This is a genomic window from Duganella caerulea, from assembly GCF_040362985.1.
GTDB lineage: Bacteria > Pseudomonadota > Gammaproteobacteria > Burkholderiales > Burkholderiaceae_D > Rugamonas > Rugamonas vulcania.
On sequence record NZ_BPWJ01000011.1, the window covers coordinates 1 to 56,981 of the forward strand.

The following is a 56,981-nucleotide window of genomic DNA, read 5'->3' on the forward strand; positions in this document are numbered from 1 at the left end:
CTCGCCGCCAGGTTGCCCCGCGCTGCCGTTCGACTTGCATGTGTAAGGCATGCCGCCAGCGTTCAATCTGAGCCAGGATCAAACTCTTCAGTTTAATCTCTGTTTATTTGCCATTTCTGGCACCGTGATTTCTCACGGGTCGCTCACTCAAAATACTGACAGGCTGCTTCTTGCGAAGCATCCTATATTTTTTGTGAACATTTGATATTTTAAGTATCAGCAGAACTAGTCTGCTGTGCACTTTCATCAAACGTCCACACTTATCGACTGTTAATTTTTAAAGAACTTTATTCGGTACTGCGTTTGCTGCGAAGCGTTGTGTTCGTCAGCGAAGAAGAAAGAGTATGAAGCGTTTAGATCGTTTCGTCAACCCCTTCTTTTTTTCTCCCCACTCAACACTGCATTTGCATGCACCGTTTTGCGGGGAGGCGAACTATATCAAAGACCGTCGAAGTTTGGCAAGCGCTTTTCGAGGAAGGCGTGCATGCCTTCTTTTTGCGCAGGCGTGCCGAAGGCAGACTGGAACAGGCGGCGTTCATAATTGACACCTTCCGTCAGCGTGGTTTCAAAGGCGCGGTTAACGGAGTCCTTGATCATCATCGCCACCGAGGTCGGCATCGACGCGATCTGCTTCGCCGCGGTCAGCACTTCCTCGATCAACTTATCGGCCGGCACCACGCGCGACACCAGGCCGATGCGCTCCGCTTCCACCGCGTCGATGGTGCGCGCGGTCAGCAGCATGTCCATGGCCTTGGCCTTGCCGATGGTGCGCGGCAGACGCTGCGTGCCGCCGGCGCCAGGCGTGACGCCAACCTTGATTTCCGGCTGCCCGAACTTGGCCGTGTCAGCAGCGATCAGGAAATCGCACATCATCGCCAGCTCGCAGCCACCGCCCAGCACGTAGCCGGCCACAGCGCCCACCACCGGCTTGCGGATGCGCAGGATGTGCTCCCAGTTACGGGTGATGTAGTTGTCGCGATAAGTATCCACATAGGTGTAGTCCGCCATGGCAGCGATATCCGCGCCGGCGGCAAAGGCTTTCTCGCTGCCGGTCAGCACGATGCAGCCGATGGCCGGATCGGCGTCGAACTTATATAAGGCATCGCCCAGCTCGTTCATCATGCGGTCGTTCAGCGCGTTCAACGCCTTCGGACGGTTCAGGCGGATCAGGGCTACTTTGTCGTGCACTTCAACGATCAGGTCTTCATATTGCATCGGTGTCTCCTTCACAGTGGAATATTCCTGAAGGATTGTAGCGCCTAACTCCCGCGCTGGTATCATTGAACGATAGCAACCTGCTTTTAAGAGTCTCCTATTTTTACCGCCTTACGCCGCCACCTGAGCCTCAAGCTGGACAACGACGCCCTGCTGCGCAACGGCGACTTCATGCGCTACTGGTCCAGCGCCATCCTCAACGGCTTCGGCAGCTACATCAGCGCGCTGGCTCTGCCGCTGTGCTCGGTCCTGCTGCTGCATGCCACGCCGGCGCAGATGGGCATGCTGGGCGCCAGCGCGGCGATTCCATTCGCGCTGCTGGCCTTGCCGGCCGGCGTCTTCCTGGACCGCAACCGCAAGCTGCCGGTACTCCTGGGCAGCAAGGCGATCATGGCGCTCACATTGGCCAGCATCCCGCTGGCTTACTGGCTGGGGCGGCTGTCCATCGAATGGATGTATATGGTCTCCTTTATCAGCGGCGCCTGCTCGGTGGTGGGCGGCGGCGCGGAACAGATCTTCCTCACCAACCTGATCGGACGCGACCGCCTGACCGACGCCCAATCCAAGTTCGCCGCCACCGACTCGGCTTCGCGCCTGATCGCGCCCGGCGTCGCGGGCGTGCTGATCCAATGGCTGACCGCGCCGTTCGCCGTCATGCTGAACGCCATCGGCTTCGTGATCTCGATCCTGCTGCTGCGTAATCTGAATGCCAACGATCCCAAGCCGGCGCCGTCCAACAAGCATCCGCTGCGCGACATCCACGACGGCCTGCTGTTCATCTGGGGCCAGCCGCTGCTGCGCACGCTGGCCTGGGGCGCGGGCGTGTGGCATATGCTGTTCTATGGTTTCGCCGCGCTCAGCGTGCTGTTCTCCACGCGCGAACTGGGCATGACGGCCGGTATGCTGGGCATGGCGCAGATGGTTGGTGGCGTCGGCGTACTGATGAGTTCACTCTTATTAAAGCCGCTGAACACGCGCTTCGGCCCCGGCGCAACCATGTTGATCGGCCTGGGCCTGACCGCCTTCGCGTTCGCCGCCATGCCGATGATCCCGGCCAACCTGTTCGGCAGCCCGACCGCCAGCGCGGTGGCGTGCGGCGGCCTGTCGCTGTTCCTCGATTGCGGCGTGATGCTGTTCTTCATGCCATATATGACGATGCGCCAGAAAGTCACGCCGGACGCCTACCTGGGCCGCATGGTCTCAACCATGCGCTTCCTGACCGTGGCGACCGCGCCGATCGGCGCGCTGGCGGCCGGCTATATCGGCGAGCACTTCAGCATCCGCACCGGCATGGCCTGCGTGGCGGTGGGCGGCATCGCGCTGACTGTTGCGATGGCCTCGTCCATGCGCAACATGCAGCAACATACGGCGCCTGCAACGTCCTAACGTGCGCCGTCGAACGTTCTAAATCATTAGGCTGTTTTTGTGTTCCCTACATTGGAGTACGCCATGTTCAAGTCCATCCTGCTGCCGACCGACGGCTCCGAGCTGTCCGACAAAGCGACCGCGATGGCGGTCCAGTTTGCCCAGCTCAATCAAGCGCGCCTGGTCGCGATCACGGTCATCACGCCGCTGCCGTTCGCCTCCATGGGCGACAGCGGCGCGGTCATCGATTCCGGCCAGTTCGCCACGCAGATGCAGAACGCCGCCCGACACCATATTGAGAAAGTGGCCGCCGCCGCGCGCGCCGCGGAAGTTCCGTTCGAGGGCGTGGTGACGATGTCCCCCAGCCCCTACGAAGAAATCGTCGAGGCGGCCAAGAAGTTTGAATGCGACATCATCATGATGGCGTCGCACGGACGGCGTGGCCTGAACCGGCTATTCCTGGGCAGCGAAACGCAGAAGGTACTGGCCCACACCACGCTGCCCGTGATGGTCCTGCGTTAGAGCGGCTGCTTCGGCAGCAGCACCCAGACATTACCGCGCTGCTTCATGCGGCCCGCGTTCTCCGACGCCTCCGTGCCGAAGCCGAAGAAGTAATCGACACGGATCGCGCCACGGATCGCGCCGCCCGTGTCCTGCGCCATGACCAGGCGCTGCAGCGGGATATCGCTGTTAGGCATGGTGGTTGACAGGAACACCGGCGCACCCAGCGGCAGCTGCGACGCATCGATCGCCACCGAACGCGACGGCGTCAACGGCACGCCCAGCGAACCTTTCGGCCCTACCTTCGGATCGGGCAGGCGCTCCTCCCGGAAGAACACATAGCTCGGGTTCACATTGAACAGCTCCTGCATGCGCGTGGGATGGCCGGCGATCCACGCCTTGATGCCCTGCGCCGACGCCTGTTCCAGCGTCAGCTCGCCCTTCTCCACCAGGTACTTGCCGATCGATTTATACGGATGGCCGTTCTGGTCCGCATACGCCACGCGCACGGTTTCCTGCGTATCGGTCAGCTGCACGCGGCCCGAGCCCTGCACCTGCAGGAAGAAGGACTCCACCGGATCGTCCACCCACAGCAACTCCTTGCCGCTGAAGTCAGCCTTCTCGATATCGGCGCGGGTCGCATATGGCACCACCTTCTTGCCGACCAGCTTGCCGCGCAGGCGCATGCCCTTCAGCTCCGGGTACACGCTGGCCAGGTCGATGGTCAGCATATCGTCGGGCACTTTATAGAGCGGCGTCTGGTAGGGGCCGCCCTTCTTGCGCGCGCCGCGCAGCAGCGGTTCGTAGTAGCCGGTGATCAGGCCGTCGGTGGCGCCGTCCGGCGCGATCACCTGGTTCGGCTCCATGAACGCCTCGAAGAAGGTGCGGATCGCCTGCTCGTCGCTGCCGTTGACGGTGCGCGCGATGGTGCAGGATTCCTTCCAGTTCGGCTGCTTGACCAGCACCGAACACGAGGACATGAAGGCCGGCCAGGCCGCGCGCACATCGTCCTTGTCCCAGCCCGGCAGCGACGCGAAGGTGGCCGGCACCATCTGCAACGCGGCCGGCTTGGGCGGCACCGGCGGCACCGTTGGAGGCGTGACCGGCGGAGTGACCGGTGGCGTCACGGCGGGCGCGGGCGCCTGGGCCGGCGGCAGCGGCGTGGTGGTGCAGGCGGCCAGGGAAAGCGCGACGACGGTCAGCGGAACGAGTAGACTACGGCTAGTTAATGACATAAGGATGGCTATGTGGGTCTTAATGATAGAAGCATGCGTGGCGTTTTTCCTGCTGGTGTTCATCGTCTGGTGGACCATGTACCAAGGCAAGGGCAAGACTAAGCAGCTGCCCCCGCCGGACCGGGAAAACGAGCCGAAGTAATCAGTGCAGCGTGCGCGGCAGCGACAGCACGAACTCCGGGATCTTGACTTCGAACTGATGGCCGTCCTCGGCCACGCAGAAGTATTCGCCGACCATCGAGCCTTGCTGGGTTTGCAGCGCCGTGCCGCTGGTGTACTCGAAATGCTCGCCGGGCTGCAGCAGCGGCTGATGGCCGACCACGCCCAGTCCGCGCACCTCTTCCACATGATTGTTGGCGTCAGTGATGACCCAGTGGCGCGAAATCAGCTGCGCAGCCACGGTGCCGGTATTCTTGATCGTGATCGAATAGGTGAACACGAAATTGGTGCGATCCGGGTCCGATTGATCCGGCAGGTACTGGGTTCTGACCGACACAGTAAATTCGTAAGTGGCCATCGAAATTCCTTAAGGCTTGGTAAAAGCGTAATCGCTCTATGCAAAATTGGCGATTGTATATCGTCAGGCCCCCATTGCACCGCAAATCCGCCCCGTATGCAAGGACGGCGCGGCTGAAAATCGGTGCGGCCGCGCCGGGCAGCGTAAAATAGCGCATCTTTTTTCTTGCCAGCCCTAAGCCATGACCACATTCCGCATCGCTCCCAGCATTTTGTCCGCCGATTTCGCCCGCCTGGGTGAAGAGGTCCGCAACGTCGTCACCGCCGGCGCGGACATCATTCACTTTGACGTGATGGACAACCATTATGTTCCGAACCTGACCATCGGCCCGCTGGTGTGCGAAGCGATCCGCCCGCACGTGCAAGTGCCGATCGACGTGCACCTGATGGTCAAGCCGGTCGACCGCATCATCCCGGACTTCGCCAAGGCTGGCGCCAACATCATCACCTTCCACCCGGAAGCGTCGGACCATATCGACCGTTCGCTGCAGCTGATCCGCGACCACGGCTGCAAGGCCGGCCTGGTGTTCAACCCGGCCACGCCGCTGAGCTACCTGGAACACGTGATGGACAAGATCGACATGATCCTGATCATGTCGGTCAACCCGGGCTTCGGCGGCCAGTCCTTCATTCCGCAGGCGCTGAAGAAGATCGCCGAAGCGCGCCGCCTGATCGATGAATCCGGCCGCGACATCCTGCTGGAAGTGGACGGCGGCATCAAGATCGACAACATCGCGGCCGCAGCGGCGGCAGGCGCGGACACCTTCGTGGCCGGCTCCGCCATCTTCGGCAAGCCGGACTACAAGGCCGTCATCGACGCCATGCGCGCCCAACTGGCGACGGTGTAAATATGAGTGTGCTGGCAGGCGTACGCGCCGCAATCATCGACCTCGACGGCACCATGCTGGACACGATCCCCGACTTCCACGTCGCGATCAACGGCATGCGCGCGGAGCTGGACCTGCAACCGATCTCGCAGGACCAGATCGCGCTGATGGTCGGCAAGGGCTCCGAGAACCTGATCCGCTCCGTGCTGGGCCTGGACTGGGACGCGGCCCGCGTGGAAGCGCATTTCGACGCAGCGATGGACGCCTACCAGCGCCACTACCTGGGCATCAACGGCGACCACAGCGCGCTGTATCCGGACGTGATCGAAGGCCTGACGGCGATGAAGGCGCAAGGCCTGCGCCTGGCCTGTGTAACCAACAAGCCAATCTCGTTCGCCGCGCCGCTGCTCAAACTGAAAGGCCTGGACGGATTTTTCGACGTGGTCTACGGCGGCGATTCGCTGCCGCGCAAGAAACCCGATCCGCTGCCGCTGCAAACGGTGTGCGCCGATTTCGGCCTGGCGCCGGCGCAGGTGGTGGCCATCGGCGACTCCTCGAACGACGCGCAAGCCGCACGGGCAGCGGGTTGCCCGGTGTTGACGGTACCTTACGGTTACAATCACGGAGAAGCTATACACAAAACGGATTCCGATGGTATAGTAGCCACATTGCTGGAAGCGTCCAGCCTGATACGTTCGCAAAACTAACCCTTAGCTGAACTAACCTGACCAACATGTCTCTCACCAAAAAACACAACGTCAACCAAACCGGCTCGATTGAGGCCTGGCTTTGGCGACGCTGGCAATCCTGGCAAAACTGAGCCGAACTGATTGCTGTCGTCCGCATCCGCGCGTCCGACAGGTTTTTTGACAAACCACCGCCAAGCCACAACCACGCCCTTGGCGGCATGGAGAGAAGACATGACCGAACTCGAATTCAAATCGTTGGCCACCGACGGCTACAACCGCATCCCGCTGATCGCCGAAGCTTTCGCCGACCTCGAAACCCCGCTCACGCTGTACCTGAAACTGGCCCAGACCCAGAACGCCGGCAAGAACACCTTCCTGCTTGAATCGGTGGTCGGCGGCGAGCGTTTCGGCCGCTTCTCCTTCATCGGCCTGCCCGCGACCACCGTGCTGCGCAACTTCGGAACTCGCACCGAGATCGTCAAGAACGGCACGGTGATCGAGACCCACGAAGGCAATCCGCTCGAATTCATCGAGACCTACCAGAAGCGCTTCAAGGTCGCGCTGCGTCCCGGCATGCCGCGCTTCTGCGGCGGCCTGGCCGGCTACTTCGGCTACGACACGGTGCGCCACATCGAAAAAACGCTGGCCCACTCGCAGCCGAAAGATGACCTGGGCCTGCCCGATATCCAGCTGATGGTGACCGAGGAACTGGCCGTCATCGACAACCTGTCCGGCAAGCTGTATCTGATCGTCTACGCCGACACCACGCAGCCGGAATCGTACGCCAAAGCGCGCCAGCGCCTGAAAGACCTGCGCATGATGCTGCGCCGTGGCCTCGATGCGCCGGTGACCAGCGCCTCGGTACGCACCGACATCACGCGCGATTTCCCGAAAGAGGACTACCTGAAGGCGGTCGCCAAGGCCCACGAATACGTGATGGCGGGCGACTTGATGCAGGTGCAGATCGGCCAGCGCCTGCGCAAGCCTTACGTCGATTCGCCGCTGTCGCTGTACCGCGCGCTGCGTTCGCTGAATCCTTCGCCGTATATGTACTTCTACAATTTCGGCGACATGCAGATCGTCGGCGCCTCGCCGGAGATCTTGGTCCGCAACGAGACGCTGCCGGACGGCGAGAAGAAAGTCACGCTGCGCCCTATCGCCGGCACCCGCCCGCGCGGTGCGACGCCGGAGCGCGACGCCGAACTGGCCACGGAACTGCTGGCCGATCCGAAAGAAATCGCCGAACACGTGATGCTGATCGACCTGGCGCGCAATGACCTGGGCCGCATCTCCGAGATCGGCAGCGTCAAGGTCACCGACCGCCTGGTCATCGAAAAATACTCGCATGTGCAGCACATCGTTTCCAACGTCGAGGGCAAGCTGAAGGCCGGCCTGTCCAACCTGGACGTGCTGCGCGCCACCTTCCCGGCCGGCACGCTGACCGGCGCGCCGAAAGTGCGCGCGATGGAGATCATCGACGAACTGGAAATCTCCAAGCGCGGCATCTATGGCGGCGCCTGCGGCTACCTGTCCTTCGGCGGCGAGATGGACGTGGCGATCGCGATCCGCACCGGAGTGATCAAGGACGGCATGCTGCATGTGCAGGCCGCCGCCGGCATCGTCGCCGACTCGATACCGGAGATGGAATGGCAGGAAACTGAAAACAAGGCGCGCGCAGTACTGCGCGCCGCCGAACAAGTGCAAGATGGCCTGGATGGGGAGATCTGAGATGCTGCTAATGATCGACAACTACGACTCCTTCACCTACAACATCGTGCAGTACTTCGGCGAGCTGGGTGAGGATGTGCGCGTGTACCGCAACGACGAAATCACGATCGCGGAAATCGAGGCGCTGAACCCGGACCACATCTGCATTTCGCCAGGCCCGAAAGATCCGTCGCAAGCCGGTATTTCGATCGAGGTGCTCAAGCACTTCGCCGGCAAGAAGCCGATACTGGGCGTATGCCTTGGCCACCAGGCCATCGGCGAAGCGTTCGGCGGAAAAGTCATCCGCGCCAAGCAGGTCATGCATGGCAAAACTTCTTTAATCGCGCATACGGGCGTGGGCGTCTTCAAGGACCTGCCCTCCCCCTTCACGGTGATCCGGTATCACTCGTTGGCCATCGAGCGCAGCTCGCTGCCGTCCTGCCTGGAGGTCACGGCGTGGACGGACGACGGTGAAATCATGGGCGTGCGCCACAAGGATTACGACATCGAGGGCGTGCAGTTCCACCCCGAGTCCATCCTGTCGGAACACGGCCACGCACTGTTGAAGAACTTCCTGGTCCGCTGACCAGCGCTGTTCGTACCGGCGCGCCGCCGCGCGCGCCCACGCCCAAATTCAGAGAAGGAATAGCCATGCCTATCACCCATCAAGAAGCACTGCTGCGCTGCATCGAACACCGCGAGATTTTCCACGACGAGATGCTGCACCTGTTCCGCCAGATCATGTCGGGCGAAATGTCGCCGACCATGATCGCCGCCCTGACCATGGGCCTGCGCGTGAAGAAGGAAACCATCGGCGAGATCGCCGCCGCCGCGCAAGTGATGCGCGAGTTCTCCACCAAGGTGCCGATGGCCGACACCACCGGCCTGCTCGACATCGTCGGCACCGGCGGCGACGGCGCGCACACCTTCAACATCTCCACGGCGTCGATGTTCGTCGCCGCGGCGGCCGGCGCGCGCGTGGCCAAGCACGGCGGACGCAGCGTGTCGTCGTCGTCCGGCAGCGCCGACGTGATCGAATCGCTGGGCGCGAACATCAACCTCAAGCCCGAGCAGATCGCGCAATCGATCGCGCAGACCGGCATCGGCTTCATGTTCGCGCCCAACCACCACGCGGCGATGAAGCATGCGGCGCCGGTCCGCCGCGAGCTGGGCGTGCGCACCATCTTCAACATCCTGGGGCCGCTGACCAATCCGGCCGGCGCGCCGAATATCCTGATGGGCGTGTTCCACGCCGACTTGGTGGGTATCCAGGTGCGCGTGCTGCAGCGCCTGGGCGCGCAGCATGCCATCGTGGTGTATGGCCGCGACAATATGGACGAGGTCTCGCTGGGCGCCGGCACGCTGGTCGGCGAACTGGTTAACGGCGAGATCCGCGAATATGAAATCCATCCCGAGGACTTCGGCCTGCAGATGATCGCCAGCCGCAATTTGAAAGTGGCGGATGCGGCGGAGTCGAAAGCGAAAATGATGGAAGCGCTGCGCGGAGAGCCTGGCGCGGCCTACGATATCGTCGCGCTCAACGCGGGCACCGCGCTGTACGCGGCCGGTGTCGCCAGCTCGATCGAGGATGGCCTGGCGCGCGCGCGCAAAGCCGTCAGCTCCGGCGACGCGATGCGCAAGGTCGAGCAGTTCGTGCAGGTCACGCAAAGCCTCGGCAATACCAACTAAGGGCGGCCAGCATGTTCGGCATCCACGATCTGACGTTGTTTATCATCTCCGGGCTGCTGCTGAACATCATGCCCGGCCCCGATTCACTGCTGATCATGACGCGCAGCGCCACCCAGGGCTGGCGCGCCGGTTCGGCCGCCGCGCTGGGCATCGGCGCCGGCACCATGATCCACATTATCGCTGCGGCGTTGGGTTTGTCGGCGCTGCTGGCGACGTCCGCCGCCGCGTTCACGGCGGTGAAATGGGTGGGCGCGGCATACATCGTCTACGTCGGCATCGGCATGCTGCGCGCCAGGCTGCGCACCGAAGCCGATGACGCGGCGGCCACCGACATCGCCGTGCGCGGCGCCGCGCAACCACTGGCGTATCGTAAAATCTTCTTCCAGGGTTTCCTGACCAATGTCCTGAACCCGAAGGTGGCCTTGTTCTTCCTGGCCTTCGTCCCGCAGTTTATTTCGGCCGATTCCGCCAGCAAGCCGCTAGCCTTCATCGTCCTGGGCTGCATCTTCAATTTCAACGGTATGTTGTGGTGTAACGGCCTGGCCGTCTTCACCGCCTTCGCCAGTGCGCGCCTGAAGGTCAAGCCGCTGGTGGCCCTGTGGCTGAACCGCGTAACGGGAGGCCTGTTCCTGGCTCTCGGCCTGCGACTGGCGCTGGCAGAACAACATTAAACTTAGGCTCACCATGTCCGACATCCTGAACAAAATCCTTGCAGTCAAAGCCGACGAAGTCGCCGCAGCCAAAAAACACCGCAGCCTCGCCAGCCTGCGCGCCGACGTTGAAAGCGACGCCGGACTGCGCGCCGGCCTGCGCGGCTTCGAGGCCAGCCTGCGCGGGAAGATCGCCGCCGGCAAAGCTGGCGTGATCACCGAAGTGAAAAAGGCGTCGCCGTCGAAAGGCGTGCTGCGCGCCGACTTCCGCCCCGCCGACATCGCCGCCAGCTACGAGGCCCATGGCTCCGCGTGCCTGTCGGTGCTGACGGACGAGCAGTTCTTCCAGGGTTCGGTGGCGTATCTGCAGCAGGCGCGCGCCGCCTGCTCGCTGCCGGTGCTGCGCAAAGACTTCATGATCGATATGTACCAGATCTACGAAGCCCGCGCGATGGGCGCCGACGCCATCCTGCTGATCGTCTCGGCGCTGGACCATGGGCTGATGGCGGAAATGGAAGCCTGCGCCCACGAATTGGGCATGGGCGTGCTGGTGGAAACCCACGACGGCGACGAACTGACCGCCGCGCTGCGCCTGAAAACCGCGCTTTTGGGCATCAATAACCGCAACCTGCGCACTTTCGAGGTCTCGCTGGAAAACACGCTGGGCCTGTTGGACCGCATTCCGGCGGATAAACTGGTCATCACCGAATCCGGCATCATGGTGCCGGACGACGTCAAACGCATGCGAGAGGCGAATGTGCACGCCTTCCTGGTCGGCGAAGCCTTCATGCGCGCGCCCGATCCGGGTGCGGAACTGGCGCGCCTGTTCAACTAAGCTTTAATCGCCTGCAAGGGCGGCGCCGGCGTGGGCGCGATCTCGATACAGTCGCGCCCGCGCTCCTTGGCGCGGTACAGCGCCTCGTCGGCGCGCATCAGGATGGCGTCCAGATCCTCGTCGGAGCTTGTCTGGCAAGCAATGCCAATACTGACGGTATAGGCGGGCAAGTCTCCGCGGCTTGGTTCGCGCACGGCCGCCAGGATGCGCTCGGCGATATCGCGGGCCCAATCCACACCGGTCACCGGCAGCAAAACAATAAACTCTTCGCCGCCAAAACGGGCGACGTGATCGGATACCCGCAACGCCTTGCCGATTACTTGCGCCACATCGACTAAAACCCGGTCGCCGGTAGCGTGACCGTAGCAGTCATTAATCTTCTTAAAATAATCCAGATCGATGCTGAGCATTGTCATGGCGGTGGATTCACGCCGCATCAACGCATGCTCTTTAGCGTAAATATCGGCGAAACCGCGCCGGTTTAAAACCTGAGTCAGGGGATCAAGCGTGGAGCGGCGTTCCAGTATCGCTTGCAAACGCCGAGTGGTTACCGCCTTGAAACCCACCGCCAGCAGCAACACCATGAATTGGCCGGCCGCGAGATAAATACTTTGAAATGGCCCGACAGCCGTTAAATCAACCTGGGCGCTGCCGAATAATAACGCGAGAATGCCTCGAGTTAATACCACCAGCGTTTGAAACAGCAATAACGAACCGAAGAATATGGTGGAAAAGTGACGTTCGCCGTGACGCCATACCACCAGAATCTGGTTTATATAAAATATGGAAACCAGAAAAGAGAATACGGCGACGCGCGCGGCAAAAACCGGCTGAATTAACAACCAATATCCGACGCCCAGCATGGCCAATAACCAAACCAGATGAAATAACCACCAGGACGGCACCAGCCCATAAAATTTCCTGGTACCGATCATCGCCAGGCCCACGCCCCAAACCAGGGCCGAATTAGCGCTAAGCAATACTAGCGTTTCGTTGAAGACGCTATGCCTCAAGCTGAATAGAAACGCGCCGCAAGCGAGCGATACCAATCCCGCCGCCCAATAATTCAGGCCCTTGATCTCAGCTGGAAAACTGAAGTGGGCGGAATAAAGGACGACACTCATCGCGCCGGCCATCAGCGTCGACATCAGGATAATCGTGGCGGAATCAAGTTGGAACACTTGCGGGTCTATCCTCGGGCAGAAAAGGTCAGCCAAATTCTAAACCAGAACCAGACCGCGGCGTAGGATTAAACCTACACGGACCCCGTAATGCCTCAACACATGCCGGAATATGGCTAGTACGTGCCAATTTCTGGCACGGATAGGGCAAAAAAATCCGGGGACTCGCCCCGGACTCAGGAATCAGCGTGCGGCGCTGGGGCGCAAGGGGCCGGTGGATTTCTTGCCGGCCGGGTCCAGCGACAGGCTGACGCCCGGCACCCGGTCGCCTTGCAGTGTCGCGCTGAAGGTCATTAACTCGTCGCGGCGGAAGGCGTGAATTTCAATTTCCGATCCCACGCCATAGCGGGAAAGCAGCGTTTCCAGATTGGAGGCGGTAACACGCAATCCATCCACCGCCATCAATATATCGCCGGCCGATAATCCCGCCTGGTGCGCGGCGCCATTCTCGTGCACGCTGGACAATTTGCAGTCATTACCGTCCTTGCCGAGATTAACATCGAGGCTGGGTTTGGTCGATTTGCGCTCGTCATTATATTTAACGCCAAAAGGCGCCAGCATTTTGGCCAACGGCAAATCTTCCGTGCCACGGATATATTTATCGAAGAATGGCTTGAAGCGGCCGCCGCTGATTTCATCGAATAACGCTTCCACTTCGGCCGGAGTAACGCCGCGTCCGCCGCCTTCGTAAAAATCGCGGCCATAACGCTGCCATAATGTCCGCATCACGTCGTCCAACGATTTCTTGCCGCCGGTTTTAGCGCGGATGCTCAAATCCAGCGCCAGTCCAATCAGAGAACCCTTGGTGTAATAACTGATGATCGAATTGGGCGCATTTTCATCCTGGCGATAATATTTACCCCAGGCATCAAAACTGGAATCGGCCACGCTTTGCTTGGTACGGCCGCTGCCGCGCAATACGCTGCCTATGGTTTTACCCAGTAATTTGAAATAAGCCGGTTCGGCGATAACCCCGGCGCGCACCAGCATCAAATCGTCGTAATAACTGGTGAAACCTTCAAACAGCCAAAGCAGCGGCGAATAATTTTCGACCTGCAGGTTATATGGAGCAAACGCCGCAGGCTTGATGCGCTTCACATTCCAGGTGTGGAAGTATTCATGGCTGCACAGGCCCAGGTATTGCAGATAACCGTCGCTGATCTCCTTGCCGGCCGACGCCGTGCTCGGCAGGTCGGCGCGGGCGCAGATCAGCGCCGTCGAGGCGCGGTGTTCCAGCCCGCCGTAACCGTCGCCGACGGCCTGCGTCATGAAGACGTAGCGGTCCATCGGCGCCTTTTTGGCCTTCGGTTCGAAGAAGGCGATCTGGGTTTCGCAGATCTTTTTCAGGTCGGCGCAAAGGCGCGGCAGGTCCAGGTTCGGCACCCGGCCGCTGATGACGATGTCGTGCGGGATGCCGTGCGCCTTGAACGTGGCCAGCGCGAAGTCGCCCTGCTCCACCGGGTGGTCGATCAACTCGTCGTAGTTCGACGCGATGTAGGTGCCAAAACCATAACGTTTCGCTTTCAGCTCCGGCAGCGAGGTCGCCACGCGCCAGGTCTTGGCCGCTTCGTCGGCCGGGCGCTGGATGTCCACCACGTGCGGCTGGTCTTCCTGGCCCAGCACGCGCAGGAACACGCTGGTGCCGTTGTAGAAGGCGTGGTTCTGGTCCAGGTGCGCGGCGCGCACCGACATGTCCCAGGCATAGACTTCGTAATGCACCGTCAGCGAGGCAGCGTGATCCTTCAGCGGCGCGGCCTGCCACGAGTGCTTATCCAGCTTGGCCAGCGCCACTGGCTGGCCGTCCGACTCGGCGCGGATACGCACGATGTTGCGCGAGAATTCTCGGATCATGTAGCTGCCCGGGATCCAGGCCGGCAGGGCGAACACCTGGCCGCCTTCGGCCGGCGCGTCCACCGTCAGCGTGACGTGGAACAGGTGGGCGGCCAGGTCGTGTCCGACGATGCTGTAGGCGATCGCCGGGGTATTCTTGTTCGTTTTCTTCATCTCGGTCCTTGTTTTACAAATCGCCAGGCGTATCGATATCGCGCACCACGCCGGCATCGTCGACTATCAGCTCGCTCACCGCATGGCTTTTTAAGATCTCGCGCGCGCCCTGGTCGCCTTGCAGCGCCAGCAGCAATGGCAAATGATAACTGCTGAAGGCGACCGGATTGCCGCGCCGTCCTTCATGCATGGGCGCCGCGATGCGGGCGCCCCGCTCGATGGTCGCGGCCAGGGCCCGCATGGTATCAGGCCGCACGTGGGGCATGTCGCCCAGGCCTATCAGCCAGCCTTCCGCACCCTTGGTGTAGTCGATCGCCGTCGTCAGCGAGGCGGCAATGCCAAGATCGGCGTCCGCGCAGACGCGCACCTCGCAGCCCAGGCGGCCCAGCAGCGCCGCCACCTGGCCGTCGTCCGGGCGGACCACGGCCACCACCCGCGGCAGTGCGGCCAGCATGTTCCTTGCGCTGGCGGCGACGACGGCGTCGCCATTCTCCAGCGGTTGCAGCAGTTTGTTTTGTACGCCGGACGGGTCGAAACGCCTACCCCGCCCGGCTGCCAGCAATATCCCTACCAGTGCCATCCAGCGCGGCTCAAGCGCTGGCCAGATCGAACGGCAGCTTGCGCAAACGCTTGCCGGTCAACTTGAACAGCGCGTTGGCGAAGGCCGGCGCCAATGGCGGCAGGCCAGGTTCGCCCATACCGGTCGGAGGATCGTTCGACGGCACGATGTGCACATCGATCGCCGGCATGTCCGTCATGCGCGCCACCGTGTAGTCGCTGAAATTCTGCTGCTCCACCACGCCGTCCTTGAGCGTGATGGCGGCGCCAGGCAGCGTCATGCCCAGGCCCATCAACGCGGCGCCTTGGATCTGCGCCTCGATCGTCAAGGGATTGACCGCCTGGTTGCAGTGCACGCCGGCCGTGACCTTGTGCAGCTTGGGCGTGCCGTCCTTCACGGACGCCACCACCACGTACGCGATCACGGTGTTGAACGACTCATGCACCGCCACGCCCCAAGCCTGGCCTTTAGGTAAAGCCTTCTTGCCGTAGCCGGACTTGGCGACCGCCAGGTCCAGCGCGGCGATGTGGCGCTTGCCCTTCTCGCCCAGCAGCTTCTTGCGATACGCGACCGGGTCCATCTTGGCCGCGTGCGCGGCTTCGTCGATCAGCGTCTCCATCACGAAGGCCGTGTGCGTGGAGCCGACGGAGCGCCACCACAGCACCGGCACGTTGGCCTTGGCGTTATGCACGCTCAGGTTCAGCGGCACTTCATATGGTTCGCCCATGCCCTCGACCATGGTGGAGTCGATGCCGTCCTTGATCATCACCGGCTCGAACTGCGTGCCGCTGATGATGGACTGGCCGACGATGACATGATCCCACGCCACGATATTGCCCTTGTCGTCCATGCCGATGTCGGCGCGGTGCACATGCGACGGACGGTAGTAGCCGCCCTTGATGTCGTCCTCGCGGCTCCAGATCACCTTGACCGGCTCCGTCTTGCCTGCGGCCTTCCAGGCCTTGGCGACGTTGACCGCTTCCACCAGATAGTCCGAGGTCGGCACGGCGCGGCGGCCGAAGCCACCGCCGGCCATCATCGTGTTCAGCACCACCTGCTCCGGCTTCAGGCCGGCGGTGGCGGCGATCGCGCCCTGGTCCATCGTCTGGAACTGCGAACCGGCCCATACGGTGCAGCCGTCCGCGCGCAGGTCGACCACGCAATTCAATGGCTCCATCGGCGCGTGCGCCAGATACGGAAACTCATAGACGGCGGAGATTTTCGTCGCGGCGCCAGCCAGCTTGGACGTATCGGCCTTGCGCGCCGGCGTTCCCGGCTTCTGCGCCAAAGCCTTGAACTCGGCCAGCTGCTTGTCGCTGCCGACCTTCTCCACACCGCTGGCGTCCCACTCGATGACCAGCGCATCGCGGCCCATCTTGGCCGGCCAGTAGCCGTCGGCCACCACCGCCACGCCGCTGCCGCCGCGATCCGTCTTCACCTCCATCACTTCAAGCACGCCCTTGATGGCCTTAGCCTTCGAGGCGTCGAACTTGGCGACCTTGGCGCCGAACACCGGCGCCCGCGCCACCACGGCGACCTTGCTGTGCGGCGCCTTGAAGTCCATGCCGAACTGCTGCTTGCCGGTCGATTTATCCTTCGCGTCCAGGCGCTTCATCGGTTTGCCGATGAAGTTGAAATCCTTGGGATCCTTCAGCTTCACGGCGGCGGGCACCGGCTGCTTCATGGCCGCATCGGCCATCGCGCCGTAGGTGGCCTTCTGGCCGGCGGGGCCGGTCAGCGTGCCTTTCGAGGTCTTGACCTGCTCGGGCGCGACCTTCCATTCCTGGGCCGCCGCCGCGATCAGCATCGCGCGCGCCTTGGCGCCGATCTCGCGGTACTGGGTGTAGGAGTGGGCGATGCTGCCCGAACCGCCGGTGATCTGGATGCCGAACAGCGGATCCTTGTATTGATCGCCGGCCGGCGCCAGCGCGCCGTTGACCTTCGACCAATCCGCGTCCAGCTCTTCCGCGATCAGCATCGGCAGCGACGTCTGCACGCCCTGGCCGAATTCCAGCCGGTTGACCTGCACCGTCACGCTGTTGTCCGGCGCGATATGCAGGAAGGCGTTCGGCTGGTACACCTTGGCCGGAGGCTGCTGCGCATTGGCGAAGCGGCCCGCGCCCGGGATGAAGAAGCCCAGCACCAGGCCACCGCCCACCGCCGCACCGGCCTTCATGAAGCCGCGGCGCGACACGCCGCCGCCGGAAGTCTCCACACCCGCCATCGATTCCTGGTTAAGCCATTCGATACGCATGCGATTCTCCTTAGGCGATGGTTTTAGCTGCGTCTTTGATGGCTGCGCGGATGCGCTGGTACGTCCCGCATCGACAGATATTGCCGCTCATGGCGTTGTCGATTTCGGCGTCGGAAGGGGCTTTGTTGGTGCGCAGCAGAGCGGTCGCGCTCATGATCTGGCCACTCTGGCAGTAGCCGCATTGGGGCACATCCAGCTTGACCCACGCCGCCTGCACGGCCTTGCCGACCTTGTCGGACTCCATCGCCTCAATGGTGGTGATCTTCTGGCCGGCGGCGGCCGAAATCGGCGTCACGCACGACCGGACAGGCTGGCCGCCCAGGTGCACGGTGCAGGCGCCGCACAGCGCCGCGCCGCAACCGAACTTGGTGCCGGTCATATTCAGGTTATCGCGCAAAGCCCACAGTATCGGCGTCGAGGGATCGGCGTCCACCTGCATGTCTTTACCATTGATGTTCAAAGTGATCATTCGGTTCTCCTATGGGCGATGCGCTGGTTTGGCTGCTGTTATTGTTTGATCTTGGCGAACTTCTCTTCAAGAGCCTTGGTGTCAATCGCGCCGGGTACGCGGGTGCCGTCGGCGAAGAAGATGGCCGGGGTGCCGGAGACGCCCAGCTTGTGGCCCAGCTCCAGCACGTCCTGGTTCGGCGATGCGCAGGCTTCCGCCGCGGCGGGGGCGGCCTTGTTGTTGACCATCCAGTCTTCCCAGGCCTTGCTGCGGTCCGGCGCGCACCAGATATTCTTCGACTTGGTGAACGAGTCGTCGGCCAGGATGTTGTACATGAAGGTGTAGACCGTGATGTTGTCGGTCTCCTTCAGCGTGGTCTGGCGGAAGCGCTTGCAGTAGCCGCAGTTGGGATCCTCGAACACCGCGATCACGCGCTTGCCGTCGCCCTTGACGGTCTTGATGGCCTTATCCAGCGGCAGGTCGGAGAACTTGATTTTGTTGATCTCTTCCAGCCGTTCCTTGGTCAGGTCGGTGCTGGTGGTGAGGTTGAACACGTGGCCGGAGAACAGATAGGTCGCGGTCTTGTCGGTGTACAGGATGTCGTTGCCGATGCGGATTTCATACAGGCCGCTGTAAGGCGTCTCCTTGATCGAATCGACTTTCACGTTCGCGCCGAGGCGCGGCTCGACCAGCTTCTTGATCGCATCCGTGGATGGGGTTTCCGCGCTCACGCAGGACGCCATCAGCGCCGACAACAACAGCAAAACGGTCTTACTTTTTCTCATAACATCTCCGATGACTATACGAACCCACTGGCGCAGGCCTATTTTCCCATCGCGTGGGAGATCAGGCGGCGCTTCAGCACGGGTAATTTATCCAGCAAGTTTAATCCGAAATTACGAACCACGCGCAGGGGCTCGATATCCGCCCCGAACAGGCGCGCCAGGCCGTCGGTGGTGAGCTGCATCAGCAGCACATCCTCCTTGCGGGCGCGCTCGTAGCGGGCCAGCACACGGGTATCGCCGATGCCGCGCTGCGCCTCGCGCTCGCCCAGCGTCTTGACCAGCTGCGCCACGTCGGCGAAGCCCAGGTTCATGCCATGGCCGGCCAGCGGATGGACCACGTGCGCGGCGTCGCCCACCAGCGCCACGCGCGGCGCGCTCATGGCGTGCGGACGGATCAGGCGCAGGGGGAAGTCGCGCACCAGCTCCGGCTGCAGCGGCGTCAGGGCGCCCAGCTTGTCGGCGGCGTAGACGGCCAGGCGGTCGGCGATCTGCTGTGCCGATTCGGCGCGCAGGGTATCGACCAGCGCTTCGGGCGCCGACCACACCAGCGACACCTGGTCGCCCGGCAGCGGCAGCAGCGCGACGATGCCCTCGGCGCCGGTGAACCATTGATAGGCGGCGCCGTGGTGCGGCTTGGCGCAGGCGAAGTTGGAAACCACCGCGCGCTGGTTGTAGCTGCGGTAATCGAGGCCGATGTCGCACTGGCCGCGCACCCACGACTGGGCGCCGTCGGCGCCGACCACCAGCGCGGCCTTGATGCTGGAGCCGTCGTCCAGGTGTACGGAGGCGCTGTCGTCGCCGCGCAGCAGGCCGGTGGCGCGGCCCTGGACCACGCGCACGTTCTGCGCGAACTTCAGGGCGGCGTCCAGCGCCTGTCCTATGTTCCGGTCTTCCATGATCCAGGCCAGCGTGCCGGTGTGGGCGCCGTAGGCGTCGAAGGCCAGGCCGCCGGCCTGGGCGCCGTCGCCGTGGACGATCATGGCGTCGACCGGCGCCACGCGGGCGTGGTCCAGCGCCTGCCAGACCTTCAGCGACGACAGCAGGTCGTGGGCGGTGTGGTTCAGCGCATAAACCCGCGCGTCCCAGCCGGGATCGACGGCGGCCGGCCGGGCCGGAGGCGACGGCGGCCCGAGCAGCGTGACACTGAAGCCGGCCTGGGCCAGGCCCAGCGCGGCGGTCTTGGCAATCGCGCCATCGCCAACAATACAGATATCACTCTCGGTAACGCGCGCGGCGGGGGAGGATGGAATAGTCATCCAAACATTATAACGTTTGTGCGCCCGAGAAATTCGTCCTTGCAATTTCGCTTAAGCCTGCTATAATTCTGCTCCTTGGCCTGGTAGCTCAGTTGGTAGAGCAGAGGATTGAAAATCCTTGTGTCGGTGGTTCGATTCCGCCCCGGGCCACCAAGAACAGTGTTAAAACAGAACGCCAACCCATGCAGGTTGGCGTTTTTGTTTCCAGCGCGGGAAATGTTGGGCAACTTGATGTGCGGTTTAAGGTACTCCGCTACTCGGCCTTGAAACCTTTGCCGGTGGCGGCCCAGTAGATACCTCCATACAGATGATGCAGGAAGGTCTGATCACTGTAGCTGGCCGGAAGGTGGCCAAGCGCGGTGTAGAACGCGCGGCCGCCATCGTAGGACTGATACCAGCTCACCGGATGAAAGCCTTCCGCGCCCTTGCCATCCACGGGTACTGCCTTGTCCTTCGGTTTGTAGGTCGACTCATCCACCGTGAGCAAATAATGCAACTTGTCCGATTCGGCGGCGGTGAATTCGTACCATTCCTCGGTAACCAGCGCCCGCTTGGCGAAGCGGTCCATGCCGGGGAAGTCGCGGTCCTCCACCTTCAGCACAGCGGTCTGGATGGGGGGATGGGCACGGAACATGTGTCCCACCATCTTGCGGTACCATGGCCAGCCGTATTCGGTGTCGGATGCGCTGTGCACGCCCACATAACCGCCCCCCGCCTTGATGTAGCGCTCGAAGGCTCCACGCTGTTCGCCGTTGAGCACATCACCGGTGGTCAGCAGGAATACCACTGCCTGGTATTTCGCCAGCTCCTTGTCGTTGATGACGCGATTGGGATCCTCGGTCCACATGACGTTGAAGTCGTGCAGCTTGCCGAGCTGCTCGATGGCGGCCACGCCGGCCGGGATCGAGTCGTGGTGCCAACCCGCCGTCTTGCTGAACACGAGCACATTGAATTGGGCGGCCTTCGCGCAGGCCAGTGGCGCCATGGCGGCCAGCACGAACAAAGACGTGAGCACCGGTTTCGACAAGAACTGCATCTGTCCCTCCTTTAAAATATCGATGATGTTACGGGGGCAGTCTATCAGCGCTTGACGGCGTGCGCGGAGCGGCACGACAAGTCGCTTGTTTTGGCCTGGGCTGTAGAGCCGCGTATTGAAAATCCTTGTGCCGGTGGTTCGATTCCGCCCCGGGCCACCGGCTACTTGCGTTTGGACCGCGCCACCGCCAGCGGACGCACCGTCTCCAGCAGGCTGACCAGGGTCTTGCCTGGCTCCTCCCAAGGAATCATGTGGGCCGAATGCTCGAACCACACGCCGCGCTTGTACGGCGCCTTGACGCGCTTGAGCCATTGCTCGGTCGGCACCGACGGCGTGGTGTAGTCGTTGCGTCCCATGAACATCACCACCGGGATCGGGAAGCTGCGCACGTTGCGATAGTCGACGCGGAGGAACTCCGGCAGCAACCGACCCAGCGAGAACACGTTGCCAGCATCAATGGCGCTGACGTCGCAATCGCTATACTCCGGCGACAGCTTGCCCGCGTCATAGAAGTATTCCGAACTGTCGCGATAGGCGCTCAGGCCACCGTAATACTGCGCCCAGGTACGCTCCGTGACGATCCGCTCGCGGGTGAGCGGCTGGTCGCCGGGATACGGCGCGATGGACGCCAGCTCCTTGATGGCCTTCTCGTTGTTGTGCGCCTTCGATTGTTCCACCGCGTAGTCAAAGCTGATGCGCTCATTCTCCTGGGTGCTGATCACCTGGCCAATGCCGACGTACGCAAAGAAGAGGTCCGGCCGCTTCAGCGCCGCGCCCATGCCGATCACCGTGCCCCAGCTGTGTCCCATCAGGATCACCTTGTCCTTGTGGTAGCGGGCCTTGATGTACTCGGCGACCTCGATCGCATCGTCGATGTAGCGCGGAATGTGGATGCTGTCGCTGACCGTGTCCGGCGCGGTTTCATTGAAGGTCTTGCCGGCGCCGCGCTGGTCGTAATTGACGATGGTGAAGTATTCTTCGAGGGGACGCTGGAACTGCCAGATAGCCGGGATCAGCGGCGAGGCGGGACCGCCATGGACGAACAGGATCACGGGATTGTCCTTGTCTTGCCCGCGCACGTTGATCCATTGGTCGATGCCGCCGATCCTGGCCTTGTAGGCTTCCTGCACGCCGGACGGCGCGACGATGCGGCCCAGGTCCCTGATCACTTCCCGCGCCTTGGCATACTCCGCCTGGCTCTTGCACTCCTGCCCTTGCACGCCTGAGCACAGCGACGCCAGCAGGACACCACCCATCAGAATTTTCTTCATAGGCTCACAACCCTGAACATGAGGAAGATGCGATTCTAGCAAAGGGTTTGCTGCCTGCGGCCGCTGCCGTGATTGTCGGCGAAATTTATCTTGCATTCATTTCATATGTCAGATATTGTTGACACATGAAATTGAAAAATCTTAACCGGGCGCGCATCCGGCGCCACTCTCATTAAGGGCAGCAGCATGAACACACTCAGCAAAAACGCCAGGGTCGCGGGCTTCTTCTACCTGCTGGTCATCCTGATCGCGCCGTTACGCCTGGTCTTCATCCCCAGCAAGCTGTTCGTCAACGGCGACACCGCCGCGACCATCGCCGGCATCGCCGCCCACGAACAGCTGTTCCGCTTCGGCATCGCCGGCGACCTGGTCACAGGCGCCGTCAGCCTGGTGCTGACCTTCACGCTGTACCGGCTGTTCCGGGACGTGAACAAGAACACCGCCCTGCTGATGCTGATGCTGGGCTTCATGGACACGCCGCTGTATTTCTTCAACACGCTCAACGACATGGCCACCCTGATCCTGGTGCAGGGTCCCGACTTCCTGGCCGGCTTCAGCAAGGTCCAGCGCGACGGCCTGGCGACCATGTTCCTGCGGGTGCACGGCATGATGACCTATGCCTCGGAAATCTTCTGGGGCCTGTGGCTGTTCCCGCTGGCGGCGCTGGTGTACCGCAGCGGTTTCCTGCCGCGCTTCCTGGCGGTCTGGCTGGCCATCAACGGCTTCGCCTATCTGGCGCTGAGCTACGCCGGCCTGCTGCGCCCGGAATGGAACGACCTGGTCGCCGGCATCGCCTTCCCTCTCCAGCTGGGCGAGGTGGCCTTCGCGCTGTGGATCCTGGTGTTGGGTGCGAAGCAACGCCCGGCCGCAGCCTTGCGCACCCCGCTGGCCGCATGAGGTAGACTTTGACTTGGATCAACGAAAAGTTTGATCGAGCTCATTACACTCGATTCAAGCTACCTTCGTTTCATCCTCGTCAACGCACACCAAGGCCCCGATGCTGCCAGCCTACATCTCGCACCCCGATTGCCTGAAGCACGCCATGGGCGACCAGCATCCCGAATGCCCGGAGCGCATCGGCGCGGTCAGCGACATGTTGCTGATCAAGGGCCTGCTGGACTTCATGCAGCCGTGCGAGGCGCCGCTGGCCACCGAGCAGCAACTGGCGCAAGCCCATTCCAGCCTGTACATCCACACCCTGGCCGCGCTGTCGCCGCGCGAGGGCTCGGTGCAGGTGGACCCGGACACCAGCATGAACCCGCACACCTACCAGGCCGCGCTGCGCGCCGCCGGCGCCGCCGTGCTGGCCACCGACCTGGTGCTGACCAAGGGCGCCGGCACCGCCTTCTGCAACGTGCGCCCGCCCGGCCACCATGCCGAGTACGGCGCCGCCGGCGGCTTCTGCTTCTTCAACAACGCCGCGGTCGGCATCCGCCACGCGCTCAACGTGCACGGCCTGGAGCGCGTGGCGCTGGTCGATTTCGACGTCCACCACGGCAACGGCAGCGAGGACATCCTGCGCGACGACGAGCGCGTGCTGATGTGCTCGATCTTCGAGGACAAGCTGTATCCGTTCTGCGGCAACGTGCCGCGCGGCGCCAACATGGTCAACGTGGCGCTGCCTGCGCGCTCCGGCGGCGAGCTGCTGCGCCAGGCCGTGACCGAGCAATGGCTGCCGGCGCTGGAGCGCTTCCAGCCGCAGCTGATCTTCATCTCGGCCGGCTTCGACGGCCACCGCGACGACGACATGGGCAACCTCGGCCTGGTCGAAGCCGACTACGCCTGGATCACCAAGCAGATCGTCGGCGTCGCCGCCCGCCACTGCCAGGGCCGCATCGTCTCCTGCCTGGAGGGCGGCTACGAGCTGTCGTCGCTGGCGCGCAGCGCGGCGGCCCACGTCAAAGTCCTGCTCGGCATGGACGACTAACCTTCTCACCACCGCCCCATCATGGAAACCCACTACCTCACGCCGCTGTTCTCGCCCAAGTCCATCGTGGTCTTCGCCGGCCAGGCCGACCAGCCTGAACGCCAGACCTGCTACGGGCGCGGCATCCGCGACCAGCTGGAGCAAGGCGGCTTCACCGGTCCGGTGACCTACCTCGACGTCGGCATGAGCGGCACGCTGGCCGACCTGGCCCAGTCGCGCGCCGACCTGGCGGTGATCGCCCTGCCCAACGACGAGCTGAGCTTCGCGCTGGAAGTGGCCGGCCGCATCCAGTGCCGCGCCGCGCTGATCCTGTCGAGCGGCGTCGACGGCACGCTGGCCGGCGAGCTGCACGACATCGCCCGCAAGCACGGCATCCACCTGCTCGGACCGAACTGCCTGGGCTACCAGCGCCCGCGCCTGAACATCAACGCCAGCGTGGCCGGCCAGCTGGCGCAGCCGGGCAGCCTGGCGCTGATCTCGCAGTCCGGCGCGCTGACCTCGGCCATCCTCGACTGGGGCAGCCAGAACGCGGTGGGCTTTTCCACCGTGGTCTCGCTGGGCGCCAACACCGCCGTCGACCTGGCGCAGACGCTGGACTTCCTGGCCACCGATCCGGCCACGCAAAGCATCGTCATCTACATGGAAGGCCTGACCGACGCCCGCCGCTTCCTGTCGGCGCTGCGCGGCGCGGCCAACACCAAGCCGGTGGTGGTGCTCAAGGCCGGCAAGGCCTCGGCCGCGTCGCAGGCCGCGCTGACCCACTCCGGCGCCATCGTCGCCAGCGACATGGTGTTCGACGCCGCGCTGCGCCGCACCGGCGCGGTGCGGGTGAAGACCTTCGTCCAGCTGTTCTCGGCCGCCAAGTGCCTGGCCTCGCGCTACCGCCCGGTCGGGCCGCGCCTGGCCGTGGTCACCAACGGCGGCGGCCCCGGCGTGCTGGCGGCCGACTGGATCGCCGAGCTGGGCCTGCAACTGGCGCGGCTGTCCGAGGCCGGCGCGCAGGCGCTGGCGCCCAAGCTGCCGCCACACGCCACGCTGACCAACCTGCTCGACCTGACCGAGGAAGCCGACGCCGACGCCTTCACCGAGGCGGTCCAGGCCTGCGCCCACGACAATCAGGTGGACGGCATCCTGGTGATTTATTCGCCCAAGCTGGGCAGCGATCCGGCGGCGGTGGCGCGCGCGGTCAGCGCCCTCAACGCCGGCCTCGGCAAGCCGCTCTTGACCTGCTGGATGGGCGACCGCAGGGTGGCCGAGGCGCGCCAGCTGATCAACGCGGCCGGCGTGGCCACCTTCCGCACGCCGGAGGCGGCGGTGGATGGCTTCTCCAACATCGCCTCGTTCTACCAGAACCAGCAACTGCTGCACCAGACCCCGCCGCCGCTGTCGCAGCTGGCCCAGCCCGACCTGGACGGTGCCCGCCTGTTGATCGAGGGCGTGCTGGCCGAGCGCCGCAAGGTGCTCACCGAAATGGAATCGAAGGCGCTGCTGGCGGCCTTTCACATCCCGATCACGCAGACCATCCTGGCGCGCAGCGCGGCCGAGGCGATGATGGTGGCCAGCCAGCTGGGCTACCCGGTGGCGCTGAAGATCGACTCGCCCGACATCGCCCACAAGTCCGACGTGCAGGGCGTGGTGCTCAACCTGCTCAACGCGGCGGCTGTGCGCGACGCCTACGGCGACATGATGGCCACCGTGCGCCGCCTGCTGCCGGAGGCGCGCATCAACGGCGTGACGGTGCAGCGCATGGCCGGCAAGCGCAACGGGCGCGAGCTGTACATCGGCGTGGTCACCGACCGCCTGTTCGGGCCGGCGATCAGCTTCGGCGCAGGCGGCACCATGATCGAGCTGATCGACGACCGCGCGGTCGAGCTGCCGCCGCTCAACCTGTTCCTGGCGCAGCGCCTGATGAGCCGGGTGCGCGCGGCCAACACGCTGGGCGAGTGGCGCGGCGCGCCGCCGGTGCAGCGCGAGGCGATCGAGCAGATGCTGCTGCGGGTGTCGGAGATGGTGTGCGAGCTGCCGCAGCTGCGCGAGATGGACATCAACCCGCTTATCGTCGACGAGCACGGCGCGCTGGCGGTGGACGCCCGCATCGTCATCGACGCCGCGGCGCCGTCGGCGCACCGCTACGACCACCTGGCCATCCTGCCCTATCCGTCCAGCTACACGCAGGAGTGGCCGATGCGCGGCGGCGGCCAGTACACGCTGCGCCCGGTGCAGCCGGACGACGCCTCGATGCTGCAGGACCTGGTGCGCGGGCTGTCGGAGAAGTCGCGCTACTACCGCTTCGCCTCGTCGCTGCGCGAGCTGTCGGTGCCGATGCTGGCGCGCTACACGCTGATCGACTACGACCGCGAGATGGCGCTGGTGGCGGTGCTGACACAACGCACGCCGGGGCCGGACGGCGACTTCGTCGAGACCGACAGCATCATCGGCGTGTCGCGCTACATCGCCAATCCGGACCACAGCAGCTGCGAGTTCTCGCTGCTGGTGGACGACCGCTACAGCGGCCAGGGCCTGGGCACGCGGCTGATGCTGGGCATCATGGACGTGGCGCGCGACAAGGGCCTGAGCGAGATCGACGGCCTGGTGCTGTGCAAGAACAGCGGCATGCTCAAGCTGATGGCCAGCCTGGGCTTCCAGATCCGCCCCTACGACGAGGACCCGGACTTCAAGCTGTGCAGCAAATCGCTGTAGACCGATCCGGGAAATTTTGATCCAGGTCAAGGAAATTTGACGGCGGGGGCCATAGACTGCCTGACTTTTGCCCATCCGTCATGCTCCACGCCCCCGAACTTCTCCTCCCCGCCGGCTCGCTGGCCAAGATGCACGCCGCCTTCGATTTCGGCGCCGATGCCGTCTACGCCGGCCAGCCGCGCTACAGCCTGCGCGTGCGCAACAACGATTTCTCCACGCTGCAGGCGCTGCAGGAGGGCATCGACGGCGCCCACGCGCGCGGCAAGCAGTTCTTCGTCGCCTCCAACATCTTCGCCCACAACGCCAAGCTCAAGACCTACCTGCGCGACATGGCGCCGGTGATCGCCATGAAGCCGGACGCGCTGATCATGGCCGATCCCGGCCTGATCATGATGGTGCGCGACGAGTGGCCGGACATGCCGATCCACCTGTCGGTGCAGGCCAACGCGGTCAACTGGGCCGACGTCAAGTTCTGGCACCGCATGGGCCTGACGCGGGTGATCCTGTCGCGCGAACTGTCGCTCGACGAGATCGAGGAAATCCGCCAGCGCTGCCCGGAGATGGAGCTCGAAGTGTTCGTGCACGGCGCGCTGTGCATCGCCTACTCGGGCCGCTGCCTGCTGTCGGGCTATTTCAACCACCGCGATCCCAACCAGGGCACCTGCACCAACTCCTGCCGCTGGGACTACAAGGTGCAGCCGGCCGCCGAGGACGCCAGCGGCGACCTCGGGCCGACGAAAGTCATCCCGCTGCACTTCCAGCAGGCGCTGGAGGAAGCCAACCGGCCGTGGTCGACGCTGCACCAGCAGCCGCGCCACCCGCTGGCCGACCAGCCCTACCTGATCGAGGAAGCCGAGCGGCCGGGCCAGCTGATGCCGATCATCGAGGACGAGCACGGCACCTACATCATGAACTCCAAGGACTTGCGCGCGGTCGAGCACATCGAGCGGCTGGTCAAGATCGGCGTCACCTCGCTCAAGGTCGAGGGCCGCACCAAGTCGCTGTACTACGCGGCGCGCACGGCCCAGGTCTACCGCCAGGCCATCGACGACGCGGTGGCCGGGCGGCCGTTCGACATCGGCCTGCTGGGCCAGCTGCAGGGCCTGGCCAACCGCGGCTACACCGACGGCTTCTACCAGCGCCACCACACGCAGGCGCACCAGAACTACATGCGCGGCGCCTCCGAGGCCGAGCGCAGCCAGTACGTCGGCGACGTGCTGGGCGTGGCGGACGGCTGGGCCAGGGTCGAGGTCAAGAACCGCTTCGCGCTGGGCGACCGGATCGAGGTGATCCACCCCAGCGGCAACCGCGACCTGCAGCTGACGCGCATGCGCGCCGACGACGGCACCGACATCACGGTGGCGCCGGGCAGCGGCCACATCGTGCGCATCGAGCTGGACCCGTCGCTGGACCGCGCACTGCTGGCGCGCTACCTGTAGCCTTCGCCTAGTTCGCGATCACGTACGGCCAGCCGTCGGCGGTGAAGCCGAGCGGGTTGATGCCCAACGTGGGCCGGCCGTTGTTGTTGCCGTCGTAGTAGTGGTAGACGAAGGTGGGACGGTTGTTGTGGCCGGCATCGGTGAACACGCTGCCGCCGCCCGGCCCGATGATGTTGCCGTGGGTGCTGAGCAGGATGGTGCCGCCGCCCGCCGTCAGCGCGACGCCGCCACGGTCCACGTACGGCCCGGTCACATTAGCCGAGCGGCCGACGATGGTGCGATACGGCGAGGTGCTGCTGCAGCACGCGTTGATCGGCGCGAAATAATAGTAAAAACCGTTGTAGTAGTAGATGAACGGGCCTTCCTCGGCCGACGTCGGCGAGCCCCGTTGCGCCAGCGTGTACACGGTGGTGTTGGTGGTCGACTGCAGGCCGGTGGCGGGATTCAGCTGCATCAGGTGGGTGCCATCGGTCCACGAGCCCCAGGCCATCCACCAGTTGCCGCTGGCGTCGGTGAACGGCGCCGGATCGATGGCGTTGTCGGTGGTCTTCCAGAAGCCGGACGGCGGCGCGTTCGTGCTGCTGGTCCACGACTTGGTGACAAAGCCCTTGTCGGTCCACGGTCCCTGCGGCGCCGAGCTGGTGGCGACGCCGATCACCGCCTCGGCGCCCGAGCTCGGCAGGTACGGTATCGAGTAGTACTGGTAGTAAGTGCCGTTCGCCAGCAACAGGCTGGGCGCCCAGATATCGGTGTTGGCGCCGTTGTTCCATCCCTTGGGCGTCTGCAGGCCGCTCCATGAACTGAAGTCCGGCCCGATCGGCGGGCAGTTCGGCGCGTAGCCGCCCATCTGCGTGGTGGTGCAGCTGGTGTACGGCGTGAAGCTGTTGAGGTCGGTCGAAGTGGCCAGCGTCTGGTGGCTGCCGTACAGCCAGTACTTGCCGCCGGCGTCACGCAGCATGAACGGATCGTGCACGAAGATGCCGGCGCCGCTCACCGCGCGCGGTGCCGGGTACGGACTGACCTGCGTGTTCACCAGCTGCCACTCCTGGCAGGTGCAGCCGGTCGAGCCCCACTGGTCGATGGTGGCCGTGTTCAGGTTACTGGCCTGGAACACCTCCAGGTACTTGCCGCTGTTGACGTTCTGGATCAGGAAGTTGCCGCTGGCGGCCTGGGTCACGGTCCACAGATGATCGGTGGTGCCGTTGTCGGCCCATTGGACGATCTGCGCGCCGTCGGCGGTGCCGGCATTGGCCACGCCCAGCACCTGGTGCGTCAGCATGTTCTCGATGTTGTACTGGCCATTCCCCATCGGCATGAAGTGCCACAGATGGTCGGCGGTGCCGTTGTCGGCCCACTGCACCACCTTGGCGCCGGCGGCCTGGCTGGCGCCATCGATGCCGAGCACCAGGCCGCTGTTGACGTTCTTGATCTTGTATTGCACGCTGGTGTTCATGGTGATGGCGGCGCGCGCGGAAAAGGCCGCGCCGGCCAGGCAAAGCAGCACGGCCAGGCATGACAGTAGACGCTTCATGGTTGTCTCCATTGTGATTGAGGTTTTTTTTGTTTTGATTCTCATCCTATGCTACGGCGGCGATGAAAATCCCTCCAATCACATTTTTACCGCGCGCGATACGCGGTTCAGCATCGCCCCGGCCGCCCGGCGGACGCAAAAAAACCCCGCCGGCGCAACGCGGGCGGGGTCGGCGCGAACAACTCCGGCGCTTACTGCACCGGCTTGCCGTCGGCGTCGATCTTGCGCACCTCGCCCAGGTTCAGCGCGCGCACGCTCGCCTCCACCTTGCCGAGGTCGCCCACCACCAGCCAGGTCAGCCGGCCCGGCGTGATGGTGCGCGCCGCCAGCGCGTTGGCCTGCTCAGGCGTCATCGCCAGCACCGTGCCGGTGAAGGTGTTGTAGTAGTCGGCCGGCAGCTTGTATTGCAGGATCGCGCCATAGGCACCGGCCAGCTGGCCGGACGTCTCGAACGAACCCGGCAGGCGCAGGGTTTCGTTTTCCTTCGCGCTGCTCAGCTCGGCCGCGGTGATCGGCTTGGCGCCGGCGATGTTGGCGTATTCCTGCACCAGTTCCTGCAAGGCCGCGCCGGTCTTGTCGGTCTGCACCGGCGAGGTGCTCAGGTACAGGCGCTGGCCCACCGCCGGCTGCAGCCCGGCGTACACGCCATACGACCAGTGCTTGTCCTCGCGCAGGTTCATATTGATGCGCGAGCTGAAGGTGCCGCCAAAGATGTTGTTGACCACCTGCAGCGGCACGGCGTCCGGCGCGTTGCGCGGCGGCGCCAGCTGCGCGGCGTAGATCACGCTTTGCAGCGCGCCCGGCTTGTCCATCAGGTACACCACCGGCTTCTCGGCCGGCGCGACCTCGGCCACATTCTTCTTCGGCACCGCGCCGGCCTTCCAGCCGCCGAAGGTTTTTTCCAGCAGCGGCGTGATCTCCGCCAGCGTGGTGTCGCCCACCACCAGCAGCGTGGCGTTGTTCGGCTTGAACCAGGTCTGGTGGTACTTGACCAGGTCGTCGCGGCCGATGCGCGCCACCGCCGCCTCGGTGCCGCTACCGGTCAGCGGCAGGCTGTAGGCGTGGCCCTGGCCGTAGATCAGGCCAGGCATCACGCGCAGCGCCATCAATTGCGGATTGGACTTCTCGCGCGCGATCGACGCCAGCTGGTCCTTCTTCAGGCGGTCCAGCTCGTTCTGTGCGTAAGCCGGATGCAGCAGCACGTCGGCGTACACGTCCAGCGCCTTCGGCAGCGTGGCCTTGAGCGCGTTGAGCTGGACGAAGGCGCCGTCCAGGTTGCTGTAGGCCGAGTACTCGGCGCCCAGCGCCTCGAACTCTTCGCTGATCTTCAGCGCGCCGCGGGTCGGCGTGCCCTCCGCCAGCATGCGCAGCGACAGGTTGGCCAGGCCGGGCAGGTCCTGCGAGTCCGACGCGTAGCCGGCGTCGACCATCATCGACAGGTTGACCACCGGCGCGCTGTGGCGCTCGGCCAGCACCACCTTCAGGCCGTTCGACAGCGTGGCGCTCTGCATGGCCGGCAGCTTGAGCGATTCAGGCTGGCCGGCGGCTGGCGGCGCGCTGCGGTCCAGCTTGTCGCCGGCGGCGGCCAGGTTGGTCGGGAACGGCTGCACGTCCAGCACGTAGTCGCCGTCGGCCAGCCAGTCGTTCATGGCCTGCTTGATGGCGGCCGGCGTGGCCGCCTTGATGGCCTTCAGGTAGTCCTTGTAGCAGTCCGGGTTGCCGGTGTAGGTGGCGCAGGAGGCCAGCAGATCGCTCTTGCCGCCGAAGCCGCCGACGCGCTCGACGATGCGGGTGAAGCGCGCCAGGATCGCGGTCTTGGCGATCTCCAGCTCGGCCGCGGTCGGGCCGGACTTCATCAGCGCGCGCAGCTCCTCGTCGGCGGCCTGCTCCAGCTTGCGGGTGTCGGCGCCGGGACGGGCGGTCAGCGTCAGGTCGAACTGGCCGGCGATCTCCGATGAGTCGTTGCCGGCGGTGGCGCTGGTGGCCAGCTGGTCCTTGTACACCAGGCGCTTGTAGAAGCGCGAAGTCTTGCCGCCGCCCAGCACGTGCGCGGCCAGGTCCAGCAGCGGCTCGGTCGCGGTGTGCGCGCCCGGCACGTTCCACACGCGGTAGATGCGCGCCTGCGGCACGCGGTCCTGCACGGTGCCGCGATGGGTGCCAGTGCGCTTGGCGATCCACGCCTCATGCTTGGCCAGCGGCGGGCCGGGCGGGATCTCGCCGTAGTACTTCTCGACCTTCTGGCGCGCCTGTTCCGGCGTGATGTCGCCGGCCAGCACCAGCGTCACATTGTTCGGGCCGTAGTTGGTCTTGAACCATTCCTGCACGTCCGTCATCGAGGCCGCGTCCAGGTCCTTCATCGAGCCGATCACGGTCCACGAATACGGGTGGCCGGCGGGCCAGGTGTTTTCCGTCAGCAGCTGGTAGGCCACGCCGTAGGGCTGGTTCTCGCCCTGGCGCTTCTCGTTCTGCACCACGCCGCGCTGCAGGTCCAGCTTCTTCTGGTCCAGCACGCCAAGCAGGTGGCCCATGCGGTCGCTTTCGGCGAACAGCGTGTAGTCCAGCATCGAGGTCGGCACGTTCTCGAAATAATTGGTGCGGTCGGTGTTGGTGGTGCCGTTGAGGTTGGTCGCGCCGATGCGCTCCATGGCGTTGATGAAGGTGCCCTGGTTGAAGTGGTCGCTGCCGCTGAACATCAGGTGCTCGAACAGGTGGGCGAAGCCGGTCTTGCCGGCCTTCTCGTTCTTGGAGCCGACGTGGTACCAGGTGTTGACCGCCACCACCGGCGTCTTGTGGTCCTCATGGACCAGCACCGTGAGGCCGTTCTTCAGCACGAACTTGGTGTACGGGATGTCGGGGATGGCGATATCGGACTTGGCGGACTTGGCCGGCTCGGCGGCGTGCAGCGCGCCGCTGGCGGTGGCCAGGGCGATCGAGGCGGCCAGGATGGTGCGGCGTAAGGACAGGGTCATGCGGATCTCCTTGATGGGGAATGGCAGGCTGCAAAAAAAAGGCGCACCGGCTTTACAGCGGGTGCGCAGTTTTTTTTATTTGCGGCGCGCCGAGCTGGCGTCGCGGGTGGCGCGGAATTCCGCGTCGTGCGCCCAGTTCGGCCAGGCGTTGGAATCGGCCAGGTCGCGGCCCAGGCCGTACAGCAGGCCGAGGTCGTGCGCCATGCCGGTGAACGGCCAGTTGGCGTTCCACTCGTCCGACGGCTGGTGGTAGTTGTTGGTGTTGTAGTCCTCCTCGGCCTTGCGGCCTGCGGCCAGGCCGCCGTCGATCCAGTCGTCGCCGGAGCCGAACGAGATCGCCGGCACGCCGCGCTTGGCGAACGGGAAGTGGTCGGAGCGGAAGAAGTGGCCGGCCTCGGGTTTCGGATCGGGCGCGTACGCCATGTCCATCTGCTTGGCCTTGGCGATCAGCTGGTCCAGCAGGTCCAGCTTGGCGCTGCCGGAGATGGTGAAGTTGCGCGCCGGGCCGTAGGGGCTGAGCGCGTCCATGTTGATCACGCCGGCGGTCTCGGCCAGCGGATACAGCGGATAGGCGGCGTAGTACTCGGAGCCGAGCAAGCCCTTCTCCTCGGCCGTGACAGCCAGGAACACCACGCTGCGCTGCGGCGCCGGCGCCTTGCCGTAGGCGCGCGCCAGTTCCAGCAAGGCGGCGATGCCGGTGCCGTTGTCGACCGCGCCGTTGTAGATCTTGTCGCCCTTGGCGTCCGGCAGGCCGACGCCCAGGTGGTCCCAGTGCGCGCTGTAGATCACGGTCTGTTCCGGCGCGGTGCTGCCGACCACGCGGCCAGCCACGTTCTTCGACACGATGGTCTGCGCGTCCACCGCGTAGCTGGCGCTCAGGTTCACGCCCTTGAGCTGCACCGGCTTGAAGGCGCGGGTCTGCGCCAGCTTCTTGAGCGCCTCGAAATCCTGGCCGCCGCGCTTGAACAGGTCGACCGCCAGGTCGCGCTGTATCCACGCCTCCATCGGCGCGTGGGCCGAGGCCGGCTGTTTGCGCACGATGTCGTACATGACGTTGGTGTTGGAATTCTTCACCGTGGCCCAGCCGTAGGACGCCGGCGCGGTCTCGTGCACGATGATGGTGCCCAGCGCGCCACGGCGCGCCATCTCCTCGTACTTGTAGGTCCAGCGGCCGTAGTAGGTCATGGCCTTGCCGCCGAAGTCGCCGACGCCGGTCTCGAAGTCGGGATCATTGATCAGCACCACCGCCAGCTTGCCGCGCAGGTCGAAGCCCTTGAAGTCGTCCCACTTGCGCTCGGGCGCGTTGACGCCGTAGCCGACGAACACCAGCGGCGCGTTGCGGAAGTCGACCTGGTGGCTGCCGTTCATGGCGGCGCGCACGGCCATGTCGTCGCCCTGCTTGAGTTCCTGCCGGGTGTTGCCGTCGCTGACCACCAGCTTGACCGGGCCCTTGATTTCAAAACGGCCCAGCGGCACGTCCTGGGTCCAGCTGCGCTGGGTCTTCTGGCCCTTGAGCAGGTCGCCCGCCGGCTGCAGGCCGGCCGCCTTGAACTGCTCGATCAGGTAAGCGACTGTCTTGGTCTCGCCGGCCGTGTTCGGACCGCGACCTTCGAACTCGTCCGATGCCAGCACCTTGACGTCTTGCGACAAATGCTTGGCGTCGAACTCCGGACCGCTGCCCGCCTGTGCGGTGGCGGCGGCAAGCAGCGAACAAATGAAGAGGGTGTTTTTCAAATCTGTCTCCGTAATTTTTTTAATTGAACAGCGAGGCAATACTGACATGAAATCAACTACGCGGCAATCATGCCGGGGCCTACCGCGCGTCCCATTTTCGCCAAACGTCGTACTATCGAAAATAATTACCAAATACGCAATACTTTCCTGTAGGATATGGCTTTTCTAGCAAGGAGTGACGATGCGCCGCGTGCTGACCGCCCTGTTGTGCCTGATTCTGTGTCCGCCCCTGCTGGCCGGCGCCGCCTCCATGCCACACGGCCTGCACGCCATGGCCGGCAAGATCACGCTGCCAGGCGGCATCGCCACGCTGGACCTGCCGCCGCAGCTGCGCTACCTGGATCCGGACGAGGCCCGCAAGGTGCTGGTCGATAGCTGGGGCAATCCGCCGGGGCCGCAGACCCTGGGTATGGTCGTGCCGGCCGGCGTCGACCTGCTGGGCGCCGCCGGCTGGGGCGTGATCATCGGCTATGAGCAGGACGGCCACGTGCGCGACAACGACGCCGGCGCCGACTACGCGGGCCTGCTGGCGCAGATGAAGGAGGCGGTGGCCGACCGCAACACCGCGCGCCGCGAGCAGGGTTACGCGGCGATGACGCTGATCGGCTGGGCCGAGCCGCCGCGCTACGACCGCGCCCGGCACCAGCTGTCGTGGGCCAAGGAATTGCACACCGAGGGCAGCAACGAGAACGGCTTGAGCTACAACGTCCGCCTGCTGGGCCGCGAGGGTGTGCTGGTGCTCGACGGCGTGGCCGGCATGAACCAGTTCGAGCAGGTCAAGCGCGGGATGCGGGAGGTGGCCGCGGCCGCCGCCTTCACCGCGGGCCGGCGCTACGACGACTTCAATGCCAGGACCGACCGGCTGGCCGCCTACGACCTGGCGACGCTGGCGGCCGGCGCCCAGCTTGCCAAGCCCGGCCTGCTCGGCAAGCTGGCGGTGGCGCTGCCGGGGTTCAGCCAGCTGCTGCTGATCGCCGTGGCCGTGTGCGGCATCTGGCTGTACAAGGTGCTGGGCCGCCGGCAGGAGCCGGCCGCGCCGGCGCGGCGCGAGCGGGCGGGCTGAACACATCCGGGCACGGTGAACCAACGCACGGTCCGCCCGCGCGCGGCGGCGCACACTGGACGCCTGACCGCTCCCCGGAGACCGCCATGCCCGAAGGACCATCGATCGTCATCCTGCGCGAGCAGGCCGCCGGCTTTGTCGGCCGCACCATCCGCGCCGCCAGCGGCAACAGCAAGGCGGTCGACTTCGACACTCTTGCCGGCCGTCCCATCACGGCCTTGCGCACGTGGGGCAAGCACTTCCTGATCCAGCTGCCGGAGACCGCGCTGCGCATCCATCTGATGATGTTCGGCAGCTACCGCATCAACGAGCGCAAGGAGACCAGCCCACGCCTGAGCCTGGGGTTCGACGACGGCGAGGAGCTCAATTTCTACGCCTGCTCGGTCAAACAGATCGATCCGGACCTCGACGCCCAGTACGACTGGAGCGGCGACGTCCTGTCCGACGCCTGGGACCCGAAGCGGGCGCTGGCCAAGCTGCGCGCCGCGCCGGACACGCTGGTGTGCGACGCCCTGCTGGACCAGGCCATCTTTGCCGGGGTCGGCAACATCATCAAGAACGAGGTGCTGTTCCGCATCCACCTGCATCCGCTGGCCCGGATCGGTGACCTGCCGGCCGCCAAGCTGCGCCAGCTGGTCGAGCAGGCGCGCGTCTACAGCTTCGATTTCCTGAAATGGAAGAAGGCATACGAGCTCAAGCAGCACTGGCTCGCACACACCCGGCAGGTGTGTCCGCGCTGCCACATCCCCTTCCATCGCGCCCACCTGGGCAAGGCCCACCGGCGCAGCTTCTTTTGCAACCAGTGCCAGCAGCAATACGTCACACCAGCCCGGTCAGGTAATACACGGCAATCACAAAGAACACAGCCGTCGTCTTGATCAGCGTGATGGCGAAGATCTCCTTGTACGACTCGCGGTGCGTCAGCCCGGTGACCGCCAGCAGCGTGATCACGGCGCCGTTGTGCGGCAAGGTGTCCATGCCGCCGCTGGCCATCGCCACCACGCGGTGCAACACCTCGAGCGGAATGTTGGCCGCCTGCGCGCCCTTGACGAAGGTGTCGGCCATGGCCGCCAGCGCGATGCTCATGCCGCCCGAGGCCGAGCCGGTGATGCCGGCCAACGAGCTCACCGACACCGCCGCGTTCACCAGCGGATTGGGCACGCTGCGCAGCGCGTCGCTGACCACCAGGAAGCCCGGCAGCGAAGCGATCACGCCGCCGAAGCCGTACTCGGACGCGGTGTTCATCGCCGCCAGCAGCGCGCCGCCGACCGCCGCCTTGGTGCCCTCGGCGAAGCTGCTGCGGATGCGGTTGAACGCGGTCGCCACCACCAGCAGGATGCCCATCAACAGCGCGCCCTCCACCGCCCAGATGCCGATGACGGTCTTGATCGGCACCGCCACCGGCGCGTGCAGGCCTGGCAGCGCCTCCGTGGTCAGCGCATAGCTCTCGCCGTACCAGCCGGGGATGTGCTTGGTCAGCACGAAGTTGGCCACGCCCACCAGGATCAGCGGCGCCACCGACAGCAGCGGATGCGGCAGGCCGGCGCTGGCGGCGCGCGTGGCTTCCTTGGCGGCGGTGGCGCCGTAGCCCTCGCCGCTGGCCATGGCCGCGCGGCGGCGCCATTCCAGGAAGCTCAGGCCGACCACCAGGATGAACAGCGAACCGATCACGCCCAGCCACGGCGCGGCCCAGCCGGTGGTCTTGAAGAACGTTGTGGGGATGATGTTCTGGATCTGCGGCGTGCCCGGCAGCGAATCCATGGTGAACGAGAACGCGCCCAGCGCGATCGCGCCCGGCATCAGGCGCTTGGGGATGTTGCTCTGACGGTAGAGCTCGGCAGCGAACGGGTAGACCGCGAACACCACCACGAACAGCGACACGCCGCCGTAGGTCAACAAGGCGCACACGGCGACGATGACGGCGTTGGCGCGCGAGCGGCCGATGTACTTGATGGCCGCCACCACGATGGCTTCAGAAAAGCCGGACAGCTCGATCAGCTTGCCGAACACGGCGCCCAGCAGGAACACCGGGAAGTACAGCTTGACGAAGCCGACCATCTTCTCCATGAAGATGCCGCTGAACACCGGCGCCACCGCGCCGGGATCGGTCAGCAGGACGGCGCCCAGCGCCGCCACCGGCGCGAACAGGATCACGCTGTAGCCGCGATAGGCGGCCAGCATCAGGAACACGAGTGCGGCAAGAACAATCAGGAAGGACATGCTGACTCCATGGATTCAAAGGGGATCGCTGCATTGTAGAGAAAAATACAAGTCGGCGTAGCTAGACTCAAGTCGGATAAGCCGCCCGCACGGTGCGGCGGTGCAGCATTGACGCTGGGCAAATGGGCTGCGATACTGAATCATCACAGCCTGCGTCTGATGCCATGTCCGAACTCAAAGCCTCGCTCAAGAGCGGGGGCAAGTTCTCGCTCAACTGGAGCTATCTCAACGCGATCGCCAACGGCGTGTCGGCGATCGACTTGGGCGCGCTGGCCTTGCGCAATCTGCACGACGCCCGGCAGTTCGTGCGCGAGTACGGCTTCGACCTGGACCAGCCCGCCACGGCGTCGGTGATACGCCGCGCCCACCGCGAGGCGGTCGACTTCATCCTGCACAGCTTCCTGACGCCGGAACAGGCCGCGCTGATTCCGCACGAGGTCGCCCATCCCGACGACCCGTTGCAGTTGCTGGTGTACGCCTCGCTGCGCGGCCAGCACGTGGACGTGCGGCGCATGTGGTCGTGCGCGGTGCTCAAGGTCATGCACGGGATTTTTTACATCGACAACAACCTCAAGCTGCGCCACTTCCACGCCATCCGCGCCCAGGTGTTCGGCACGCTCGACGAGGTGATCCGCCACGACGGCGAGCGCCACTACCTGACCGACGGCGAAGTTTGCCTGCCGATGCTGCACTACGACCGCAAGGACAACAAGGGCCGCAACAGCATCCTGCTCAAGCTGCTGCAGAAGGCCGCCTACCTGGCCGCCGACATCTTCGACCACCTCGGCGTGCGGCTGGTGTTCGCCACCCGCTTCGAATGCCTGCTGGCGCTGCGCACGCTGCAGCGCGCGCACCTGCTGTCGATCACCAACGTCGACGCCGAACGCACCCGCAACACCCTGCTGGACCTGGAGGCGGCCAAGCAGATCTTCATCAAGTACCGCGCCCAGCTCGAGCACAGCGACGAGTATCCGGCCGCGCTGCTGCAAACCATGGACGCGGAGCTGGCCGAGCTGGCGCAGCCGCAAACGCGCTGCGACAATCCGCACAGCGGCAGCGGCTTCAACAGCATCCAGGTGACGGTGCGCAAGATGATCCACGTGCAACAGCTCGACGCCGGACCGGAGCAGGACTACGACGTCGGCTTCTTCTTCGAGTACGAGATCCAGCTGATGGACGAGGCCAGCTACCAGCGCAGCCTGACCGGCCCGGCCAGCCACGACGCCTACAAGAAACGCCAGCTCGACACCGCCCGCACCCGCGTGTTCGGCCGCGACCTGCTGCGCTGGATCGAGCAGCAGAAAACCCGCCAGCCCGCCGCCGACCGGCCCGCCCCAACCCGCGCGGACGTGGCGCCGGTGACAGGCCGCTGAGCCACCGCCCAGCGGTGCGCCGCCGTGACGCGCAAGGCTCTACCATGAGGTTTTAGCCGGAAGGAACGGCGATGCGCAATCGAGTCCACGTCTGGCTGCTGGCTGCGGCGCTGGCCGGCGCCGCCCATGCCCAGCAAGCCGAACCGCCTCGCGTGACGGTCACGGCCACGCGCGACCCGGTCGACAAGTCCTACCGCAAGATGATCGCCGGCATGCAGCGCTTCGAACGCGATCACGCGCTGGCGCCGCAGGCCACGCTGCGCTTCGAACTGCTGCCGCGCCTGCCCACCACCCGGCTCGACGGCATCACCCTGCGCGTGGTTGGCGACACGCTGTCGCTGCCTGTCGCGGTGGCGCCCGACCACACCTTCACGCTGCCGGCCAACGAGCAGGCGCTGAAGGAGGACGCGGCGCTGATCGCCAGCAGCAAGACCAGCACGCTGACCTGGCGCGCGCAGGTGCGCAGTCCCGGCGTGCCGGCCAATATGCGGCGGCTGGGCGATCTGCGGCTGGAGTGTTTGGTCGGCATGCAGGCCAGGCTGGTGTCGAACAACGCCAAGATGTTCGCCTGGCTGGGCGAGCTATTCGCCGATCCAGACCGCGTCTGCACCTCACCGCAAGGCAATTACCTGTTCTTCAGTGAACGGCCGCTGTTTGCCGTCACGCTGCACGATGGCGCGCGCAGCGAGGCGCTGCCGTTTGACATGTTGTTCGCTGGCGGCACGCAGACGCCGGCCACGCTGCCCTTCTGCGATTGCCAGGTGCTGCTGGACCGCAGCTTCTACGCGCCGCTGTGGGACCGCAACTGGTCCGACGACACGCTATTGGAATTGAGTTACCAGGACGATCCGCCAGCAGCAGCCGACATCGCCGTGGCCGACGACCACCGCGGCATGCGGCAGATGCAGGCCGCGCTGGGCCCGGCCACCGTGGTCCGTTTCGACAGCGGCTACCAGCTGTGGCGCTACCGCTATCCATCGCTGCAGCGCGCCGTCGACGGCCAGCCGCGCTATGCCGATTTCGTCATCCTGTTCGGCCCGGACGGGGTGGCGCGCAAGGCACGCCTCGGAGAACGCTTGTAAAACATGGAGAACAGGCACATGATGTGACGATGAAAAAACCTATCCTCCCCCTGCGCCTGGCCGCCGTCGGCGCGCTGATGCTGATCGCCGCCGCCTGCCAGAGCGCGCCGCCCGCCAACACTGCCAACACAAAGGCGGCGTCACTGTGGCAACAGATCGAAGCCCAGAACGCCGACACCGGCTGCGACCGCGACAGCCAATGCCACACCATCGCCGTCGGCGCCAAGGCTTGTGGCGGGCCGGAGCGCTACATCGCGTGGTCGGATCGCGCGCAGGATGGCGCCAAGCTCAAGCAGTTGGTGGCGCAGCACGCCGCCGCCCGCGTCGAAGAAGACAAGCGCGGCCACGTGCTGTCGAACTGCATGATGGCAGTGGACGCCGGCGCAGTCTGCCGCGCCGGCCACTGCGTGCAAAACTCTAATTGACCGTCATCGCCTTCTTGATGGCCACGCAGCGTTCGTCTTCCTGATGCGTCACCAGCAGCGCGCGCCGGGTGCCGGCCGACAAGTCCTTCAACTTGCCAATCGCACCCTGCAAGCGCTGCACGCTGGCCGGCGTGCAATTGGCCGGAATCATCGTGTTGGCGTACGAGCGCATGAACACCGGACCGGCCGCCTTGTCGACCTGCCCCAGCTGCGCCAGGCGTTGCGCCGCGCTCAACTCGCTCAACGCGCCCTGCTCCGGCGCATACAGACTTTCCATCGCCCGGCGCACCTTCGAGAACGGCAGCTTGGTCTGCAGGTCGGCGATATTGGCCAGCCATTCGGCCTTGACCTTGGCATCCGGCTGCACCACGGCGGCTGACAGCGCGGCGGCCTGGCCGCTGTCGGACGGGTCGCGCGCCTGCTCAGCCGCCAGCAAGGCCGCCGCGCCCGGATAGGCGTAGCGGTTCAGGCGGTTGACGATATCCCAGCGCACGTCCTGGCTGACGTTCAGCCCCGGCACCACCAGCTTGCCGGCCAGGATGTCGGCCAGCTGCGCCAACGCGGCCGGGCTGCTGGCCACGTCCACATAAGTCGAGAACCAGCGGCGCTGGAAGTTCTTGTCGCCGCTGGCGGCGTTGGCGGCGGCGAAGGCCATCTGCTCCAGCTGCACCGACATCTGCGCCGTGTAGGCGGCGGCCGACGGTCCCATCTTGTCCAGGTAGGCCTTGGAAGCGCGGATCTTGCCGGTGATGTCGCCCAGCAGCGTGTAATCCTTCTCGCCCGGCGCGTTGGCCAGCGCGGCTTTCAGGAACTCGTTGAGCGGCAGCTTGGCGGCGCGCACACCGTCCCACAGACTTTGCCACAGCATCGAGCGCAGCAGCGGATCGTCCACCTTGCCCAGGCTGGACTGCGCGGTGGCGAAGGATTTTTTATCCAGCTGCACCTGCGCGTAGCCCCAGTCCTGGTAGTTCGGATAGACCAGGTCCGGGCAAGCCGCGCCCTTCAGTTCCGGCACGGCGGTGACCGCGCCCTGGTAGGTGACGGCCACGTTCTTGCTCAGCGCCAGTCCGTCCGCGCCCAGGTTGAACAGGCCGATCTGCACGCGCTGTTCGCGCAGCGTCGGCATCGCCTTGCTTGGCGCGCTCTGGCGCAGCTTGAAGCTGCTGATCTTGCCGGCCGCGCAGCTGTATTCCGCCGCGATGGTGTTCACGCCCGGCTCGTACAGCCACTGCCTGGTCCAGCCGCTCAGGTCGCGGTGCGCGGCCTCGCCCAGGCTGCCGATGAAGTCGTCCAGCTTCGCGTTTTGATACGAGTACTTGACCAGGTAGTTGTGCACGCCCTGGCGGAACACTTCCTCGCCCAGCAGGTGGCGCAGCTGTTTCAAGGTCGACGCGCCCTTGGAGTAGGTGATGGCATCGATGTTGTCGAAGGCGTTGGCGGTGGATGGCACCGGCGTCTCGATCGCGTGCGTGGTCACACGCTGGTCCTGCACATAGGCGCCCTGCTTGGCGCCCGAGTAGAAACCCTGCCAGGCGTTGGTGAACTCGGTCGATTCGGCGGTCGCCAGCGTGCCCATGAAGGACGCGAAGCTCTCGTTCAACCACAGGCCGTTCCACCACTTCATCGTCACCAGGTCGCCGAACCACTGGTGCGCCATCTCGTGCATGATGACGCCGGCCAGGTTCTGCTTCTGCGCCGCCGTCATCTCGTCCTGGTGCAGGAAGCGGCCCTCGGCGAAGGTGATCGCCGCCGCGTTTTCCATCGCGCCGTACAGGAAGTCCGGCACCAGCAGCTGGTCGTATTTCTCGAACTGGTAAGGCACGCCGAAGTAGCGGTCGAAGAAGGCCAGGCCGCGGCGCGTGTAGTTGAACCAGTCCTGCGGCGACACCTGCGCGGCCACCGACTGGCGCGCGAACAGGCGCTGCGGATACGGGCCGCTGTGGTCTTCCCACACCTTATACGGGCCGGCGTGCATGGCGAAGTTGTACGAGCTCAGTTTCTTGGTGCGCGGGAAGGTCCAGCGCTTGGTGTTGCCGATATCCTGGATGCCGGTCTCGCGCTTGGTGGACGACACCACCCAGTCCGCCGGCGCGGTGACGGTGATTTCATACGTGCCCTTCAGGTCGGGCTGGTCGAACACCGGGAACATCTGATGCGCGGCGGCCGGCTCGAAGTGCGAGTAGGTGTAGACGCGGTGGTCGACCGGATCGACCATGCGGTGCAGGCCCTCGCCGTTGGTGCTGTGCAGGCGCGTGTAGCTGACGGTGACGCTGTTGCGCCCTGCCTTCAGGTCGGCCGGGGCGATGGTGATGAACCACTGGTTGTACTGCGGCGCGACTTCCTTGCCGTTGACGGTCAGGCTGAGGATGTTGGCCTTGTCGAGGTCGATGGTCAGCGGCGCGCTGGCGTCGCTCAGGTCGAAGGCCAGCGTGGTGGTGCCGGAGAAGGTTTCCTTGCCGGTCAGCGTGAAGTCCAGCGTGTAGTCGACATTGGACACGCGCGCCGAGCGGGCGGCGGCATCGGCCTGCGACAGGAAGGCGTTTTCCGCGCGCGGCGCGGTGGTGGCCGGTGTGGCGGCCTGCGCGGCGCCATAGGCCAGCGCGACGGCGGCCACGATCATGGATTTTTTCATGGATGTTCCTTGAATGCGGCAACGCCCGCAGTGGCTGCGGGCGTTGCGTCGTTAAACTGGTTGATTATTTCTTCAGGTAGGTATCGAGCCAGTCGATCACCGTGTGGTGCCACAGCACCGAGTTGGCCGGCTTCAGCACCCAGTGGTTCTCATCCGGGAACATCAGCAGCTTGCTCGGGATGCCGCGCCGCTGCAGCGCGGTGAAGGTGCCCAGGCCCTGCGTGGTCGGGATGCGGAAGTCCAGGTCGCCCTGCACCACCAGCATCGGCGTCTTCCAGTTCTTCACCTTCAGCGCCGGGTTGAACTTCTCGTGCAGTTCCGGCACGTCGTAGTAGGCGCCGCCGTTTTCCCATTCGGTGAACCAGATCTCCTCGGTGGCGTAGGCCATGCCGCGCGTGTCGAACACGCCGTCATGGTTGACGATGCACTTGAAGCCGTCCGGCCAGCTGCCTTCGATCCAGTTCATCATGTAGCCGCCGTAGGACGCGCCCAGCGCGCAGCTGCGCTCGCGGTCCAGCCACGGGAATTTCTGCACCGCCGCGGCCAGGCCTTTTTGCAGGTCTTCCAGCGGCTTGCCGCCCCAGTCGCCGCTGATCGAATCGGTGAACTTCTGGCCGTAGCCGGTCGAACCGTGGAAGTCGATGAACACGGTGGCATAGCCGGCGCCGGCGTACACCTGCGGATTCCAGCGGTAGCTCCACGAGTTGCCGAAGCTGCCCTGCGGACCGCCGTGCACCAGGAAGGCGATCGGGTACTTCACGCCGGGTTGGGCGTTCCATGGCTTCATCACGTGGCCGTAGACGGTCTCGCCGTTGGCGCCGGTGAAGGAGAACTGCTCGTACTCGCCGAACTTGACGTCGGCCAGCGCCTGCGCGTTCAGCGTGGTCAGCTGCTGCGCCTTGTCGGCCGTGCCGCCGAGCTTGAACTTGAACAGCTGGGCGCCGGAGGCCAGGTTGGCCTGCGCCATGACCACGGTGTCGCGCGCCACGTCGAAGCCGCTGACGTAGCCGTTGCCGGTCAGCGGCGCCACCTTGCCGCTGGCGGCGTCGATGGCGAACAGGCGGTGCTGGCCGATGTCGTCGGCGCTGGCCAGCAGGGTCTTGCTGTCCGGCGTCCAGCGGTAGTCGGCGATCGAGCGGTCCCAGTGGTCGGCCACGGTGCGCTTCTTGCCGGTGGCGACGTCCATCAGCACCAGGTGGAAGCGGTCGGCCTCGAAAGTGGGCTTGTCCATCGCCAGGTAGGCCAGGGTCTTGCCGTCCGGCGAGTAGATCGCCTTGGTGTCCCACGCCTGGTTGTCGGCGGTCAGGTTCTTGACCGCGCCGCCCTCGGCTGGCACGGTGTAGACGTCGAAGTTGGTCGACCACGCCTCGGTCTTGCCGGCGATGCGGGCCGAGAACACCACGGTCTTGCCGTCGGGGCTGAAGTGGTACTCGTCATGGTCACCGAACGGCTTGGACGGCACGTCGCCGTCGAGCGTGCCGGACAGGCTGACCGGCTGCGCGCTGACCTTGCCGCTGGCGTCGATCGGCGCCGCGTACAGCACGTTGGTGCGGCCGTCGGCCCAGGTGTCCCAGTGGCGCACGAACAGCTTGTCGTAGACCTTGCCGCTGGCCTTGACCTTGCCCTGCGCGTCGAGGCGGGCCTTGCTGCAGGCCAGGTCGGCGCAATCGCGGAACACGGCCAGGCTCAGCGCCAGGCGGTCGCCCTGCGGCGACAGGCGGAAGTTTTCCACGTCCAGCGGCAGGTCGGTCACGCGCGCCGCCTCGCCGCCGGCCAGCGGCAGGCGCCATACCTGCTGCGAGCCGGAGCGGGCCGACAGGAAGTACACGGCGTCGCCGGCCGGCGACCATTCGGGATCGCTGCTGCTGGCGTCGGCCTGGGTCAGGCGCACCGGCGCGGCCTTGGGCGCGCGCAGGTCCAGCATCCACAATTGGGTATTGCCGCGGTTCTTGTCCATGTTGGTGGAACGGACCGTGTAGACGATGCGGGAAGCGTCCGGCGACAGCACTGGGCTGCCTGCGCGCTCCATTTTGACCATATCCTCAACGGTGAAACCGCGCGGCGCGGCGATGGCGCTGGAAGCCGCGACAGCGGTCCCCAACAGCAGCAGTGATAGTCTCATTCGGTGATCTCCGACGTTATAAGAAAAATACCGGCTGGTGGCCGGCTGCCGGCATGATACCAAGATCGCAGTGCAGCAAGCAAAAGAGTTATGCGGGTGTAGACTGGAGTGGTTTTTTAAATGGGACGAATCGTCCAGTGGAGGCAGGGATGGCAACCGGGAAAAAAGAGGCGAGCAGCCTTCGTAAGCAATCGAGCGGGGCGGACGGAAAAACCGGAGCCTCCACGAAAAACACACTCCGGATAGTAAAGTCGCCACCAAAGGCTGGCACCCTTTCACGGGCAGCGGTACGCAGTGCGGTGGCGAGCGCAGTCCTGGCGCACAAGAAGTAGGCGCCTAATGGATGCGAAAAACAATTACAACGACAACGTCTTCATTAATTGCCCTTTCGACGAGGACCATAAGGAACTACAAAATGCCATGGTGTTCGCCATCTATGATTGCGGCTTCGTCCCGCGCTGCGCTTTGGAGGAAAACGATGCCGGCGACGTCCGCTTCGACAAGATTAGACGATTGATTGAAATATCGCGGTACGGCATCCACGATATCTCGCGCACAGAACTTGATCGGGTGAACGGGCTTCCCCGTTTTAACATGCCATTTGAACTTGGGCTATTCCTGGGCGCCCGGAGGTATGGCGACGAAGAACAAAAAAAGAAAAATCTGCTGATCTTGGACCGGGAAGAATACCGGTATCAAAAATTCCTTTCCGATATCGCCGGTCAGGATATTCGCTCACATGCAGGAAATAGCGCGCTACTCATCGGGCACGTCAGAAATTGGTTGAGTTCTGCGTCAAGACGAACAACTATCCCCGGCGGGAAGGAAATCACTGCACGTTACGCCTTATTTTCTGCTGACCTGCCCGCCATGTGCCAACAGTTCAGGATTTCTCCAGACGAAATCACGTTCAATGACTACAGCCTATTCGTCTCGGAATGGCTCAAAAAAACCAATGCGGCTAGCTGAGAGGGCGATGCGTGGGATGCGGGCCGCCGCAAATAATGCTTGACTATTTTAAGACGACCAGTCATATTAAACGCATGGCTAAACCTAACGTTAAACAACAACTCGTCGCCGCCGGCTTGGATCTGCTGCACAGCAAGGGCTTCAACGCCACCAGCGTGCAGGACATCACCGAGGCGGCCGGCGTGCCGAAGGGCTCGTTCTACAACCACTTCGCCAGCAAGGAAACGCTGGGGGTGGAGGTGTTGGAGCGCTACGCCGAGGAGGCCGGAGGCTACTGCGCCGTGCTGGACGACCACGCCCTGCCGCCCAAGGAAAGGCTGCGCCAGTACTTCGACCTGCTGATCGGCTTCAACACCGCCACCGACTACAACCGCGGCTGCATGATGGGCAACTTCAGCGCCGAGCTGTCGGCCCAGATCCCGGCCGTGCGCGAGTCGCTGCGCCGCAATTTCGACGGCTGGGCCGAACGCTTGGCGGCGGTGATCGCCGAGGCCCAGCGCGACGGCAGCGTGGCCGCGACGCAGCCGGCGCTGGAGCTGGCCCATTTCATCATCGACGCCTGGCAAGGCGCGGTGCTGCACGCCAAGGCCGAGCACAACCGCGCGCCGCTGGACCGCTATGCCGACATGGTTTTGAACCGCATCCTGTTGTGACGCGGTTTTTTTTGACCGTATTTTAAGACGACCGGTCATATTGTTTTACATCACTTCTCACTGAAAGGAATCACCATGAAACTCAAGGACGCAGTCATCCTCATCACCGGCGCCAACCGTGGCCTGGGCAACGCGCTGGCGCAAGCCGCGCTGGCCGCCGGCGCGCGCAAGGTGTACGCCGGCGCGCGCAATCCAGCCGCCGTCACCCTGGCGGGCGTCACGCCGATCAAGCTCGACGTCAACAACCCGGCCGATATCGCCGCCGCCGCGCAGGCCATCCCCGACCTGACCATCCTGATCAACAACGCCGGCATCTTCACCGGCAGCACCGTGGGCTCGCCGGACGCGGCCGCCGCGCTGCGCGCCGAACTGGACACCAACCTGTACGGCCCGATGGCGATCAGCCAGGCCTTCGCCCCCACGCTGGCGCGCAACGGCGGCGGCGCCATCGTCAACATCCTGTCCGCGCTCAGCTGGTTCTCGATGCCGGCCGGCGGCACCTACAGCATCTCCAAGGCAGCCGCCTGGTCGCTGACCAACGGCCTGCGCGTCGAGCTGCATGCGCAACGCACGCAAGTGCTGGGCGCCCACATGGGCTATATGGACACCGACATGACCGACGGCATCGACGCGCCGAAATCGGCGCCGGCCGATATCGCCCGCGCCATCATGGAAGCGCTGGAGGCGGGCCACGACGAGGTGCTCACCGACGACACCGCGCGCCAGGTCAAGCAGGGTCTCGCCGCCCCGCGCGGCATCTATCTGGGCGAGCCGCTCGCGGCATAGTGCAACGCAAGCATCGGGCGGCGCACCGGCCGCCCGGTCAATAGACGCCGGAAATCAGGTCCTGCAAATACCGGTCGTAGCTGCCATCGTTCTTGAGCGCCAGCAGGCCGGCATTGAACTTCACCAGCAGTCGGGCGGTGCGCGGCTGGTGCCTGGGGAAGCGCAGGTAGCCGGACGTCGCGCGCAAGGGCCGGGCGTCCGTCGCAAACATATTCTTGACTCCGGGAAGAAACAGCTTGGGATTGGACAGCAGCAGCCATCCGGTCATCTCATCGATGGGAAAGGCGTCGATCCTTCCGATGGCCACTTTTTTCAGATTCAGCTCATCCCGAGCGGCCACCTCCACATTGATCTTGCCGTCATGCGCCAGTTCCCAGAATTCGCTGGTGTAGGTGTACCCCAGCGTGGCGCCGATTTTCACGGTGTGCAGGTCGGACAAGGTTTCCCAGTGTGGAAACGGCTTGGATTTCAGATGGAAAAACACCTCCTTGTGGCTGGAGATCGGGGCGCTCAAAATAAAGTCGACCTCGCTGTCCGGACTGGCGAACCAGAACGCGCTGGCGTCGTAGCGCCCCACCCTGGTCTCGGCTTCCGCGCGCTTCCACGGCATGTAGCTGAACTTGACGTCGATCCCCACCCGCGCGAACGCGGCCGCGACCACGCGATTGACGAACCCGCCGTAACGCGCGCTTTCGCTGGTCCACGGCGGAAATTCGCCGGTGGCGATGGTGACCGTTTCCGCCCGGGCCAGTCCGGCAAACGATACGCAAAGCAGCCACCACAGGATAATCGCCACACCACGCATCGTTCCATCTCCAGGCTCGGACAATCAAAAATAGTATCCGGCCTGCAGATTGACCCGATGGGTGACACTATCATATTTGCTGGAAGTCGAGCCCAATCCGCCAAAATCCGGCCCCATGTACGGCTGGTGCCGGCCCAGCATGTAGTCGGCGTAGAAATACCATTTTCCGGCGGAGAAGCTTAGCCCGGTCACGTTCTGCTGCGAGTCCTTGTAGTTGCCGACGCGCTTGGTCAGCACGCTGTAGTCGTTGTAGACCTTGAAGCCGCTGAACGGCCCCAGCGATCCCGTGATGTCGTAGCTAAGGTTGGCCACCAGGATGTCGCCCTTGGCCGCCACCGGATAGGGATAGCCGAACGCGCCCAGCATCACGAAGCTGTTCGGGTCCAGGCCGCCGTAGGTCTGGCCCGGCGCGTGCCGCGTGTGGTAGCTGTAGCGCAGCGCTTCGAGCATCACCCCGACCGGCCCGAAAGCGCCCTTGTAGTGGACGGCCACGGCGTTGCGGCGCGAGTGTTCGCCGGCGCCGTTGCGTATCTCGCCGCTCAGACCGGACAGGCCCAGCTCCTGTTTATCGCCGGCGCCGAAGTGCCACGCGGCGCGCCCGACCAGCGTGTTGCGCTCGCTGTCCTTTTGGCCCGTCCCGTAACCCTGCGCATCGTCGTCCGCGACGATGTTGAACGAGTAGCGGTTCGACGCCCCGGCCGTGTTGGAACTGCCGCCGTACGATCCGCCATCGCGCGGATAGAAGCCGAGCTGCCATTCCAGCGCGCCGGGCTTGCTGGCGTAGGTCACGCCCAGGTCGTACATGTCCTCGAGGCCGGTGTAGAACGCGATCGATTCGTAGAAGTTGTTGGAGGCGAACGGCTGCAGGCCGAACGGGATTTTATCCAGCCCCACATGCACGGTGCTCTTGTCCTCGAAGCGCATGCCGACCCAGCCGTGATGCAGGAAATGCTCGGTGTAATCGCCCTGCCCTTGCGGGAAATCGTTGTAGCGATATTGCCCGGAACCGAGCCACCGGCCATCGTCGTAGTTGACGTCCAGGCGCGCCGTGTCCAGTCCGAAGAAGCCGTGCGGATGGTCGGCCTGCCAGTTCTTGTAGACGTAATTAAACCGTATCGCGCCACCGATGTGCAACGCGTCCTCGCCGCAGGCCGCGCCGCAGACGAACACAGCCGCGCACAACGCGCCGCCCCGAAAAACCCTGGTCCAGTTCAGGTGCATGATTCCCCCCCTCCGGCTGTTCTTATTACTTGGCGTCCGCTTCCAGACGCTTCAGGTAGGCCGCTTCGAGTTTGGCGATGTCGACCTTTTTCAACTCGGCGTCAAACGCCTCCTGCATCGCCTTGCCGGCGGGCGAGCGGCGGAAGCAGACGTGCAGCGTGCTTTCGGTCAGCAGATGGTCGCTGAACATCACGCTGTCCCTGGCGCCGGTGTGCAAGGTCAAGTAACGCAGCACCAGCCTGTCGATGACGATGCCAGGCACCTTCTTGCCCACCAGCTTGCGCACGTTGTTGGTATCGCTGCTGACCACCTCCACCGGTTGCTTGCCCTGCTTCACGGCGGCATCGAACTCGGCGCTGTTGGCATAGCCCTCCACCACGCCGATCTTGAACGCCGCCAGGTCGCTGGTTTTTTTCCACAGCACCGGCGTCTCCTTCAGGTAGCCGATCCCGGTCTCGCTCTTGCCGATCGGCTGGGACAAGTAGCATTTGCTCTCCGCTCGTTCAGCCGTGTAGTACACCGGAAAGTAGCCCGCATACTCGGGGTCGGACTCGCCCTTGGCGACCGTTTCCTTCCACTCGAAATATTTGACCTTGACGTTGTTGCCCAGGCGCTTCTCCACCTCCGCGACGACGGTGCCGGACAAGCCATCGCCGGGCAAGGTCGCTCCGCTGAAAGGCATCCACTCCAGGCTGGCCAGTTGTATGGTGGTTGCCGGCTGCGCCGCCGTGGCGTGCAGCGCGGCGCCGATGGCTGTTAAGGCGATGATTTTTTTCATTGCTCCCCCCCGTCCACATCGATCGACAAATGCAAAGCAATTCCACCTTACACCAGGACCGGCAAGCCGAGCGTTGCTATCCGGATACTGCATCGTAATAATTTGGCCGCCGCGAAAAATCGCCGGGGCCGATACAAAATATTTTTTGATCGACGCAATAAAACACGTATTTTCACGAGCAAAAAAGGTGCATAATTTCCCACTCAGTCAGGAAGAGTGCGCATGTTCACGACCGGCTTGACATGCGTACATTCGTTTTCCCCGCCGGTAATCTTCGCGATCTTGTTTCGATACTGTTATTGCTACACGACCAGTTGTGAACAATTGTAAATCGACGTTGAATGAGCCCGTCACAGCGCTAAGGTAGCAGTCTCCACCTCGGGCGCGTCCGCCATCCAACGCTTGCCGCGCAGCCGAAGTCAGATGAAATACGGGAAACGTTATGCTTACTGCCACCTATGTCTTGTTGACACTATCCATCGAACAAAAGAAAGAACGCCACTTCATCGCACGCCTGCTGCAGTACGTGCAGGCGATCGCGCGCCGCCCGCAGGAGATTGATCCTGTGTTCATCGAGTCCCAGCTCAAGGAACTGACCACCTTTGCCGAAACGCGCCACCAGCGCAAGGTCGAGGCCTGCCTGATGCCGGCCGTGCGCGCGGCCGACGCCAGCTGCGGCGCCCTGATCAACGACCTCGAATCGCTCAGCCGCCTTGGCGGCGCCATGCTCAACGCGGTGCACAAGTGCCTGCGCCGCGCCATGCGCCGCAGCGCCTCGCAAGGCAAGTTCCTGTGCCGCACGGTGGACCTGTACTGCCAGAACCTGCTCAAGCGCCTCGACAAGGAAGAACAGGAATTGCTGCCGCTGGCGCAAAAAGTGATCTCCAGCGAAGAGTGGTTCGAGATCGGCAGCCAGTTCCTGGCGCAGGAAGACAACGGCGCCGCCACCCAGCCCGAGCTGCGTCCACGCCGCGCCCGCATCTACGCCGGCGGCTCCGGCGCCGCGGCGGCCTGATCCGGCACGAGCGCGGGCGCACCCATTTGGCGCACTGTTGTTTTGCGTTCCGCGGCGCGCCGCTAAAGCTTGCCTAAGCAAAAACGTGCGGATAATATCGTCTGCATGCAGACCCCTTCCGCCACCGTACTGCACCTTCGCGGCGCCGCCGGCATGGACGCCATTTACCGCAAGGTCGGCTGGCGCCTGCTGCCGCTGCTGATGCTGTGCTACGCGGTCGCCTGCCTGGACCGCCTCAACCTCGGCTACGCGCAGCGGCAGATGCAGGCCAGCCTGGCCTTCGGCGATGCCGTCTACGCCTGGGGCGCCGCCCTGTTCTTCGCCGGCTGCTGCCTGTGCCAGCTCCCCGCCAACCTGCTGCTGGAAAAAATCGGCGCCCGCAAGACGCTGCTGCGCATGATGCTGGGCTGGGGCTTGGCGTCGGCCGCCGCCGCCTTCGTCCGCACGCCGTTCGAACTGTACTTGCTGCGCTTCGCGCAGGGCGTGTTCGAAGCCGGCTTCTATCCCGGCGTGATCCTCTACCTGACCTGGTGGTACCCGGCCGCGCGCCGCGCGCGCGTGTACGCGGTGTTCGGCTCGGCCGCGCTGCTGGCCGCCGCCAGCGCCGGACCGCTGAGCGAGGCCACGCTGGCCGCATTGCAGGGCGCCGCCGGCATGCGGGGCTGGCAATGGCTGCTGCTGACGCAAGGCCTGCCCGCCGCGCTGCTGGGCGTGATCGCCTACGCCTGCCTGGCCGAGCGTCCCGACGACGCGGGCTGGCTGTCGCCGTTCGAACAGCTGATGATCGAACAGGACCTGGAGCGCGACGAGGCGCAGCTGCAGGCCGCCGCGCCGGCCGGCCAGCCGGCGGACGACGCGCCGTTCACCGCGGTCCTCGCCTCGCTGCTGCGCGACCGCGCCCTGTGCCTGCTGGCCGCCGCCAACCTGCTGCTGATCGGCGCCAGCTACGCGCTGGCCTCCTGGGCGCCCGCGCTGGTGCAGCGCTGGGCCGAACAAAGCCATATGCAGCCTGGCCTGCTGGCCGCCATCCCGCACCTGGCCGGCGTGGCCGGCATGATCGCCATCGGCTACGACTCGGACCGCCGGCGCGAACGGCGCGGCCACTTCGTCGCCTGCATGGTGCTGGCCGCCGGCGGCCTGGCGCTGGCCATCGCCGCCAACAACGGCATGGCCTGGTCGCTGGCCGGGCTGGCGCTGGCGTCGCTGGGCATCGCCTCGGCCGCGCCGCTGCTGATCGCCATCGCCACCGACCTGCTGTCGCGCCGGCGCGCGGCGGCCGGCATCGCGCTGGTGGTCAGCTGCGGCCTGGCCGGCGGCGCCTTCGGTCCCGCGCTCGGCGCGCGCATGCAGGCGTGGGGCGGCAGCGCCGCCACGCTGGCCGTGCTGATCGCCATGTACCTGGCGGCCGGCGCCATCCTGATGCTGGCCCTGCGCCTGGCGCCACGCCGCGGCGGCCCGGACGCTGGCCATGGGCGGACCGACAAGATGGCCCGCTACTGAAGCTTGGGCTAGAATCTCGGACGCGCCGCGATCCGGCGCTCCCGTTCACCCAACTTCAAAGCGACCCAACCAATGCGTTTTGTCCTGCCCTTCCTAGCCGCCGCCATGGCCGGCTCGTTCGCCGCCAGCGCCGGCGCCACCCGCACCCCGATCACGCTGGACCAGGCGATGTCCAATCCCGACTGGATCGGCAATCCGGTGGAAGCCGCGTGGTGGGGCTGGGACAGCCGCCAGGTCTACTACAAGCAAAAGCGCGCCGGCTCGCCGCTGCGCGACACCTTCCAGATCGCCGCCCCCAACGCCGCCAGGCTGGTCGACGACAAGCAGCTGGCCAACCTGGACGCCGCCGCGCCGGTCTACAACCGCGAGCACACGCGCGCCATCCTGCTGCGCAACGGCGACCTGTTCGAGCGTGACCTGAAGACCGGCGCGCTGACGCAGATCCTGCGCGGCACCACGCCGGCCACCGATCCGCAATACGCGGCCGACGGCGCCCACGTGCAGTTCCGCGTCGGGAGCGACTGGTTCAGCTGGAGCCGCGCCGAGCGCCTGGTGTCGCCGGTGGCGCTGCTGCGCACCGCCAAGGACCCGGACGCCGCGCCCGACGCCGACAGCCGCCGCGACCTGCAACTGCGCCTGCTCTCCACGCTGGCGCGCCTGAAGGAAGAGAAGGACGCCACCCGCGACCGCCGCAACGCCGAACGCAGCGCCGACGCCACCCGCGCGCCGCTGCCCGTCTACCTCGGCGAGAAGGTCGTCATCGAAACCAGCGCGCTGTCGCCGGACGGCCGCTACCTGCTGGTGGTCACCAGCGCCAAGGACGGCGACAAGCGCCGCATCGGCAAGCTGGCCAAGTACGTCACCGAATCGGGCTATGAGGAAACCGACGACCAGCGCAAGCGCGTCAGCGATACCGGCCCGCAGCCGCACCAACTGAAACTGGTTGAACTATCGACCCGCAAGGTGAGCGACCTGTCGTTCGACACCCTGCCCGGCATCGCCACCGATCCGCTGGCCGAGCTGCGCGCCGCGCACAAGCTCGACCCGCTCAAGGGCAACCGCGGCCTGCGCTTCGAAAACCGCGAGGACTCGATCCGCTGGAGCGCCAACGGCGCGCAGGTGGCCGTGATGGCGCAGGCGATCGACAACAAGGACCGCTGGATCGCCACCGTCGACCTGGCCGCCGCCAAACTGAAACCGGTGCACCGCCTGAGCGACGCGGCCTGGGTCAACAACCGTGGCAACGACTTCGGCTGGCAGCCGGACAACAGCACGCTGTGGTACCAGTCGGAGGAAAGCGGCTACGCCCACCTGTACATGCAGACCGCCGACGGCAAGGCGCGCGCGCTGACCTCCGGTAAATGGGAAACCAGCGAGATCGAATGGAACGCCGACGGCAGCACCGCCTACTTCCTGTGCAATCCCAAGCTGCCCGGCACCTACGAGGTGTGCTCCACCTCGACCAAGGACGGCGCGCTGCGCGAGCTGACATCGCTGGGCGGCGTCGAAAGCTTCGCGCTGTCGCCGGACGGCCGCAAGCTGCTGGTGCGCTACTCCACGTCCTACATGCCGACGCAGATCGCCACCGTCGCCAGCAGCGGCGGCGCCGCCACCCAGCTCACCGACACCCGCAGCGCCGACTTCAAGGCGCGCGAGTGGATCACGCCGCAGATCGTCGCCGTGCCGTCCACGCATGGCGCCGACCCGGTGTGGGCCAAGCTGTATCGCCCGGCCACGCTGGAAGCGGGTAAAAAATATCCGGTCGTGATGTTCGTGCACGGCGCCGGCTACCTGCAGAACGTCACCAAGCGCTACCCGGTCTACTTCCGCGAGCAGATGTTCCACAACCTGCTGGTGGAAAAAGGCTACATCGTGCTGGACATGGACTACCGCGCCTCGCTGGGCTATGGCCGCAACTGGCGCACCGCCATCTACCGCCAGATGGGCCACCCGGAACTGGAAGACTACGTCGACGGCTTGAACTGGATGGTAGCCAACCACCAGGGCGATCCCGCCAACGTCGGCATCTACGGCGGCAGCTACGGCGGCTTCATGACCTTCATGGCGATGCTGCGCGCACCGGACCAGTTCAAGTCCGGCGCGGCGCTGCGCCCCGTCACCGACTGGACCACCTACAACCACGAATACACGGCCAACATCCTCAACACGCCGGAGCTGGACCCGGACGCGTACAAGGTCTCGTCGCCGATCGAATACGCCGATCAGCTGAAGGGCAACCTGCTGATCGCCCACGGCATGATCGACGATAACGTCTTCTTCCAGGACTCGGTGCGCATGGCCCAGCGCTTCATCGAACTGAAGAAAGATAACTGGGAGCTGGCGCCGTACCCGATGGAGCGCCACGGCTTCGTCCACCCGGAGAGCTGGTACGATGAATATCGCCGCATCTACCAGCTGTTCGAACGCACGCTGAAAAAATAAGGAGATCCATGAAAAAGTTCGCCGCCCTGCTGCCGCTGGCAGCACTCATGTTTGGACCGCTCGCGGCCCACGCCGAAACCAGCGCCGTGAAGCACCCGGCCTGGTCGCGCAGTTCCAATGTCTACGAAGTGAACCTGCGCCAGTACAGCAAGGAAGGCACGCTGAGCGCCTTCGCCGCCAACCTGCCGCGCCTCAAGCAGATGGGCGTGGACATCGTCTGGCTGATGCCATTGCACCCGATCGGCCAGCAGAACCGCAAGGGCACGCTGGGCAGCTACTACGCGGTGAAGGACTACCAGGCCGTCAGCCCGGACTACGGCACCATGGACGACCTGCGCAAGCTGGTCAAGCAGGCGCACGCGCTGGGCATGCACGTGATCCTGGACTGGGTGGGCAACCACACGGCCTGGGACCATCCTTGGGCCACCCAGCATCCCGACTGGTACAAGAAGAACGACAAGGGCGAGATCCACTCCGTCACCTTCAAGAACGAAACCGGCGGCACCGAGGAATGGACCGACGTGATCGGCCTCGATTACGCCAACAAGGACCTGTGGAAGGGGATGACCGACGCGATGGCGTTCTGGGTGCGCGAGGCCGGCATCGACGGCTTCCGCTGCGACGCCGCCGGCCTGGTGCCGACCGAATTCTGGAACCAGGCGCGCACGCAACTCGACAAAATCAAGCCGGTGTTCATGCTGGCCGAATCGGACGAGCCGGCGCTGCACGAGAAAGCGTTCGACGCCAGCTACGACTGGCCGCTCAACGCGCTGATGCAAAAAATCGGCAAGGGCCAGGCCGGAGCGGCTGAACTGAAAGCCTTCGTGACGAATCCACCCAAGGCCTACCCGCGCGACGCCTACCGCCTGCAGTTCACCAACAACCACGACATCAACTCGTGGCAGGGCACGGACAAGGAGCTGTATGGCCCGGCCTACGGCGCGATGACGGTGCTGAGCTACACCCTGCCCGGCATCCCGCTGGTGTACAGCGGCCAGGAAGCGCGGCTGGACAAGAAGCTGGAGTTCTTCGAAAAAGATCCGATCGACTGGAAGAGCTACGAGCTGGAAGGCTTCTACGCCGGCCTGAATCAGCTGAAGAAGGAAAACCAGGCGCTGTGGAACGGCGCCAGCGGCGGCGCGGTGCAGCTGCTCGACGTCGGCAACGAGCAGCTGTTCGCCTTCAAGCGCCAGCAGGGCAAGAACAATGTGCGCGTGATCGTCAACCCGACCGCCACGCTGCAGAAGTACAAGCTAGCCGGCGACGAAGGCCAGGCCGTGCTCAAGCCGTGGCGCTGGCGCATCGTCGTGCCGGAATAAGCGCTACTCGGTGGCCAGCCGCTTGCCCAGGCGGTACAGGTACTCCTGGCCGTCGTACAGCGACTTCACGCGGATATGCTCATTCAAGCCATGCGCGCCGCTGCCCTCCGGGCCGGCGAACATGCCGCTGATACCGTAGGTCCAGATGCCGCCGCTGTTGAGGAAGCGGCCGTCGGTGCCGCCGGTCGACATGGTCGGAATCACCGGCACGCCGGGCCACATATCGTTGCTGATCTCCTCCACCGCCTTCATC

The 56,981-nt window shown here is 64.7% G+C and carries 47 protein-coding genes, 1 tRNA gene and 1 rRNA gene (1 of these 49 running past the window's edge); 26 read left to right on the forward strand and 23 right to left on the reverse strand.

Going from position 1 to position 56,981, the window contains the following annotated elements; translation table 11 throughout:
• Positions 1-94, reverse strand: a 16S ribosomal RNA gene (locus ACUJB0_RS26910); the annotation flags it as partial.
• Positions 95-438: 344 nt separating this feature from the next.
• Entirely contained in the window at positions 439-1,215 is a 777-nt protein-coding gene (locus ACUJB0_RS26915) for an enoyl-CoA hydratase (RefSeq protein ID WP_070271913.1), read from the reverse strand.
• A 153-nt stretch (positions 1,216-1,368) separates the two neighbouring features.
• On the opposite strand from ACUJB0_RS26915, the gene ACUJB0_RS26920 reads away from it, so the two are divergent.
• Together ACUJB0_RS26920 and ACUJB0_RS26925 are read left to right on the forward strand one after the other, a co-directional pair.
• Positions 1,369-2,601 carry an MFS transporter gene (locus ACUJB0_RS26920; protein WP_444848037.1) on the forward strand — a complete coding sequence of 411 codons (1,233 nt, stop codon included), beginning with the start codon at positions 1,369-1,371 and terminating at the stop codon, positions 2,599-2,601.
• A gap of 63 nt (positions 2,602-2,664) precedes the next feature.
• Positions 2,665-3,102: a universal stress protein gene (locus tag ACUJB0_RS26925; protein WP_117015852.1), complete on the forward strand. Its 438-nt coding sequence runs from the start codon at positions 2,665-2,667 to the stop codon at positions 3,100-3,102.
• On the opposite strand, the gene mltA is transcribed toward ACUJB0_RS26925, so the two are convergent.
• Complete coding sequence (mltA, locus tag ACUJB0_RS26930) at positions 3,099-4,316, reverse strand: murein transglycosylase A (protein ID WP_444847923.1); 1,218 nt, start codon at positions 4,314-4,316, stop codon at positions 3,099-3,101. The two genes, ACUJB0_RS26925 and mltA, sit on opposite strands and share 4 nt — an antisense overlap.
• Before the next feature lie 142 nt (positions 4,317-4,458).
• The gene (gene apaG, locus ACUJB0_RS26935) at positions 4,459-4,833 is read right to left on the reverse strand and encodes a Co2+/Mg2+ efflux facilitator ApaG/CorD (protein ID WP_117015850.1); all 375 of its coding nucleotides are present in this window, start codon (positions 4,831-4,833) and stop codon (positions 4,459-4,461) included.
• 181 nt (positions 4,834-5,014) lie between these two features.
• Between apaG and rpe the strand changes: the two genes are divergently transcribed.
• From rpe to trpC, 7 genes are all read left to right on the forward strand, one after another.
• Positions 5,015-5,680, forward strand: a complete 666-nt coding sequence (rpe, locus tag ACUJB0_RS26940; RefSeq protein ID WP_117015849.1) for a ribulose-phosphate 3-epimerase — start codon at positions 5,015-5,017, stop codon at positions 5,678-5,680.
• Positions 5,681-5,682: 2 nt separating this feature from the next.
• Positions 5,683-6,366 carry a phosphoglycolate phosphatase gene (locus tag ACUJB0_RS26945; RefSeq protein WP_444847924.1) on the forward strand — a complete coding sequence of 228 codons (684 nt, stop codon included), beginning with the start codon at positions 5,683-5,685 and terminating at the stop codon, positions 6,364-6,366.
• 213 nt (positions 6,367-6,579) lie between these two features.
• Entirely contained in the window at positions 6,580-8,076 is a 1,497-nt protein-coding gene (gene trpE / locus ACUJB0_RS26950; RefSeq protein ID WP_444847925.1) for an anthranilate synthase component I, read from the forward strand.
• A 1-nt stretch (position 8,077) separates the two neighbouring features.
• Positions 8,078-8,641 (forward strand): anthranilate synthase component II, encoded by a 564-nt coding sequence (locus tag ACUJB0_RS26955; RefSeq protein WP_090326971.1) that lies wholly within the window; start codon positions 8,078-8,080, stop codon positions 8,639-8,641.
• A gap of 65 nt (positions 8,642-8,706) precedes the next feature.
• Positions 8,707-9,744: an anthranilate phosphoribosyltransferase gene (trpD, locus tag ACUJB0_RS26960; protein ID WP_161085484.1), complete on the forward strand. Its 1,038-nt coding sequence runs from the start codon at positions 8,707-8,709 to the stop codon at positions 9,742-9,744.
• Positions 9,745-9,755: 11 nt separating this feature from the next.
• Positions 9,756-10,415 (forward strand): LysE family translocator, encoded by a 660-nt coding sequence (locus ACUJB0_RS26965; RefSeq protein ID WP_444847926.1) that lies wholly within the window; start codon positions 9,756-9,758, stop codon positions 10,413-10,415.
• A 13-nt stretch (positions 10,416-10,428) separates the two neighbouring features.
• A complete protein-coding gene (gene trpC / locus ACUJB0_RS26970) occupies positions 10,429-11,229 on the forward strand; it encodes an indole-3-glycerol phosphate synthase TrpC (RefSeq protein ID WP_444847927.1) in 801 nt (266 codons plus the stop codon).
• On the opposite strand, the gene ACUJB0_RS26975 is transcribed toward trpC, so the two are convergent.
• The 7 genes from ACUJB0_RS26975 to ACUJB0_RS27005 all read right to left on the reverse strand — a co-directional run bounded on the left by ACUJB0_RS26975 (position 11,226) and on the right by ACUJB0_RS27005 (position 19,716).
• On the reverse strand, positions 11,226-12,410 hold the full coding sequence (locus tag ACUJB0_RS26975; RefSeq protein WP_444847928.1) for a GGDEF domain-containing protein: 1,185 nt from the start codon (positions 12,408-12,410) through the stop codon (positions 11,226-11,228). The two genes, trpC and ACUJB0_RS26975, sit on opposite strands and share 4 nt — an antisense overlap.
• 183 nt (positions 12,411-12,593) lie before the next feature.
• Positions 12,594-14,414: a M61 family metallopeptidase gene (locus ACUJB0_RS26980; RefSeq protein ID WP_444847929.1), complete on the reverse strand. Its 1,821-nt coding sequence runs from the start codon at positions 14,412-14,414 to the stop codon at positions 12,594-12,596.
• 13 nt (positions 14,415-14,427) lie between these two features.
• A complete protein-coding gene (locus ACUJB0_RS26985) occupies positions 14,428-14,994 on the reverse strand; it encodes a nucleotidyltransferase family protein (RefSeq protein ID WP_444847930.1) in 567 nt (188 codons plus the stop codon).
• Between the two features lie 10 nt (positions 14,995-15,004).
• Complete coding sequence (locus tag ACUJB0_RS26990) at positions 15,005-17,227, reverse strand: xanthine dehydrogenase family protein molybdopterin-binding subunit (RefSeq protein ID WP_444847931.1); 2,223 nt, start codon at positions 17,225-17,227, stop codon at positions 15,005-15,007.
• A gap of 10 nt (positions 17,228-17,237) precedes the next feature.
• Entirely contained in the window at positions 17,238-17,696 is a 459-nt protein-coding gene (locus ACUJB0_RS26995; RefSeq protein WP_444847932.1) for a (2Fe-2S)-binding protein, read from the reverse strand.
• A gap of 38 nt (positions 17,697-17,734) precedes the next feature.
• On the reverse strand, positions 17,735-18,460 hold the full coding sequence (locus tag ACUJB0_RS27000; RefSeq protein WP_444847933.1) for a DsbC family protein: 726 nt from the start codon (positions 18,458-18,460) through the stop codon (positions 17,735-17,737).
• Positions 18,461-18,498: 38 nt separating this feature from the next.
• The gene (locus ACUJB0_RS27005; RefSeq protein ID WP_444847934.1) at positions 18,499-19,716 is read right to left on the reverse strand and encodes an FAD-dependent monooxygenase; all 1,218 of its coding nucleotides are present in this window, start codon (positions 19,714-19,716) and stop codon (positions 18,499-18,501) included.
• Between the two features lie 77 nt (positions 19,717-19,793).
• On the opposite strand from ACUJB0_RS27005, the gene ACUJB0_RS27010 reads away from it, so the two are divergent.
• Positions 19,794-19,869: transfer RNA gene (locus ACUJB0_RS27010), tRNA-Phe, on the forward strand.
• A gap of 100 nt (positions 19,870-19,969) precedes the next feature.
• Here the strand turns inward: ACUJB0_RS27010 and ACUJB0_RS27015 are convergent.
• Together ACUJB0_RS27015 and ACUJB0_RS27020 are read right to left on the reverse strand one after the other, a co-directional pair.
• On the reverse strand, positions 19,970-20,752 hold the full coding sequence (locus ACUJB0_RS27015; RefSeq protein ID WP_444847935.1) for a ThuA domain-containing protein: 783 nt from the start codon (positions 20,750-20,752) through the stop codon (positions 19,970-19,972).
• Positions 20,753-20,913: 161 nt separating this feature from the next.
• Positions 20,914-22,023: an alpha/beta hydrolase gene (locus ACUJB0_RS27020; protein ID WP_444847936.1), complete on the reverse strand. Its 1,110-nt coding sequence runs from the start codon at positions 22,021-22,023 to the stop codon at positions 20,914-20,916.
• Between the two features lie 186 nt (positions 22,024-22,209).
• Here ACUJB0_RS27020 and ACUJB0_RS27025 point away from each other — a divergent pair, with 186 nt between their 5' ends.
• The 4 genes from ACUJB0_RS27025 to trhP all read left to right on the forward strand — a co-directional run bounded on the left by ACUJB0_RS27025 (position 22,210) and on the right by trhP (position 28,089).
• A complete protein-coding gene (locus ACUJB0_RS27025) occupies positions 22,210-22,920 on the forward strand; it encodes a DUF4386 domain-containing protein (protein WP_444847937.1) in 711 nt (236 codons plus the stop codon).
• 100 nt (positions 22,921-23,020) lie between these two features.
• Entirely contained in the window at positions 23,021-23,950 is a 930-nt protein-coding gene (locus tag ACUJB0_RS27030; RefSeq protein ID WP_444847938.1) for a histone deacetylase family protein, read from the forward strand.
• Between the two features lie 21 nt (positions 23,951-23,971).
• Positions 23,972-26,650, forward strand: coding sequence for a bifunctional acetate--CoA ligase family protein/GNAT family N-acetyltransferase (locus ACUJB0_RS27035; protein ID WP_444847939.1), 2,679 nt, complete (start codon positions 23,972-23,974; stop codon positions 26,648-26,650).
• A gap of 80 nt (positions 26,651-26,730) precedes the next feature.
• Positions 26,731-28,089: a prephenate-dependent tRNA uridine(34) hydroxylase TrhP gene (trhP, locus tag ACUJB0_RS27040; RefSeq protein WP_444847940.1), complete on the forward strand. Its 1,359-nt coding sequence runs from the start codon at positions 26,731-26,733 to the stop codon at positions 28,087-28,089.
• Between the two features lie 7 nt (positions 28,090-28,096).
• Here the strand turns inward: trhP and ACUJB0_RS27045 are convergent, their stop codons facing one another.
• The 3 genes from ACUJB0_RS27045 to ACUJB0_RS27055 all read right to left on the reverse strand — a co-directional run bounded on the left by ACUJB0_RS27045 (position 28,097) and on the right by ACUJB0_RS27055 (position 34,323).
• A complete protein-coding gene (locus tag ACUJB0_RS27045) occupies positions 28,097-29,620 on the reverse strand; it encodes a family 43 glycosylhydrolase (RefSeq protein WP_444847941.1) in 1,524 nt (507 codons plus the stop codon).
• Between the two features lie 191 nt (positions 29,621-29,811).
• Complete coding sequence (locus ACUJB0_RS27050) at positions 29,812-32,589, reverse strand: M16 family metallopeptidase (RefSeq protein ID WP_444847942.1); 2,778 nt, start codon at positions 32,587-32,589, stop codon at positions 29,812-29,814.
• A gap of 75 nt (positions 32,590-32,664) precedes the next feature.
• Entirely contained in the window at positions 32,665-34,323 is a 1,659-nt protein-coding gene (locus tag ACUJB0_RS27055) for a M28 family metallopeptidase (protein ID WP_444847943.1), read from the reverse strand.
• Between the two features lie 181 nt (positions 34,324-34,504).
• Here ACUJB0_RS27055 and ACUJB0_RS27060 point away from each other — a divergent pair, with 181 nt between their 5' ends.
• A complete protein-coding gene (locus tag ACUJB0_RS27060; RefSeq protein ID WP_444847944.1) occupies positions 34,505-35,386 on the forward strand; it encodes a DUF2167 domain-containing protein in 882 nt (293 codons plus the stop codon).
• Positions 35,387-35,472: 86 nt separating this feature from the next.
• Entirely contained in the window at positions 35,473-36,264 is a 792-nt protein-coding gene (locus ACUJB0_RS27065; protein ID WP_444847945.1) for a DNA-formamidopyrimidine glycosylase family protein, read from the forward strand.
• On the opposite strand, the gene ACUJB0_RS27070 is transcribed toward ACUJB0_RS27065, so the two are convergent.
• A complete protein-coding gene (locus tag ACUJB0_RS27070; protein WP_444847946.1) occupies positions 36,206-37,606 on the reverse strand; it encodes a GntP family permease in 1,401 nt (466 codons plus the stop codon). The two genes, ACUJB0_RS27065 and ACUJB0_RS27070, sit on opposite strands and share 59 nt — an antisense overlap.
• Before the next feature lie 164 nt (positions 37,607-37,770).
• Here ACUJB0_RS27070 and ACUJB0_RS27075 point away from each other — a divergent pair, with 164 nt between their 5' ends.
• The 3 genes from ACUJB0_RS27075 (at position 37,771) to ACUJB0_RS27085 (ending at position 40,486) form a co-directional block, all read left to right on the forward strand.
• Positions 37,771-38,979, forward strand: coding sequence for a TIGR04552 family protein (locus tag ACUJB0_RS27075; RefSeq protein WP_444847947.1), 1,209 nt, complete (start codon positions 37,771-37,773; stop codon positions 38,977-38,979).
• 71 nt (positions 38,980-39,050) lie between these two features.
• Entirely contained in the window at positions 39,051-40,061 is a 1,011-nt protein-coding gene (locus tag ACUJB0_RS27080; protein ID WP_444847948.1) for a hypothetical protein, read from the forward strand.
• Between the two features lie 29 nt (positions 40,062-40,090).
• Complete coding sequence (locus ACUJB0_RS27085; protein ID WP_444847949.1) at positions 40,091-40,486, forward strand: hypothetical protein; 396 nt, start codon at positions 40,091-40,093, stop codon at positions 40,484-40,486.
• Here the strand turns inward: ACUJB0_RS27085 and pepN are convergent.
• Positions 40,479-43,118, reverse strand: coding sequence for an aminopeptidase N (pepN, locus tag ACUJB0_RS27090; protein ID WP_444847950.1), 2,640 nt, complete (start codon positions 43,116-43,118; stop codon positions 40,479-40,481). The genes ACUJB0_RS27085 and pepN overlap by 8 nt on opposite strands.
• 64 nt (positions 43,119-43,182) lie before the next feature.
• Positions 43,183-45,240: a S9 family peptidase gene (locus tag ACUJB0_RS27095; RefSeq protein ID WP_444847951.1), complete on the reverse strand. Its 2,058-nt coding sequence runs from the start codon at positions 45,238-45,240 to the stop codon at positions 43,183-43,185.
• A gap of 339 nt (positions 45,241-45,579) precedes the next feature.
• Between ACUJB0_RS27095 and ACUJB0_RS27100 the strand changes: the two genes are divergently transcribed.
• From ACUJB0_RS27100 to ACUJB0_RS27110, 3 genes are all read left to right on the forward strand, one after another.
• Positions 45,580-46,209 carry a hypothetical protein gene (locus ACUJB0_RS27100; protein WP_161086380.1) on the forward strand — a complete coding sequence of 210 codons (630 nt, stop codon included), beginning with the start codon at positions 45,580-45,582 and terminating at the stop codon, positions 46,207-46,209.
• A 74-nt stretch (positions 46,210-46,283) separates the two neighbouring features.
• Positions 46,284-46,862: a TetR/AcrR family transcriptional regulator gene (locus ACUJB0_RS27105; RefSeq protein WP_444847952.1), complete on the forward strand. Its 579-nt coding sequence runs from the start codon at positions 46,284-46,286 to the stop codon at positions 46,860-46,862.
• A gap of 75 nt (positions 46,863-46,937) precedes the next feature.
• Entirely contained in the window at positions 46,938-47,648 is a 711-nt protein-coding gene (locus tag ACUJB0_RS27110; RefSeq protein WP_444847953.1) for an SDR family oxidoreductase, read from the forward strand.
• 37 nt (positions 47,649-47,685) lie between these two features.
• On the opposite strand, the gene ACUJB0_RS27115 is transcribed toward ACUJB0_RS27110, so the two are convergent.
• From ACUJB0_RS27115 to ACUJB0_RS27125, 3 genes are read right to left on the reverse strand one after another with little or no spacing between them, the layout of a single operon-like run.
• Positions 47,686-48,453, reverse strand: a complete 768-nt coding sequence (locus ACUJB0_RS27115; protein ID WP_444847954.1) for a substrate-binding periplasmic protein — start codon at positions 48,451-48,453, stop codon at positions 47,686-47,688.
• A gap of 24 nt (positions 48,454-48,477) precedes the next feature.
• Positions 48,478-49,674: a hypothetical protein gene (locus ACUJB0_RS27120; RefSeq protein WP_444847955.1), complete on the reverse strand. Its 1,197-nt coding sequence runs from the start codon at positions 49,672-49,674 to the stop codon at positions 48,478-48,480.
• A 25-nt stretch (positions 49,675-49,699) separates the two neighbouring features.
• Positions 49,700-50,452 (reverse strand): substrate-binding periplasmic protein, encoded by a 753-nt coding sequence (locus ACUJB0_RS27125; RefSeq protein WP_444847956.1) that lies wholly within the window; start codon positions 50,450-50,452, stop codon positions 49,700-49,702.
• Positions 50,453-50,894: 442 nt separating this feature from the next.
• Here ACUJB0_RS27125 and ACUJB0_RS27130 point away from each other — a divergent pair, with 442 nt between their 5' ends.
• The 4 genes from ACUJB0_RS27130 (at position 50,895) to ACUJB0_RS27145 (ending at position 56,728) form a co-directional block, all read left to right on the forward strand.
• Positions 50,895-51,467, forward strand: coding sequence for a hemerythrin domain-containing protein (locus tag ACUJB0_RS27130; RefSeq protein ID WP_161086375.1), 573 nt, complete (start codon positions 50,895-50,897; stop codon positions 51,465-51,467).
• Between the two features lie 105 nt (positions 51,468-51,572).
• Entirely contained in the window at positions 51,573-52,967 is a 1,395-nt protein-coding gene (locus ACUJB0_RS27135) for an MFS transporter (RefSeq protein WP_444847957.1), read from the forward strand.
• A gap of 72 nt (positions 52,968-53,039) precedes the next feature.
• Positions 53,040-55,409, forward strand: a complete 2,370-nt coding sequence (locus ACUJB0_RS27140) for a S9 family peptidase (RefSeq protein ID WP_444847958.1) — start codon at positions 53,040-53,042, stop codon at positions 55,407-55,409.
• Positions 55,410-55,417: 8 nt separating this feature from the next.
• Positions 55,418-56,728: an alpha-amylase family glycosyl hydrolase gene (locus ACUJB0_RS27145; RefSeq protein ID WP_444847959.1), complete on the forward strand. Its 1,311-nt coding sequence runs from the start codon at positions 55,418-55,420 to the stop codon at positions 56,726-56,728.
• 3 nt (positions 56,729-56,731) lie between these two features.
• Here ACUJB0_RS27145 and ACUJB0_RS27150 read toward each other — a convergent pair whose 3' ends face one another.
• Positions 56,732-56,981: the 3' end of a M20/M25/M40 family metallo-hydrolase gene (locus tag ACUJB0_RS27150; RefSeq protein WP_444847960.1), read on the reverse strand. The gene runs 1,151 nt beyond the window's last position; the window shows 250 of its 1,401 coding nt (coding positions 1,152-1,401); its start codon lies off the right edge, out of view; the stop codon is at positions 56,732-56,734.

What these genes read in the sequence shown, in the direction of transcription:
- ACUJB0_RS26915 (WP_070271913.1), bottom strand. Translation starts at nt 1,215, where the DNA reads ATGCAATATGAAGACCTGATCGTTGAAGTGCACGACAAAGTAGCCCTG.
- ACUJB0_RS26925 (WP_117015852.1), top strand. Translation starts at nt 2,665, where the DNA reads ATGTTCAAGTCCATCCTGCTGCCGACCGACGGCTCCGAGCTGTCCGAC.
- mltA (WP_444847923.1), bottom strand. Translation starts at nt 4,316, where the DNA reads ATGTCATTAACTAGCCGTAGTCTACTCGTTCCGCTGACCGTCGTCGCG.
- apaG (WP_117015850.1), bottom strand. Translation starts at nt 4,833, where the DNA reads ATGGCCACTTACGAATTTACTGTGTCGGTCAGAACCCAGTACCTGCCG.
- rpe (WP_117015849.1), top strand. Translation starts at nt 5,015, where the DNA reads ATGACCACATTCCGCATCGCTCCCAGCATTTTGTCCGCCGATTTCGCC.
- ACUJB0_RS26945 (WP_444847924.1), top strand. Translation starts at nt 5,683, where the DNA reads ATGAGTGTGCTGGCAGGCGTACGCGCCGCAATCATCGACCTCGACGGC.
- trpE (WP_444847925.1), top strand. Translation starts at nt 6,580, where the DNA reads ATGACCGAACTCGAATTCAAATCGTTGGCCACCGACGGCTACAACCGC.
- ACUJB0_RS26955 (WP_090326971.1), top strand. Translation starts at nt 8,078, where the DNA reads ATGCTGCTAATGATCGACAACTACGACTCCTTCACCTACAACATCGTG.
- trpD (WP_161085484.1), top strand. Translation starts at nt 8,707, where the DNA reads ATGCCTATCACCCATCAAGAAGCACTGCTGCGCTGCATCGAACACCGC.
- ACUJB0_RS26965 (WP_444847926.1), top strand. Translation starts at nt 9,756, where the DNA reads ATGTTCGGCATCCACGATCTGACGTTGTTTATCATCTCCGGGCTGCTG.
- trpC (WP_444847927.1), top strand. Translation starts at nt 10,429, where the DNA reads ATGTCCGACATCCTGAACAAAATCCTTGCAGTCAAAGCCGACGAAGTC.
- ACUJB0_RS26980 (WP_444847929.1), bottom strand. Translation starts at nt 14,414, where the DNA reads ATGAAGAAAACGAACAAGAATACCCCGGCGATCGCCTACAGCATCGTC.
- ACUJB0_RS26985 (WP_444847930.1), bottom strand. Translation starts at nt 14,994, where the DNA reads ATGGCACTGGTAGGGATATTGCTGGCAGCCGGGCGGGGTAGGCGTTTC.
- ACUJB0_RS26990 (WP_444847931.1), bottom strand. Translation starts at nt 17,227, where the DNA reads ATGCGTATCGAATGGCTTAACCAGGAATCGATGGCGGGTGTGGAGACT.
- ACUJB0_RS26995 (WP_444847932.1), bottom strand. Translation starts at nt 17,696, where the DNA reads ATGATCACTTTGAACATCAATGGTAAAGACATGCAGGTGGACGCCGAT.
- ACUJB0_RS27000 (WP_444847933.1), bottom strand. Translation starts at nt 18,460, where the DNA reads ATGAGAAAAAGTAAGACCGTTTTGCTGTTGTTGTCGGCGCTGATGGCG.
- ACUJB0_RS27005 (WP_444847934.1), bottom strand. Translation starts at nt 19,716, where the DNA reads ATGACTATTCCATCCTCCCCCGCCGCGCGCGTTACCGAGAGTGATATC.
- ACUJB0_RS27015 (WP_444847935.1), bottom strand. Translation starts at nt 20,752, where the DNA reads ATGCAGTTCTTGTCGAAACCGGTGCTCACGTCTTTGTTCGTGCTGGCC.
- ACUJB0_RS27020 (WP_444847936.1), bottom strand. Translation starts at nt 22,023, where the DNA reads ATGAAGAAAATTCTGATGGGTGGTGTCCTGCTGGCGTCGCTGTGCTCA.
- ACUJB0_RS27025 (WP_444847937.1), top strand. Translation starts at nt 22,210, where the DNA reads ATGAACACACTCAGCAAAAACGCCAGGGTCGCGGGCTTCTTCTACCTG.
- ACUJB0_RS27030 (WP_444847938.1), top strand. Translation starts at nt 23,021, where the DNA reads ATGCTGCCAGCCTACATCTCGCACCCCGATTGCCTGAAGCACGCCATG.
- ACUJB0_RS27035 (WP_444847939.1), top strand. Translation starts at nt 23,972, where the DNA reads ATGGAAACCCACTACCTCACGCCGCTGTTCTCGCCCAAGTCCATCGTG.
- trhP (WP_444847940.1), top strand. Translation starts at nt 26,731, where the DNA reads ATGCTCCACGCCCCCGAACTTCTCCTCCCCGCCGGCTCGCTGGCCAAG.
- ACUJB0_RS27045 (WP_444847941.1), bottom strand. Translation starts at nt 29,620, where the DNA reads ATGAAGCGTCTACTGTCATGCCTGGCCGTGCTGCTTTGCCTGGCCGGC.
- ACUJB0_RS27050 (WP_444847942.1), bottom strand. Translation starts at nt 32,589, where the DNA reads ATGACCCTGTCCTTACGCCGCACCATCCTGGCCGCCTCGATCGCCCTG.
- ACUJB0_RS27060 (WP_444847944.1), top strand. Translation starts at nt 34,505, where the DNA reads ATGCGCCGCGTGCTGACCGCCCTGTTGTGCCTGATTCTGTGTCCGCCC.
- ACUJB0_RS27065 (WP_444847945.1), top strand. Translation starts at nt 35,473, where the DNA reads ATGCCCGAAGGACCATCGATCGTCATCCTGCGCGAGCAGGCCGCCGGC.
- ACUJB0_RS27070 (WP_444847946.1), bottom strand. Translation starts at nt 37,606, where the DNA reads ATGTCCTTCCTGATTGTTCTTGCCGCACTCGTGTTCCTGATGCTGGCC.
- ACUJB0_RS27075 (WP_444847947.1), top strand. Translation starts at nt 37,771, where the DNA reads ATGTCCGAACTCAAAGCCTCGCTCAAGAGCGGGGGCAAGTTCTCGCTC.
- ACUJB0_RS27080 (WP_444847948.1), top strand. Translation starts at nt 39,051, where the DNA reads ATGCGCAATCGAGTCCACGTCTGGCTGCTGGCTGCGGCGCTGGCCGGC.
- ACUJB0_RS27085 (WP_444847949.1), top strand. Translation starts at nt 40,091, where the DNA reads ATGAAAAAACCTATCCTCCCCCTGCGCCTGGCCGCCGTCGGCGCGCTG.
- pepN (WP_444847950.1), bottom strand. Translation starts at nt 43,118, where the DNA reads ATGAAAAAATCCATGATCGTGGCCGCCGTCGCGCTGGCCTATGGCGCC.
- ACUJB0_RS27095 (WP_444847951.1), bottom strand. Translation starts at nt 45,240, where the DNA reads ATGAGACTATCACTGCTGCTGTTGGGGACCGCTGTCGCGGCTTCCAGC.
- ACUJB0_RS27100 (WP_161086380.1), top strand. Translation starts at nt 45,580, where the DNA reads ATGGATGCGAAAAACAATTACAACGACAACGTCTTCATTAATTGCCCT.
- ACUJB0_RS27105 (WP_444847952.1), top strand. Translation starts at nt 46,284, where the DNA reads ATGGCTAAACCTAACGTTAAACAACAACTCGTCGCCGCCGGCTTGGAT.
- ACUJB0_RS27110 (WP_444847953.1), top strand. Translation starts at nt 46,938, where the DNA reads ATGAAACTCAAGGACGCAGTCATCCTCATCACCGGCGCCAACCGTGGC.
- ACUJB0_RS27115 (WP_444847954.1), bottom strand. Translation starts at nt 48,453, where the DNA reads ATGCGTGGTGTGGCGATTATCCTGTGGTGGCTGCTTTGCGTATCGTTT.
- ACUJB0_RS27120 (WP_444847955.1), bottom strand. Translation starts at nt 49,674, where the DNA reads ATGCACCTGAACTGGACCAGGGTTTTTCGGGGCGGCGCGTTGTGCGCG.
- ACUJB0_RS27125 (WP_444847956.1), bottom strand. Translation starts at nt 50,452, where the DNA reads ATGAAAAAAATCATCGCCTTAACAGCCATCGGCGCCGCGCTGCACGCC.
- ACUJB0_RS27130 (WP_161086375.1), top strand. Translation starts at nt 50,895, where the DNA reads ATGCTTACTGCCACCTATGTCTTGTTGACACTATCCATCGAACAAAAG.
- ACUJB0_RS27135 (WP_444847957.1), top strand. Translation starts at nt 51,573, where the DNA reads ATGCAGACCCCTTCCGCCACCGTACTGCACCTTCGCGGCGCCGCCGGC.
- ACUJB0_RS27140 (WP_444847958.1), top strand. Translation starts at nt 53,040, where the DNA reads ATGCGTTTTGTCCTGCCCTTCCTAGCCGCCGCCATGGCCGGCTCGTTC.
- ACUJB0_RS27145 (WP_444847959.1), top strand. Translation starts at nt 55,418, where the DNA reads ATGAAAAAGTTCGCCGCCCTGCTGCCGCTGGCAGCACTCATGTTTGGA.